Source organism: Enterobacter sp. 01-M-03-SI-ECC, assembly GCF_047530215.1.
Taxonomy (GTDB): Bacteria; Pseudomonadota; Gammaproteobacteria; order Enterobacterales; family Enterobacteriaceae; genus Enterobacter; species Enterobacter chengduensis.
This window is the reverse complement of sequence record NZ_JBLKDA010000006.1, coordinates 113744-170320: the sequence shown is the minus strand read 5'-3', so window position 1 is coordinate 170320 and position 56577 is coordinate 113744. Positions and strand designations below refer to the sequence as shown.

At 55.2% G+C, this 56577-nt stretch carries 54 protein-coding genes, 1 tRNA gene and 1 pseudogene (2 of these 56 only partly in view); 20 read left to right on the top strand and 36 right to left on the bottom strand.

Annotation, left to right across the window (positions count from 1 at the left end; genetic code table 11):
- The 3 genes from ACMWKK_RS08420 to ACMWKK_RS08410 all read right to left on the bottom strand — a co-directional run.
- Positions 1–298, bottom strand: the 5' portion of a protein-coding gene (locus ACMWKK_RS08420; protein WP_112780026.1) for an oxidoreductase. It extends 167 nt beyond the left edge of the window; 298 of the gene's 465 nt are visible here — the first part of the coding sequence; it begins with the start codon at positions 296–298; its stop codon lies beyond the left edge, outside the window.
- Positions 298–999: a DUF3800 domain-containing protein gene (locus ACMWKK_RS08415; RefSeq protein ID WP_258526843.1), complete on the bottom strand. Its 702-nt coding sequence runs from the start codon at positions 997–999 to the stop codon at positions 298–300. Before ACMWKK_RS08415 ends, ACMWKK_RS08420 begins: the two co-directional genes overlap by 1 nt.
- A gap of 146 nt (positions 1000–1145) precedes the next feature.
- A tRNA-Sec gene (locus tag ACMWKK_RS08410) sits at positions 1146–1240 on the bottom strand.
- A gap of 291 nt (positions 1241–1531) precedes the next feature.
- Between ACMWKK_RS08410 and ACMWKK_RS08405 the strand changes: the two genes are divergently transcribed.
- Both ACMWKK_RS08405 and yicI read left to right on the top strand, forming a co-directional pair.
- Positions 1532–2923: a glycoside-pentoside-hexuronide family transporter gene (locus tag ACMWKK_RS08405; protein ID WP_112780027.1), complete on the top strand. Its 1392-nt coding sequence runs from the start codon at positions 1532–1534 to the stop codon at positions 2921–2923.
- 12 nt (positions 2924–2935) lie between these two features.
- Positions 2936–5254, top strand: a complete 2319-nt coding sequence (yicI, locus tag ACMWKK_RS08400; protein ID WP_112780028.1) for an alpha-xylosidase — start codon at positions 2936–2938, stop codon at positions 5252–5254.
- Positions 5255–5339: 85 nt separating this feature from the next.
- Here yicI and ACMWKK_RS08395 read toward each other — a convergent pair whose 3' ends face one another.
- Both ACMWKK_RS08395 and xanP read right to left on the bottom strand, forming a co-directional pair.
- Positions 5340–7028, bottom strand: a complete 1689-nt coding sequence (locus ACMWKK_RS08395) for an AsmA family protein (protein ID WP_112780029.1) — start codon at positions 7026–7028, stop codon at positions 5340–5342.
- Positions 7029–7147: 119 nt separating this feature from the next.
- Complete coding sequence (gene xanP, locus ACMWKK_RS08390; protein ID WP_112780030.1) at positions 7148–8539, bottom strand: xanthine/proton symporter XanP; 1392 nt, start codon at positions 8537–8539, stop codon at positions 7148–7150.
- Positions 8540–8765: 226 nt separating this feature from the next.
- Here xanP and gltS point away from each other — a divergent pair, with 226 nt between their 5' ends.
- Entirely contained in the window at positions 8766–9968 is a 1203-nt protein-coding gene (gltS, locus tag ACMWKK_RS08385) for a sodium/glutamate symporter (RefSeq protein WP_112780031.1), read from the top strand.
- Between the two features lies 1 nt (position 9969).
- Here gltS and recG read toward each other — a convergent pair whose 3' ends face one another.
- The 5 genes from recG to gmk are packed head-to-tail and all read right to left on the bottom strand — an operon-like array spanning position 9970 to position 15836.
- Entirely contained in the window at positions 9970–12051 is a 2082-nt protein-coding gene (gene recG / locus ACMWKK_RS08380; protein ID WP_112780032.1) for an ATP-dependent DNA helicase RecG, read from the bottom strand.
- A 3-nt stretch (positions 12052–12054) separates the two neighbouring features.
- On the bottom strand, positions 12055–12744 hold the full coding sequence (trmH, locus tag ACMWKK_RS08375) for a tRNA (guanosine(18)-2'-O)-methyltransferase TrmH (RefSeq protein WP_112780033.1): 690 nt from the start codon (positions 12742–12744) through the stop codon (positions 12055–12057).
- 4 nt (positions 12745–12748) lie between these two features.
- On the bottom strand, positions 12749–14863 hold the full coding sequence (gene spoT / locus ACMWKK_RS08370) for a bifunctional GTP diphosphokinase/guanosine-3',5'-bis pyrophosphate 3'-pyrophosphohydrolase (RefSeq protein WP_032644393.1): 2115 nt from the start codon (positions 14861–14863) through the stop codon (positions 12749–12751).
- A gap of 19 nt (positions 14864–14882) precedes the next feature.
- Entirely contained in the window at positions 14883–15158 is a 276-nt protein-coding gene (gene rpoZ / locus ACMWKK_RS08365; RefSeq protein WP_000135058.1) for a DNA-directed RNA polymerase subunit omega, read from the bottom strand.
- A gap of 54 nt (positions 15159–15212) precedes the next feature.
- On the bottom strand, positions 15213–15836 hold the full coding sequence (gmk, locus tag ACMWKK_RS08360) for a guanylate kinase (RefSeq protein ID WP_032644394.1): 624 nt from the start codon (positions 15834–15836) through the stop codon (positions 15213–15215).
- A 251-nt stretch (positions 15837–16087) separates the two neighbouring features.
- On the opposite strand from gmk, the gene ligB reads away from it, so the two are divergent.
- Positions 16088–17758 (top strand): NAD-dependent DNA ligase LigB, encoded by a 1671-nt coding sequence (gene ligB, locus ACMWKK_RS08355; RefSeq protein ID WP_112780034.1) that lies wholly within the window; start codon positions 16088–16090, stop codon positions 17756–17758.
- A 2-nt stretch (positions 17759–17760) separates the two neighbouring features.
- Here the strand turns inward: ligB and ACMWKK_RS08350 are convergent, their stop codons facing one another.
- Positions 17761–18378 (bottom strand): trimeric intracellular cation channel family protein, encoded by a 618-nt coding sequence (locus ACMWKK_RS08350; RefSeq protein WP_023334014.1) that lies wholly within the window; start codon positions 18376–18378, stop codon positions 17761–17763.
- Between the two features lie 204 nt (positions 18379–18582).
- A complete protein-coding gene (locus ACMWKK_RS08345) occupies positions 18583–19446 on the bottom strand; it encodes a YicC/YloC family endoribonuclease (RefSeq protein ID WP_028015013.1) in 864 nt (287 codons plus the stop codon).
- A 125-nt stretch (positions 19447–19571) separates the two neighbouring features.
- Between ACMWKK_RS08345 and rph the strand changes: the two genes are divergently transcribed.
- Both rph and pyrE read left to right on the top strand, forming a co-directional pair.
- Positions 19572–20288 (top strand): ribonuclease PH, encoded by a 717-nt coding sequence (rph, locus tag ACMWKK_RS08340; RefSeq protein ID WP_112780035.1) that lies wholly within the window; start codon positions 19572–19574, stop codon positions 20286–20288.
- A gap of 67 nt (positions 20289–20355) precedes the next feature.
- Complete coding sequence (pyrE, locus tag ACMWKK_RS08335; protein ID WP_112780036.1) at positions 20356–20997, top strand: orotate phosphoribosyltransferase; 642 nt, start codon at positions 20356–20358, stop codon at positions 20995–20997.
- Between the two features lie 82 nt (positions 20998–21079).
- Here the strand turns inward: pyrE and slmA are convergent, their stop codons facing one another.
- From slmA to coaBC, 3 genes are all read right to left on the bottom strand, one after another.
- Positions 21080–21676: a nucleoid occlusion factor SlmA gene (gene slmA, locus ACMWKK_RS08330; protein ID WP_008502690.1), complete on the bottom strand. Its 597-nt coding sequence runs from the start codon at positions 21674–21676 to the stop codon at positions 21080–21082.
- A 120-nt stretch (positions 21677–21796) separates the two neighbouring features.
- Complete coding sequence (dut, locus tag ACMWKK_RS08325; protein WP_008502691.1) at positions 21797–22255, bottom strand: dUTP diphosphatase; 459 nt, start codon at positions 22253–22255, stop codon at positions 21797–21799.
- On the bottom strand, positions 22233–23444 hold the full coding sequence (coaBC, locus tag ACMWKK_RS08320; protein ID WP_112780105.1) for a bifunctional phosphopantothenoylcysteine decarboxylase/phosphopantothenate--cysteine ligase CoaBC: 1212 nt from the start codon (positions 23442–23444) through the stop codon (positions 22233–22235). The genes dut and coaBC overlap by 23 nt, the downstream gene beginning before the upstream one ends.
- A 171-nt stretch (positions 23445–23615) precedes the next feature.
- Here coaBC and radC point away from each other — a divergent pair, with 171 nt between their 5' ends.
- The 4 genes from radC (at position 23616) to mutM (ending at position 25811) form a co-directional block, all read left to right on the top strand.
- The gene (gene radC / locus ACMWKK_RS08315) at positions 23616–24284 is read left to right on the top strand and encodes a RadC family protein (protein WP_045328593.1); all 669 of its coding nucleotides are present in this window, start codon (positions 23616–23618) and stop codon (positions 24282–24284) included.
- A 218-nt stretch (positions 24285–24502) separates the two neighbouring features.
- Positions 24503–24739: a 50S ribosomal protein L28 gene (gene rpmB / locus ACMWKK_RS08310; protein ID WP_002436699.1), complete on the top strand. Its 237-nt coding sequence runs from the start codon at positions 24503–24505 to the stop codon at positions 24737–24739.
- 22 nt (positions 24740–24761) lie between these two features.
- Positions 24762–24929, top strand: a complete 168-nt coding sequence (gene rpmG, locus ACMWKK_RS08305) for a 50S ribosomal protein L33 (protein WP_003024094.1) — start codon at positions 24762–24764, stop codon at positions 24927–24929.
- A 72-nt stretch (positions 24930–25001) separates the two neighbouring features.
- The gene (mutM, locus tag ACMWKK_RS08300; RefSeq protein ID WP_045328591.1) at positions 25002–25811 is read left to right on the top strand and encodes a bifunctional DNA-formamidopyrimidine glycosylase/DNA-(apurinic or apyrimidinic site) lyase; all 810 of its coding nucleotides are present in this window, start codon (positions 25002–25004) and stop codon (positions 25809–25811) included.
- A 2-nt stretch (positions 25812–25813) separates the two neighbouring features.
- Here mutM and coaD read toward each other — a convergent pair whose 3' ends face one another.
- The 7 genes from coaD to rfaQ all read right to left on the bottom strand — a co-directional run bounded on the left by coaD (position 25814) and on the right by rfaQ (position 32706).
- A complete protein-coding gene (gene coaD, locus ACMWKK_RS08295) occupies positions 25814–26293 on the bottom strand; it encodes a pantetheine-phosphate adenylyltransferase (protein WP_045328589.1) in 480 nt (159 codons plus the stop codon).
- 3 nt (positions 26294–26296) lie between these two features.
- The gene (locus ACMWKK_RS08290) at positions 26297–27067 is read right to left on the bottom strand and encodes a glycosyltransferase family 2 protein (protein WP_112780037.1); all 771 of its coding nucleotides are present in this window, start codon (positions 27065–27067) and stop codon (positions 26297–26299) included.
- A complete protein-coding gene (waaA, locus tag ACMWKK_RS08285) occupies positions 27067–28341 on the bottom strand; it encodes a lipid IV(A) 3-deoxy-D-manno-octulosonic acid transferase (protein WP_045328587.1) in 1275 nt (424 codons plus the stop codon). Before waaA ends, ACMWKK_RS08290 begins: the two co-directional genes overlap by 1 nt.
- 66 nt (positions 28342–28407) lie before the next feature.
- Positions 28408–29397: a glycosyltransferase gene (locus ACMWKK_RS08280; protein ID WP_112780038.1), complete on the bottom strand. Its 990-nt coding sequence runs from the start codon at positions 29395–29397 to the stop codon at positions 28408–28410.
- A gap of 11 nt (positions 29398–29408) precedes the next feature.
- Positions 29409–30509, bottom strand: coding sequence for a glycosyltransferase (locus ACMWKK_RS08275; protein WP_045328583.1), 1101 nt, complete (start codon positions 30507–30509; stop codon positions 29409–29411).
- Positions 30510–30511: 2 nt separating this feature from the next.
- On the bottom strand, positions 30512–31639 hold the full coding sequence (locus ACMWKK_RS08270; protein ID WP_112780039.1) for a glycosyltransferase family 4 protein: 1128 nt from the start codon (positions 31637–31639) through the stop codon (positions 30512–30514).
- Positions 31636–32706, bottom strand: a complete 1071-nt coding sequence (gene rfaQ / locus ACMWKK_RS08265; RefSeq protein WP_072265591.1) for a putative lipopolysaccharide heptosyltransferase III — start codon at positions 32704–32706, stop codon at positions 31636–31638. Before rfaQ ends, ACMWKK_RS08270 begins: the two co-directional genes overlap by 4 nt.
- A 150-nt stretch (positions 32707–32856) precedes the next feature.
- Here rfaQ and ACMWKK_RS08260 point away from each other — a divergent pair, with 150 nt between their 5' ends.
- Positions 32857–33813, top strand: a complete 957-nt coding sequence (locus tag ACMWKK_RS08260) for a polysaccharide deacetylase family protein (RefSeq protein ID WP_112780040.1) — start codon at positions 32857–32859, stop codon at positions 33811–33813.
- A 24-nt stretch (positions 33814–33837) separates the two neighbouring features.
- Here ACMWKK_RS08260 and ACMWKK_RS08255 read toward each other — a convergent pair whose 3' ends face one another.
- Genes ACMWKK_RS08255 through rfaD form a run of 6 tightly spaced genes read right to left on the bottom strand, consistent with a single transcriptional unit; the run spans position 33838 to position 40035 of the window.
- A complete protein-coding gene (locus ACMWKK_RS08255; RefSeq protein WP_112780041.1) occupies positions 33838–35052 on the bottom strand; it encodes an O-antigen ligase family protein in 1215 nt (404 codons plus the stop codon).
- The gene (locus tag ACMWKK_RS08250; protein ID WP_112780042.1) at positions 35040–35948 is read right to left on the bottom strand and encodes a glycosyltransferase family 2 protein; all 909 of its coding nucleotides are present in this window, start codon (positions 35946–35948) and stop codon (positions 35040–35042) included. The genes ACMWKK_RS08255 and ACMWKK_RS08250 overlap by 13 nt, the downstream gene beginning before the upstream one ends.
- Before the next feature lie 5 nt (positions 35949–35953).
- Positions 35954–37063 (bottom strand): glycosyltransferase family 9 protein, encoded by a 1110-nt coding sequence (locus ACMWKK_RS08245; RefSeq protein ID WP_112780043.1) that lies wholly within the window; start codon positions 37061–37063, stop codon positions 35954–35956.
- A gap of 3 nt (positions 37064–37066) precedes the next feature.
- Positions 37067–38050, bottom strand: coding sequence for a lipopolysaccharide heptosyltransferase RfaC (gene rfaC, locus ACMWKK_RS08240; protein WP_112780044.1), 984 nt, complete (start codon positions 38048–38050; stop codon positions 37067–37069).
- 3 nt (positions 38051–38053) lie between these two features.
- Positions 38054–39100 (bottom strand): ADP-heptose--LPS heptosyltransferase RfaF, encoded by a 1047-nt coding sequence (gene rfaF / locus ACMWKK_RS08235; protein WP_112780045.1) that lies wholly within the window; start codon positions 39098–39100, stop codon positions 38054–38056.
- A gap of 2 nt (positions 39101–39102) precedes the next feature.
- A complete protein-coding gene (rfaD, locus tag ACMWKK_RS08230; RefSeq protein WP_008502707.1) occupies positions 39103–40035 on the bottom strand; it encodes an ADP-glyceromanno-heptose 6-epimerase in 933 nt (310 codons plus the stop codon).
- Positions 40036–40250: 215 nt separating this feature from the next.
- Here rfaD and kbl point away from each other — a divergent pair, with 215 nt between their 5' ends.
- The 3 genes from kbl (at position 40251) to ACMWKK_RS08215 (ending at position 44221) form a co-directional block, all read left to right on the top strand.
- Positions 40251–41447 (top strand): glycine C-acetyltransferase, encoded by a 1197-nt coding sequence (gene kbl, locus ACMWKK_RS08225; protein WP_112780046.1) that lies wholly within the window; start codon positions 40251–40253, stop codon positions 41445–41447.
- A 9-nt stretch (positions 41448–41456) separates the two neighbouring features.
- A complete protein-coding gene (gene tdh / locus ACMWKK_RS08220) occupies positions 41457–42482 on the top strand; it encodes an L-threonine 3-dehydrogenase (RefSeq protein WP_021242426.1) in 1026 nt (341 codons plus the stop codon).
- 161 nt (positions 42483–42643) lie between these two features.
- Positions 42644–44221 (top strand): phosphoethanolamine transferase, encoded by a 1578-nt coding sequence (locus ACMWKK_RS08215; protein WP_112780047.1) that lies wholly within the window; start codon positions 42644–42646, stop codon positions 44219–44221.
- Positions 44222–44317: 96 nt separating this feature from the next.
- On the opposite strand, the pseudogene ACMWKK_RS08210 reads toward ACMWKK_RS08215, so the two are convergent.
- The 3 genes and pseudogenes from ACMWKK_RS08210 to ACMWKK_RS08200 form a co-directional block, all read right to left on the bottom strand.
- Positions 44318–44779, bottom strand: a pseudogene (locus ACMWKK_RS08210) (hypothetical protein).
- 98 nt (positions 44780–44877) lie between these two features.
- Positions 44878–45792 carry a hypothetical protein gene (locus ACMWKK_RS08205; RefSeq protein ID WP_112780048.1) on the bottom strand — a complete coding sequence of 305 codons (915 nt, stop codon included), beginning with the start codon at positions 45790–45792 and terminating at the stop codon, positions 44878–44880.
- A gap of 15 nt (positions 45793–45807) precedes the next feature.
- Positions 45808–47013 (bottom strand): glycosyltransferase, encoded by a 1206-nt coding sequence (locus ACMWKK_RS08200; protein ID WP_112780049.1) that lies wholly within the window; start codon positions 47011–47013, stop codon positions 45808–45810.
- A 204-nt stretch (positions 47014–47217) separates the two neighbouring features.
- On the opposite strand from ACMWKK_RS08200, the gene ACMWKK_RS08195 reads away from it, so the two are divergent.
- Positions 47218–48018, top strand: coding sequence for a glycosyltransferase family 2 protein (locus ACMWKK_RS08195; RefSeq protein WP_112780050.1), 801 nt, complete (start codon positions 47218–47220; stop codon positions 48016–48018).
- A 3-nt stretch (positions 48019–48021) separates the two neighbouring features.
- Here ACMWKK_RS08195 and ACMWKK_RS08190 read toward each other — a convergent pair whose 3' ends face one another.
- The 3 genes from ACMWKK_RS08190 to gpmM are packed head-to-tail and all read right to left on the bottom strand — an operon-like array spanning position 48022 to position 51795.
- Complete coding sequence (locus ACMWKK_RS08190; RefSeq protein WP_112780051.1) at positions 48022–48954, bottom strand: divergent polysaccharide deacetylase family protein; 933 nt, start codon at positions 48952–48954, stop codon at positions 48022–48024.
- Between the two features lie 3 nt (positions 48955–48957).
- The gene (gene envC, locus ACMWKK_RS08185; protein ID WP_045328562.1) at positions 48958–50241 is read right to left on the bottom strand and encodes a murein hydrolase activator EnvC; all 1284 of its coding nucleotides are present in this window, start codon (positions 50239–50241) and stop codon (positions 48958–48960) included.
- A 9-nt stretch (positions 50242–50250) separates the two neighbouring features.
- Positions 50251–51795 (bottom strand): 2,3-bisphosphoglycerate-independent phosphoglycerate mutase, encoded by a 1545-nt coding sequence (gpmM, locus tag ACMWKK_RS08180; protein ID WP_112780052.1) that lies wholly within the window; start codon positions 51793–51795, stop codon positions 50251–50253.
- A gap of 246 nt (positions 51796–52041) precedes the next feature.
- On the opposite strand from gpmM, the gene ACMWKK_RS08175 reads away from it, so the two are divergent.
- The 5 genes from ACMWKK_RS08175 (at position 52042) to cysE (ending at position 55151) form a co-directional block, all read left to right on the top strand.
- Positions 52042–52473 (top strand): rhodanese-like domain-containing protein, encoded by a 432-nt coding sequence (locus ACMWKK_RS08175; protein WP_023309913.1) that lies wholly within the window; start codon positions 52042–52044, stop codon positions 52471–52473.
- Between the two features lie 11 nt (positions 52474–52484).
- Complete coding sequence (gene grxC, locus ACMWKK_RS08170) at positions 52485–52736, top strand: glutaredoxin 3 (protein ID WP_045328557.1); 252 nt, start codon at positions 52485–52487, stop codon at positions 52734–52736.
- Positions 52737–52768: 32 nt separating this feature from the next.
- Positions 52769–53236, top strand: coding sequence for a protein-export chaperone SecB (gene secB, locus ACMWKK_RS08165; RefSeq protein WP_003860835.1), 468 nt, complete (start codon positions 52769–52771; stop codon positions 53234–53236).
- A complete protein-coding gene (gene gpsA, locus ACMWKK_RS08160) occupies positions 53236–54255 on the top strand; it encodes an NAD(P)H-dependent glycerol-3-phosphate dehydrogenase (RefSeq protein WP_112780053.1) in 1020 nt (339 codons plus the stop codon). Before secB ends, gpsA begins: the two co-directional genes overlap by 1 nt.
- A gap of 74 nt (positions 54256–54329) precedes the next feature.
- Complete coding sequence (cysE, locus tag ACMWKK_RS08155) at positions 54330–55151, top strand: serine O-acetyltransferase (protein WP_008502718.1); 822 nt, start codon at positions 54330–54332, stop codon at positions 55149–55151.
- Between the two features lie 32 nt (positions 55152–55183).
- Here cysE and trmL read toward each other — a convergent pair whose 3' ends face one another.
- Positions 55184–55654, bottom strand: coding sequence for a tRNA (uridine(34)/cytosine(34)/5-carboxymethylaminomethyluridine(34)-2'-O)-methyltransferase TrmL (gene trmL / locus ACMWKK_RS08150; protein ID WP_045328551.1), 471 nt, complete (start codon positions 55652–55654; stop codon positions 55184–55186).
- A 45-nt stretch (positions 55655–55699) separates the two neighbouring features.
- Positions 55700–56577: the 3' portion of an MFS transporter gene (locus tag ACMWKK_RS08145; RefSeq protein ID WP_112780054.1), read on the bottom strand. 463 nt of this gene lie beyond the right edge of the window; 878 of the gene's 1341 nt are visible here — the last part of the coding sequence; its start codon lies beyond the right edge, outside the window; its stop codon occupies positions 55700–55702.

Sequence of the window (56577 nt, the reverse complement as noted above, 5' to 3'; positions counted from 1 at the left end):
TCTCTTCCCAACAAGATAAATGCTCATTATCTGAATGAATAATCATATGCGATATCCATCTGATTCTAGCACATCGTGAAAGATCGGGCGTTCGTTCTTCTTCTTTTTCACCTTCAGAAGTCAAATGCCAAAATCCAAATTCTTTTCCATCATATTCAGGAGTGAAACGAGGTTGAACCGGAAGGCCCCGAAATTGGATGCCAGACCTAAGAAATGAATGCTGGAATTCATTGTAGACCTCTTCAATATATAATGACCAGTCACCAGAAAATTCGAGCAGATCGGGCATTTCGAGCATTAGCGTGACTCCCAAACAAAAACGTTGAATTTTCGCTCGGTAGGTAACGTACTTCTTAATAGATCTCTATTAGTATAAAACCTTATTTTTTCGATGATCTGTAATTTACCTTCATTTGTATTCAAACCTCTATGAAGATAACCTAAAGCACCTATAAATAAATCAGCTAGTTGTAGTTGTTGAACTTCATGAGAACGTATATGCTGAATTCTTTGGATTGAATCCCTATTAAAATCATAACCCGAATTATGAAGAACTCTTCTTAACTTTTCAATCTTCTCGATTCCAAGGGTGTCTTTTATGTCGAAGTAAACTCTATATAAGCTCTGGTTCTCAATTATATTTTTCAATAAATAGAAGCAAATTTTATAATAAAATGTATTATGATCTTGATTGAATCTATGATGGTCTAGCCTACTTTTATGGGGAACTATAACCGCTCTAAAACGTAATGCTTGATTAGAAAAAAAATAGTCAACTAATTCTAAATAAAATGAAACTTTAGATTTGGATACTTTGGTCCATTTTATTTCGAACTCCTCGCTTAAACCGTGTTTTACTTTTATCGCTCTGATATCGCGGGAAATTTTCTTTGTAATTGAGTCAGGACACCATGTAGCACCTATCACCATAACTTCTTGGTGATCATTTAAAAGATGACATGATTCATCGCAAAACACGTTAAAGGTCTTAGTGTTCAAAATGTCTTTCTCCATACTAGGATTGGGTGATTTTCCTAGAATTTTGGAGTAAGTGCAATCTTGAAAAAGGAATAGGGCAAAAATGATGGAGATATGCTTAAAAGGATGTATTTAACAAGGACTAAAATTCATTAAAATCAATAAATTGGCGGAAGATCACAGGAGTCGAACCTGCCCGGGAACGCTGGCGTCCCCAACTGGATTTGAAGTCCAGCCACCTCACCGGAGATGACGATCTTCCGCGCCTGCATTGCTACATGGAGGCGGGGCGCATTATAGCTACTTTCAGGCATTTACCACATACCCCGACACACTTTTTTCACCTCTCTTTTGACCTGTACCCCCCTGTTTCAGTTAATTCCTAAGAAAATCCTCACGTTAGCCATTCGTGCTCTCCAATATTTACCGCGATCACAAAAAACAAGAAACGTAATCTGCTAACCAGAAAACGCAATACCCGCTCATGAAACAATGGTTTAAAACCAATGCAACCGGTCTCAGCGCCCCCTACCGCGTGAAGGATGAATAAAATATGAGCGAAGTATTGTCAGTAAAAGAGAAGATTGGCTACGGCATGGGAGATGCCGCTAGCCACATCATTTTTGATAACGTCATGTTGTACATGATGTTTTTCTACACCGATATTTTCGGCATTCCCGCCGGCTTTGTCGGCACCATGTTCCTGCTGGCGCGCGCGCTGGATGCAATCTCAGACCCGTGCATGGGGCTGATTGCCGACCGCACCCGCAGCCGCTGGGGCAAGTTCCGCCCGTGGATTTTGTTCGGCGCCATTCCGTTCGGCATCGTCTGCGTGCTGGCCTATACCACGCCGGATCTCAGCCTCAACGGCAAAATGGTTTACGCCGCTATTACCTACACCCTGCTGACCCTGCTCTACACCGTGGTCAACATCCCGTACTGCGCATTGGGCGGGGTGATCACCAACGACCCGACGCAGCGTATCTCCCTTCAGTCCTGGCGCTTCGTGCTGGCGACCGCGGGCGGCATGCTCTCCACGGTGCTGATGATGCCGCTGGTGAACCTGATCGGCGGCGACGATAAGGCGTTCGGCTTCCAGGGCGGTATCGCCGTACTGTCGGTGGTCGCGTTCCTGATGCTGGCGTTCTGCTTCTCCACCACCAAAGAGCGCATCCAGGTGCCGCCGAGCACCACTTCGATGCGGGAAGACCTGCGCGACATCTGGCACAACGACCAGTGGCGCATCGTTGGCGTGCTCACCATCCTCAACATCCTCGCCGTCTGCGTGCGCGGCGGCGCGATGATGTACTACTGCACCTGGATCATGGGCTCGCCGGAAGTGTTCGTCGCGTTCCTCACCACCTACTGCGTCGGCAACCTGATCGGCTCCGCGCTGGCGAAACCGCTCACCGACTGGAAGTGTAAGGTCAGCATCTTCTGGTGGACCAACGCCGCGCTGGCGGTGGTGAGCGTGGCGATGTTCTTCGTGCCGATGCATGCCACCGTGGTGATGTTCGCCTTTATCTTCGTCATCGGCGTGCTGCACCAGCTGGTGACGCCGATCCAATGGGTGATGATGTCCGATACCGTCGACTACGGCGAATGGACCAACGGCAAGCGCCTGACCGGCATCAGCTTTGCGGGAACGCTGTTCGTGCTGAAGCTCGGCCTGGCGCTGGGCGGGGCGATGATCGGCTGGATGCTGGCAGGCGGCGGCTACGACGCGGCGGCCAAAACCCAGAACAGCGCGACCATCAGCATCATTATCGGCCTGTTTACCCTGGCCCCGGCGGTCTGCTACGTGCTGAGCGCCATTATCGCCAAACGCTACTACACGCTGAAAACCCCTTTCCTGACCAAAATCCTGGGCGAGCTGGCGCAGGGCGCGCGCCGCAATCAGCAGGCGTTTGAAAACCTGCCGGTCAGCAAAGAATTGCAGAACTAAGAGGACGAAAGCATGAAAATCAGTGATGGAAACTGGCTTATTCAACCGGGCCTGAACGTAACCTATCCGGTTCAGGTGTTCGAGGTGGAGCAGCAGGGCAATGACCTGGTGGCGTTTGTTGCGCCGCGCGACGTGCGCGAGCGCACCTGGCAGCTCGACACGCTCATGTTCACGGTGCGCCTGTTTGCCCCGCAGGAGGGGATTGTCGGGGTGCGCATCGAGCACTTTCAGGGCGCGCTGAACAACGGCCCGCACTATCCGCTGAACGTGCTGAAAGACGTGAAGGTCGAGATTGAAAACAACGCGGAATTTGCCGAGCTGAAAAGCGGCAGCGTCAGCGTGCGCGTTACCAAAGGCGAGTTCTGGGCGCTGGACTTCCTGCGCAACGGCCAGCGCATTACCGGCAGCCAGCTGAAAAACAACGGCTACGTGCAGGATACCAACACCGACCGCAACTATGTGTTTGAACGTCTCGACCTCGGCGTGGGCGAAACGGTCTACGGTCTGGGCGAGCGCTTCACCGCCCTGGTGCGCAACGGCCAGACGGTCGAAACGTGGAACCGCGACGGCGGCACAAGCACCGAGCAGTCTTACAAAAACATCCCGTTCTACCTCACTAACCGCGGCTACGGCGTGCTGGTCAACCATCCGGAAAACGTCTCGTTCGAGGTGGGGTCCGAGAAAGTCTCCAAAGTGCAGTTCAGCGTTGAAGGGGAGTATCTGGAGTACTTCGTGATTGACGGCCCGACGCCGAAAGAGGTGCTCAACCGCTACACGCGCTTTACCGGACGTCCGGCGCTGCCGCCCGCGTGGTCGTTCGGCCTGTGGCTCACCACCTCGTTCACCACCAACTACGATGAAGCGACGGTGAACAGCTTTATCGACGGCATGGCCGAGCGCGACCTGCCGCTGCACGTCTTCCACTTCGACTGCTTCTGGATGAAGGCCTTCCAGTGGTGCGACTTCGAGTGGGACCCGGTGACCTTCCCGGACCCTGAAGGAATGATCCGCCGCCTGAAGGAGAAAGGGCTGAAGGTCTGCGTGTGGATTAACCCGTACATCGGCCAGAAGTCGCCGGTATTCCAGGAGCTGAAACAGAAGGGCTACCTGCTCAGGCGCCCGGACGGCTCTCTGTGGCAGTGGGATAAGTGGCAGCCGGGGCTGGCAATTTATGACTTCACTAACCCGGAAGCGTGCCGGTGGTATGCCGACAAGCTGAAAGGCCTGGTGGGCATCGGCGTCGACTGCTTTAAGACCGACTTTGGCGAGCGCATCCCGACGGACGTGCAGTGGTTTGACGGATCCGATCCGCAGAAGATGCATAACCACTACGCCTATATCTACAACGAGCTGGTGTGGAACGTGCTGAAAGAGACGGTGGGCGAAGAAGAGGCGGTGCTGTTTGCCCGCTCGGCGTCCGTGGGCGCGCAGCAGTTTCCGGTGCACTGGGGCGGCGACTGCTACGCCAACTACGAGTCGATGGCCGAAAGCCTGCGCGGCGGGCTGTCGATTGGCCTCTCCGGCTTCGGATTCTGGAGCCACGATATCGGCGGATTCGAAAACACCGCCCCGGCGCACGTTTACAAACGCTGGTGCGCGTTCGGGCTTTTATCCAGCCATAGCCGCCTGCACGGCAGTAAATCCTACCGCGTGCCGTGGGCGTACGATGACGAGTCCTGCGACGTGGTGCGCCACTTTACGCAGCTGAAGTGCCGGATGATGCCGTATCTGTATCGCCAGGCGGCGCTGGCGCGCGAGTGCGGTACGCCGATGCTGCGGGCGATGATGCTGGAGTTCCCGGACGATCCGGCGTGCGATTATCTCGACCGCCAGTACATGCTGGGGGATGCGGTGATGGTGGCACCGGTGTTCTCCGAGGCGGGCGACGTGCAGTTCTGGCTGCCGGAAGGACGCTGGACGCACCTGTGGCATAACGACGAAATCCAGGGCAGCCGCTGGCATAGGCAACAGCATGATTTCATGAGCCTGCCGGTCTATGTGCGCGATAACACCCTGCTGGCGCTGGGCAATAACAGCCAGAAACCAGACTATGCGTGGAACGAGGGGACGGCTTTCCAGCTGTTTAACCTGGAGGATGGCGCATCGGCGGTGAGCGAAGTGCCTGCGGCGGACGGTTCAGTGGCATTTACGCTGAAGGCGTCGCGAGAGGGCGACGTTGTGACCCTGTCCGGCGCGGGCGAGGCGCAAAACTGGTCGGTATGCTTGCGCAACGTGCAGAAAGTGGGCGGCGTGAAAGGCGGCTCACAGGCGGGCAGCGAGTGGGGCGTGGTGGTGAAAGCGGAGGGGAATGAGGTGGTGGTTCACTTCTGAGCTTGAAAAATGCCCGGTGGCGCTTCGCTTACCGGGCCTACATGGGATCGTAGGCCGGGTAAGGCGTAGCCGCCACCCGGCTTGTTTATTGCACAGGCGTTGAAACCACCCCGCCCGTCATGGTCTGCTCTACCTGCTGTTTATCCATATTCACCGCGCTCAGCTTGCCGTTTACCGTCGGCTTCAGCGGTGCATTCGCCTGCATGCTGCCACTGGCGGTGAGCTGAATATTGCCGTCGCCCGTAATCGGCAGCGCAGGCCAGCCCCACTGTTGCAGCACGTTGAGCGGCACGCCGCGACCGTTCAGGCTCACCGTGGTTTGCCGCTGCGGCAGTTGCGAAACCGTCGCCGTCGCTTCCAGAATGCCTTTCTCGGTAAACGCGCTCAGGTCGGTAATGTTCACCGTGGCGGCGTTCGCATTCAGCGCCAGCGACGGACGGCGCACGTCCACGCGGTTGAAGGTTGCTGCCGCGCCGTTCAGGGTTGCGCTGCCGCCCCACACGCCCCACTGGCGATCTTTCGCCAGCTGCAGGTTGGCGCCGTAGCCGTCCAGGGAGGTGATCTGCCACGGGAAGGCGGGATCGATGTCGATCACCAGGTTGCGGCTCAGGTCGAATTTTTGCAGCGTGACGCTGTTCAGCCATTCCGGCAGCGGCTCCATCCACAGCGTTTTCCAGTTCTGCGGCAGGGTGTACTCCAGACCGGCGATGGCGACATCGTCCAGCACCAGCGCTTTACCGTCGCGCAGCCAGTTACCGGAGGTGCGCACCATGCCGCCCTCCCAGCGGGAGGTGAACTGGCGCAGCGCCATGCCCTGCGGGGAAAACTCCGCGTTCAGGATCGGGTCAAACAGATGCAGCGAGCCGTAGATAAACTCGCTGGCGTTCATGGACAGGCGACCTTCCTGGCTCTGCCAGTCGCCTTTGCTCAGCGTCAGGTTGCGCAGGCTTAAATCGAGATCGGTTACCGCCCAGTCCGGGCCCTGCAGGCGGGCGTCGGTCACGTCCAGACGGCCTATTTGCAGGGAAGGAAGGGTGGCCAGCGGCGCGAAGAAGTCTCTCAGGGTTTTATCACTCTGCAGGCGGATCTCGTTCAGGCGCATCGTGTCGATAATCCAGCTCCCGTCGGCGTTGCGCAGGGCGGAGCCGGTGAGTGAGCCGCGAGCCATATCTGCTCCGATGGTATTCAGCACCACTTCCTTGCCGTTAAGCTGGCCCTCAATCAGCACGTTGGTGGCCGGTACGCCGTTAAGGGTCAGCGAGCCTGCGCTCATCTGAATCTGCGCGTTTTTCCCCAGAACGTTGCCTGCTTCCGGCTGCCATGGGCTGACGCCGCCCGTCACCTTCTGCGCGCTCAGGTCCCATTCGGTATTCGGGCTGTTAAAGGCCATGTTGTTCAGCTGCAGGCGATCCGCCTGGAAAGGCAGCGGCGCGGTCTGTGGTGAGAGATTCAGCGTGCCGTCGAACAGGGTAATGGTGTCCATATACAGCGGATCGGTTATCTGGCGGCTGCTCAGGCCAATATCGACTTTTTTGGCAACCAGCGTGGCGGGTTTACCGTCCCGACCGAAGGTGACGTTTTCCAGAATGATGTGGGAAGGCGACGAAAAGCGGTGATTCATCTTGTCGAAACTGAGTTCGTAATCGGTATTCACCGTCACCCAGCTGCTGACCTGAGCAGCGCCCCAGCGGGTCTGGAGCAGAATGTAGAACGCCAGCAGCACAATGAGCAGGGCTACCAGAAGATAGACGAGCAGCTTTCCAATAAATTTCATGGTCTTCCATCCCGCAAAACGCACATAAGGGAGTTATGCACGATTTATGCGCAATCCTCAAGGCGGGAATGGTGTAATTAGGTGTCACGGCAGGCATTGACCGCCTGCCGTGAAGGGGATCAGTTCTTTTCAGGCGGGAAAACGAGGTTCAGCACGATAGCGGTGATGCCGCCTGCGGCAATGCCGGAAGAGAGCAGGTTTTTCACCCAGTCCGGCGCAAACTGCAGGATCAGCGGCTGCTGAGACACGCCCAGACCCACCGCCAACGACAGCGCGATAATCATGATCGCGCGGCGGTTCAGCGGCTCGCGGGAGACGATACGCACGCCGGATGCTGCGATAGTTCCGAACATCACCAGCGTTGCGCCGCCCAGCACCGGCTCGGGGATGTGCTGCACAAAACCGCTTACCGCCGGGAACAGGCCGAGGACGATCAGCATCAGCGCCACCACAAAACCGACGTAGCGGCTGGCCACGCCGGTCAGCTGGATCACGCCGTTGTTCTGACCGAAGCAGGAGTTCGGGAAGGTGTTGAAGACTGCAGAGACAAACGAGTTCAGGCCGTTCGCCAGCACGCCGCCTTTCAGGCGCTTCATGTACAGCGGGCCGGAAACGGGCTGCTCGGAGACGTCAGAGGTAGCGGTGATATCGCCGATGGTCTCCAGCGAGGTGATCATAAAGACCAGCATCAGCGGCAGGAGCAAGCCCCAGTCAATGCCCAGACCGTAGTACAGCGGCGTCGGGACGGTGATAAGCGCGCTGTTGGTCGGCGCGGCGTTCTCCGGCAGCATGCCCAGTGCCCATGCCAGCAGGTAGCCCGCCGCCATGGCGATCACCAGCGAGGCTACGCGCAGGTAAGGGTTACGCTGGCGGTTAAGCAGAATAATGATCGCCAGCACCACGCCCGCCAGCAGCAGGTTTTTCGGCGCGCCGAAGGTGTGGTCGCTCATGGCGGCATAGCCCCCGCCGATGGAGGTGAGGCCCACCTGGATCAGCGACAGGCCGATAATCATCACCACCACGCCGGAAACCAGCGGAGTAATAACGCGGCGAGCCAGATGCAGTACGCGGGAGATCACCATCTCCGTACAGCTGGCCAGCATTAGCGTGCCGAACAGCGCCGCCATCATGGTTGGGACATCCGCACCGCCGGTTTTCAGGGCCGTACCGCCCATGATCAGCGGCGCCACGAAGTTAAAGCTGGTGCCCTGAATCGACAATAATCCCGACCCCACCGGACCCCATGCTTTGATTTGAATAATCGAGGCCACGCCGGAGGCGAAGAGAGACATGCTGATGATGTGCTGCGTGTCCTGCGCCGGTAAGCCGAGCGCCTGGCAGATCAGCAGCGCCGGGGTGATCACCGCGACAAACATCGCCAGAAGATGCTGGCAGGCGGCGAAAAGCGTCTGGGGCAGCGGCGGGCGATCTTCAAGGCGGTAAATCAGTTCGCTATTTTGCTTCTGCGCAATCGATTGCGCATCAGGCGACTCTATGGTGTTAACGGACATCGGCGGCAATCCCACGGTGGAAAAGCGGGCATTTTATCTGACCACCTGGTAAAAGCAAACGATTGCCAGCAAAAAAAGGCAAGAAAATCTGCCGTTGTGAGCAGGTTTTCTACAACGCCTCGGGAAAAAAAATTACACTTTTTCGCGCCGGGGGCTCATGAAGAGCGTAAACCGGCCCAGGATAACGCCGCGTGTGTATGGAACACGCGCAAAACAGGAGCCTTCTATGATTCATCTCGATACGTTGTCGACACTTGTTGCCGCAACGCTGGTCTTACTGCTTGGCCGTAAGCTGGTACACCGCGTTTCCCTTCTGAAAAAATACACCATTCCTGAACCTGTCGCCGGTGGCCTGCTGGTGGCGCTGGCCCTGCTGATACTGAAAAAAAGCATGGGCTGGGAAATCGATTTTGATATGTCCCTGAAGGACCCGCTGATGCTGGCCTTCTTTGCCACCATTGGCCTGAACGCTAATCTGGCGAGCCTGCGGGCGGGCGGTAAGGTACTCGGGGTATTCCTGATTGTGGTGGTGGGGCTGCTGCTGATGCAAAACGCGATCGGCATCGGCATGGCAACGCTGCTGGGGCTGGATCCGCTGATGGGCCTGCTGGCTGGGTCAATTACCCTTTCGGGTGGTCACGGTACCGGCGCGGCGTGGAGCAAGCTGTTTATTGAGCGCTACGGATTTGAAAACGCAACGGAAGTGGCGATGGCGTGCGCTACCTTTGGCCTGGTGCTGGGCGGCCTGATTGGCGGCCCGGTGGCCCGTTATCTGGTCAAACACTCCACCACGCCGGACGGCAGGCCGGACGATGAAATGGTGCCGACCGCGTTCGAAAAGCCGGACGTCGGGCGCAGCATTACCTCGCTGGTATTGATTGAAACCATTGCGATGATCGCCATCTGCCTGACCGTGGGTAAAGTGGTTGCGCAATGGCTGGCGGGTTCCGCGTTTGAGCTACCGACCTTTGTCTGCGTGCTGTTTATCGGGGTGATCCTGAGCAACGGTCTGGCGCTGATGGGATTCTACCGCGTGTTTGAACGGGCGGTATCGGTGCTCGGCAACGTCTGCCTGTCGCTGTTCCTGGCAATGGCGCTGATGAGCCTCAAACTGTGGGAGCTGGCCTCGCTGGCGCTGCCGATGGTGGCGATTCTGGCGGTGCAGACCCTGTTTATGGCGCTGTACGCCATGTTCGTGACCTGGCGCATGATGGGCAAAAACTATGATGCGGCGGTGCTGGCGGCGGGTCACTGCGGGTTTGGTCTGGGGGCGACCCCAACCGCTATTGCCAACATGCAGGCGATCACCGAACGGTTCGGGCCATCGCACATGGCGTTTCTGGTGGTCCCGATGGTTGGAGCGTTCTTTATTGATATCGTCAACGCGCTGGTAATCAAGCTGTACCTGCTGCTGCCGATGTTCGCCTGAATCAGGCGTTGGAGTAGCGTTCGGTTTCCGGCATCCAGCGCTCAATTAGCGCTGCCGCCTGTTCGGGGTAGCGTTCATGAATATGGCGGGCGAGGCGCTGAACCTCGGGGATCATGGCCTGATCGCGCAGCAAGTCCGCCACTTTGAATTCGGCATTACCCGTCTGACGCGTGCCCAGTAGTTCGCCCGGGCCGCGGATCTCCAGGTCTTTTTGCGCAATCACAAAACCGTCGTTGCTGTCGCGCAGCACCTGCAAACGCATCTGGGCGGTTTTTGAGAGCGGCGCTTTGTAGAGCAGCACGCAGTGGGACGCTACCGCACCGCGGCCAACGCGCCCGCGCAGCTGGTGGAGCTGGGCAAGGCCGAGACGCTCCGGGTTCTCGATGATCATCAGGCTGGAGTTGGGGACGTCCACGCCCACTTCAATCACCGTCGTCGCGACCAGCAAATGCAGTTCCCCCTGCTTAAACGACTGCATCACCGCCTGTTTTTCTGCTGGCTTCATGCGGCCGTGCACCAGGCCCACGTTTAGCTCCGGCAGCGCCAGCTTCAGCTCTTCCCACGTGGCTTCGGCAGCCTGCGCTTCCAGCAGTTCAGACTCCTCGATCAGCGTACAAACCCAGTAGGCCTGACGCCCTTCGTGAGTGCAGGCGTTGCGCACGCGGTCGATGATATCGCTGCGGCGCGTATCCGGTATGGCGACCGTGGTGACCGGCGTTCGGCCCGGGGGCAGCTCGTCGATGGTGGAGGTATCCAGATCGGCGTAGGCGGTCATCGCCAGGGTGCGCGGGATCGGCGTGGCGGTCATGATCAGCTGATGCGGATGGAAGCCCTGCTGCAGGCCTTTTTCCCACAGCGCCAGGCGCTGGTGCACGCCGAAACGGTGCTGTTCGTCGATAATCACCAGCGCAAGGCCGTTAAACTGCACCTGCTCCTGGAAGATAGCGTGCGTGCCGACAATCATCTGCACCTGGCCGCTGGCGATGGCTTCCTGCTGCGCAAGGCGCGCTTTGCCTTTTTGCTTGCCCGCAAGCCAGCCGACTTCAATTCCGAGCGGCGCGAACCAGGCGCGGAAATTGTTGGCATGCTGTTCAGCCAGCAGTTCTGTGGGTGCCATCAGCGCGACCTGTTTGCCGTGGGCAATCGCGCGCAGGGCGGCCAGCGCCGCAACCAGCGTTTTACCGGAGCCCACGTCGCCCTGTACCAGGCGCATCATCGGTACGTCGAGCGCCATATCGCGTTCAATCTCGGCGGTGACACGCGCCTGTGCGCCGGTGGGCTTAAATGGCAGGGAAGCCAGCAGCTTATCCTTGAACGCATCATTCTGGCTTAACGGCTGCGCGTGGAAACGCTGCGCGCCCGCGCGTAGCGCCAGCATGCTCAGGTTATGGGCCAGTAATTCCTCAAGGATAAGACGCCGTTGGGCGGGGTGTTTGCCGCTTTCTAAGTCGCTGAGCTGCAGCGTTGGCGGCGGGCGGTGCAGGGTGCGCAGCGCCTCGGGCAGGCTCATCATGCCCTGCGCCAGCTCGGGCGGCAGCAGTTCGGTAATGGCGCAGGTATCCAGCAGTTCCAGCGCCTGATCGGTGAGCTTACGCAGCGTTGCCTGCTTGATGCCTTCCGTCGTCGGGTAAACCGGGGTGAGCGTTTCCTGCAGCTCCGGCGTGCTGAGATCCCCCTGCACGCGGTACTCCGGGTGGATCATCTCTGCGCCGTATTTCCCGCGTTTGGCTTCGCCATAGGCCAGCACCCTGCGGCCCGTCGCCAGGCTGTTTTTCATCGCCGCGCTGAAGTTGAAAAAACGCATGGTGAGGATGCCGGTGCCGTCGCTGATCTGGCAGGTCATCATCCGGCGTCCGCCGAACGTAATGCTGCAGTTCAGGACTTCGCCTTCAACGGTGGCATAAATGGCGGGAAGGAGATCGCCAATCTTATAGAGCTGGGTGCGGTCTTCGTAACGCAGGGGGAGGTGAAGCAGAAGATCCTGCACCGTGTGCAGGCCAATTTTTGCCAGCTTGTTGCTTTGCGCCGCGCCCACGCCCGTCAGGCTGTTAAGCGGGATGGCATCCAGCAGGCGGCCTTTCATCGCTTACCCGGCGTACTGCATGGTGGCCCACCACTCGGCATCGGCTTCAATTTCGCCCTGCGCGTTGACGTGGGGGTAAGGCAATTTTTTCTGCTTCGCAACGCGAGCCAGCACCGGATAGCCGCCTTCGAACAGCAGGCGCTGCTGTTCCTCTTCTGGCAGCATGCTGTTGCTACGCTCGTACATGCCGGCGTTCTGACGCTGGCGCTGCGCTTCATACAGAATGAGCGCGGAGGCCACGGAGACGTTGAGAGACTGGACCATGCCGATCATTGGAATGATGATGTCCCGATCCGCCAGATCCAGCGCTTCCTGCGTGATCCCGGTTTTCTCCTGGCCCATCAAAATGCAGGTCGGGCGGGTGTAGTCGATCTCGCGGAAATCTACGGCTTTAGCGGACAGGTTGGTCGCGAGGATCTGCATCCCGCGTCCTTTCAGGTGCGATACGGCTTCGCCAACGGTGTGATGATGTTTGACAGACACCCAGCTGTTGCTGCCTGCCGCCGCCGAGACCGTATTTCGCATACGGCCATCCGGCCAGACGGCGTGCACTTCATGCACGCCGACGGCATCTGCGGTCCGAACGATAGCAGAGACGTTATGCGGTTTATGAACCTGTTCCATACAGACCGTCAGGTCAGGCTGACGCCTGGCGAGCATTTCGCATATCCGCGCGTAACGTTGTGAATTCATAAACCTAGTTTCGGTTTCGGGTGACTTTAATCACGTCCGGCATGACGCGGATCTTGCGCATAATGTTCGCCAGATGCACGCGGTCGCGGGCGGTCAGACGAATAAAGGCGCTATATACGCGGCCGTCTTTTTCTTCCGTATTCAGGCTCTGAATGTTGGACGAGGCCGTGTTGATCGCTGCCGTCAGGTTCGCCAGGGCACCCTGGTGGTTGAACATATCCACCTTAATTTCGGTGATAAATTCCTGCGCCGTCTCTTTATCCCACTCGACCGCCATAAACTTCTCGGCTTCTTTCTGATAGCCGCGAATGTTACGACAGGATTCGTGGTGGATAACCAGCCCTTTGCCAGGGCTGACGTGCGCAATAATCGGGTCGCCAGGAATTGGACGACAACATTTTGCGAAGGTGATCAGTACGCCGTCCGCGCCTTTGATCGGCAGATGCGCGTGGCCGGATGCGCCTGGAGCAGAAGGTATCGCTTCGCCCTGCTGCAGGTTCTTCGCCACCACGACGCTCATGGCGTTACCCAGGCCAATTTCCGCCAGCAGATCGTCCAGAGACGTGAGCTTCATACGGTCAAGTTCACGCTGAATATGCTCAGGTGGAATCTCGGCCAGCTTACGGCTGCCGCCCAACGCGTGGTTGAGCAGACGACGCCCCAGGCTGACGGAATCATCACGCTTGAGGTTTTTCAGCAGCTGGCGAATTTTGGCGCGCGCTTTGGAGCTCACGACAAAGTTCAGCCAGGCCGCGTTCGGACGTGCGCCTGGCGCGGTAATAATCTCTACCGTCTGGCCGCTGGAGAGCGGCTGAGACAGAGGATAAGGCTGTCTGTCGACGCGTGCGCCGACGCAGGCATGCCCGATATCGGTATGCACGGCGTAAGCGAAGTCGACCGGCGTTGCGCCCGCAGGCAGTTCGACAATGCGGCCTTCCGGGGTGAAAACGTAAATCTCATCCGGGAAGAGATCGGATTTCACGCTCTCGATAAATTCAAACGAGCTACCCGCACTCTGCTGAAGTTCCAGCAGGCTTTGCATCCAGCGCTGGGCGCGGATTTGTGCGGTTGTGCTGCTTTCGCCACCGTGCTCTTTATAGGCCCAGTGCGCGGCGACACCCATCTCTGCCATCTGGTCCATGTCTTCGGTGCGAATTTGCACCTCAACAGGCACGCCGTGCGGACCGATCATCGAGGTATGCAAAGATTGATAGCCGTTCGCTTTCGGAATGGCGATGTAATCTTTCATGCGCCCCGGACGCGGTTTGTAGAGGCTGTGCATTTGCCCCAGCACGCGATAGCAGGTGTCCGAGTCGTGGACGATTACGCGGAAGGCGTAGATGTCCATGATCGAGTGAAAACGCTGCTCTTTAAGCACCATTTTGCAGTAGATAGAGTACAAATGTTTCTCGCGACCGCTGACGCGGCACGGAATTCCCGCTTCCTGTAAGCGCCCTTCAATTTCCGAGAGGATCTTTTGAATCATCTCTTTACGGTTACCGCGTGCGGCTTTCACCACCTCTTTAATCACGCGATAGCGGTTCGGGTACAACGCTTCAAAACCCAGCTCTTCCAGCTCGGTTTTGATGTGGTGAATACCTAAACGGTGCGCCAGCGGACTGTAAATTTCGAGGGTTTCACGGGCAATGCGGCGACGTTTATCCGGGCGAAGTGAGCCCAGCGTGCGCATGTTGTGGGTACGGTCAGCGAGTTTGATGAGAATGACGCGGATATCCTGCACCATCGCCATAATCATCTTGCGGAAGTTTTCGGCTTGCGCCTCTTTCTTGTCGCGGAAATTCAGCTTATCAAGCTTAGAGACCCCTTCCACCAGTTCGGCAACGCTTTTGCCGAACAGCTGTTCCATGTCCTGGTAAGTGGCAGGGGTATCTTCGATCACGTCGTGCAGCAGGGCGGCCATCAGCGTTTCATAGTCGAGTTTCATCTCGGCCAGAATACAGGCCACCGCTACCGGGTGCGTGATATAGGGTTCACCGCTTGAACGTGTCTGGCCCTCGTGAGCGTCACGTGCAACGAGATACGCCTGCTGAAGACGCTTAATCTGGTCTTCAGGCAGGTAGGTTTGAATCAGTTGATTCAGGCTTTCAAACAGATACAAGGGCGACCCGCAGGTTTAATTAACGACGACCTTCAGCAATAGCGGTAACGGCCTGCAGTTCTGCGGCTTCCTGCTCTTGCTGCTCCTGGCGCTCACGTACGTCGAGGATCTGGTTGTTGATCAGACCTTCTTCGATTTCGCGAAGTGCAATAACGGTGGTTTTATCGTTTTCTTCCGGTACCAGCGGATCTTTACCGCCTACCTGCATCTGACGAGCGCGACGCGCGGCGACCAGCACCAGGTCAAAACGGTTACCAATTTTCTCTACAGCGTCCTGAACAGTTACGCGTGCCATACTTAAAATGCTCCACAGGTGAAGAAATGACTGGGCATGATACTGAAAGTGGGTTCAGTCTGCCAACAGTTTGGTGATTAATGCGTCATGTCGCTGCTTCTGGCGGCTCATACGCAGGCGTTCTGCGCGAAGGATGGTTTTGAGATCGCTCAGCGCGGCATCAAAATCATCATTCACAATAAGGTAATCATATTCCGCGTAATGGCTCATTTCTGCAACAGCCTGTTCCATACGCTTTGCGATCACGTCTTCGCTGTCCTGTCCGCGGCCACGCAGGCGGCGATCCAGCTCATCTTTCGATGGCGGTAAAATAAAGATACTGCGAGAGTCAGGCATTTTCTTGCGAATTTGCTGTGCGCCCTGCCAGTCGATATCCAGGAACACATTCACGCCCGTGGCCAGAACCTGCTCAATGGTTTCACGCGAGGTACCGTAGTAGTTACCGAATACTTCAGCGTGTTCAAGAAACGCATCTCTGCCGATCATCGCTCTGAATTCGTCGTGATCCACAAAGAAATAGTGTTCGCCGTGCACTTCACCCGGACGCGGCGCTCGCGTGGTGTGAGAAACAGAAACCTGTGTGTCGTACAGCGGTTGGGTTTTTAACAATGCCTGAATAAGGCTGGATTTACCCGCGCCACTAGGGGCAGAAACAATATAAAGCGTGCCTTGAGCCATGAGAGTCTTTTGTATGTGTTAACGAAGAAGTCCTACATACGGGCTTATTATACACGTCACTGCCGTGTGACGTAGCCTTTGTCACACTTTTTCCCCTCGATTATTGAATTTTGCGTGCCGTTTTCAGGTTTTATCCGTGGTTTTCAGCAACCCAAAGAAATACCGGATAGCGTCTCGCATTGTAAAACGTTGCCGTTAGCGTTGTTTCCGGCATCCGGGTATACCTTCTGCAATGCAAAGGAGGGGTAGCGATGTGGCGATGGATAAGCGGGTTAATGCTGTTGTGGTGTGGCTATGGCGCGGCGGTGTGTCCGGTGTGGTCGCAGGCAAAAGCAGAAAAAGAGATGGCGTCGTTAAGTGCGCAAATCAAACGCTGGGATGAGGCTTACTGGAAGCAGGGCGTGAGTGAGATCAACGACGAGGTTTACGACCAGCTTCACGGGCGGTTAACGCAGTGGCAGCGCTGTTTTGGCGGTGAGCCTGCAGAAGAAAAACTTCCCGCGCTGGCGGGGAGCGTTAAACATCCTGTTGCGCATACAGGCGTGCACAAAGTGGCCAGCAAAGAGGAACTGAGACAGTGGATGGGTGCCCGACAGCATCTTTGGCTGCAGCCCAAAGTTGACGGAGTGGCGGTAACGCTGGTCTATCGTGACGGGAAGCTAGCTCAGGCCATCAGTCGCGGAGATGGCCTGAAAGGGGAAGACTGGACCGGAAAGGTGCGTTTAATCCCGTCTGTTCCACAAACGCTCACCGGCGCGCTGGCGAACAGCGTCCTACAGGGCGAGCTTTTCTGGTTAAGCGAAAGCCACATTCAGCGGCAAATGGGCGGAATGAACGCGCGCGCAAAGGTGGCGGGGGCGATGATGCGGCAAAAGGATAACGCGCTATTGAGCAAGATCGGCGTATTCATCAGGGCCTGGCCGGACGGACCGAAAGAGATGCGGACAGCTCTGGCTGAACTGTCTCAGGCCGGATTTACGCTTTCGGAACGCTATACGCTTCCCGCCGAATCTGTTGATGTCGTTGAGAAACAGCGCGAGGCCTGGCACGTGACCGCATTACCCTTTGCCACGGATGGCATTGTGGTGCGCTCGGAGGATGAACCCGCGGGCGAAGGTTGGTTACCGGGAGAAGGCAACTGGGTTGTCGCGTGGAAATATTCTCCTGCAGCCCAGGTGGCTGAGGTGAGCGGCATTCAATTTTCCGTGGGGCGAACGGGCAAAATTTCCGTTGTAGCCGCGCTGGAACCGGTGCAGCTGGATGATAAACAGGTGCAGCGGGTGAGTCTGGGTTCGGTTGGGCGCTGGCAGAGGCTGGATATTGCTCCGGGAGATCAAATACAGATCAGCCTGGCCGGTCAGGGTATCCCCCGGTTTGATAAGGTCCTCTGGCGCGGGACTGACAGGCATAAGCCAGAGCCGCCGGCCCCGCGTTATCATGCGCTTAGCTGTTTCTATGCTTCGCCGGAGTGTATGGAGCAGTTCTTTGCCCGGCTGACGTGGCTCAGCTCAAAGCAGGTATTCAATATCGAAGGATTAGGCGAGTCTGGCTGGCGAACCCTCTGGCGCGCGCATCATTTTGACCATCTCTTTTCATGGCTGTTATTAACTCAGGAACAGCTGCAGGCTACCCCGGGCTTTTCCTCTGCGCGCGGGCTCGCGCTCTGGCACCGATTTAATCTGGTGCGCGAGAAGCCGTTTACCCGCTGGCTTATGGCTTTGGGTGTTCCATTGACTCAGTCTTCACTGAAGGCGATGGGAGACATATCGTGGCAGAAGATGATCGGACGTAACGCAAAGGACTGGCAGACCCTGCCGGGGACGGGCGAGGAGAAAGCGCGACAGATCGTTAACTGGATACACGCGCCTCAGATTGATGTGCTGGCGAAATGGCTCGCTGCACAGCACATCAACGGGTTCTGAAGCTAGTGTGCGCTGTGTTTGTAATGAAAAACGGGCAGTCCGAGCTTCAGACGCAGCGCCAGCATGCGGGCCGTAAAGCCAAACAGCAGCGTAGAGATGACCACCACATCATGGTTCGAAACGTAATGCTGCAGAGCGATATACAGTACCGCTGCGGCGAAGGAGATGCCGGCATACAGCTCTTTTTGAAAGACCAGGGGAATACGTTTGCAGAACATATCGCGCAGTACGCCGCCGAACACCCCCGTGACCACCGCAGCAATGGTGGCGATAACCGGCCCTTCACCCATATCGAGCGCGATTTGCGCGCCGATGATTGAAAAGACGATCAGCCCCAGCGCATCCAGCACCAGGAACAGGCGCCGAAGGTGCGGCATAACGGGTGCAACGATGGTGGTTAATACAGCCGCCGTCGCCACGATAATTACGTACTCAGGGTGTTTAACCCATCCGAGCGGGTAATGGCCAAGCAGGATATCGCGCACGGAACCGCCGCCCAGCGCGGTCGCGGTAGCAATAATGATTACGCCGAAGGTGTCCATACGGCGACGTCCGGCGGCCAGTGCGCCGGTCATGGCTTCTGCGGTGATGCCAATAAGATAAAGAATGTGAAGCAGCATAGACCCTCCGGTGTGAACGCGTGGAGGTTAGCGATTTGTGCGCAAGATCACGATTGAGATTTTCTAAGGCGAGTCGGTTTGCCCTATAAATTTTTATCACATTTTACTGTACATGCTTGATGAAAGAAGGTGTGGCGGTAAAGCGATAGCAGAGAAGGATTAGAAATAGTAATGGGTGGTGCGGTTTACACCACCCGAAAGGCATCACTCGATATTCTGGATCTGCTCGCGCATCTGTTCAATCAGCACTTTGAGCTCAATCGCTGAATTGGTCACTTCTGCGTTGATCGACTTAGACGCCAGGGTGTTCGACTCGCGGTTGAACTCCTGCATCATAAAGTCCAGGCGGCGGCCGACAGCTTCTTTCTTCTTCAGAATGTTGTAGGTCTCTTTGACGTGCGCTTCCAGACGGTCCAGCTCTTCAGCGACATCAATACGCTGCGCCATCAGCACCAGCTCTTGTTCCAGACGGGTGTTTTCCAGCTGAACTTCCGCTTCTTCCAGTTTGGCGACAAGGCGCTCGCGCTGCCATTGCAGCACTTCCGGCATATGGGCGCGGACTTTGGCTACTTCGGCGCTTACGCCTTCAAGACGCTGCTCAATCATCGCTTTCAGCGCCTGGCCTTCGGTTTCGCGGGCAACGATAAAGTCGTCCAGCGTGCCGTCGAGGGCTGCCAGGATTTCAGCGGCAATGGCGTCCAGATCCTGCTCACCGGCGGCCATAACCCCAGGCCAGCGCAGAATATCAACCGGGTTGATTTCGCCTTCATCGCTCTGCATTTTGACCCAGTTCGCCGCATTGACGAGCTGTTTCGCCAGTTTTTCGTTAAGGATGAGTTCGCCCTGCGCGCTGGCATCGGGCTCAAAGCGCAGGTTACATTCCACTTTCCCGCGCGTCAGACGTGTACGGATACGTTCACGTACAACAGGCTCAAGGCTGCGGAACTGCTCCGGCATACGGAAATACGTTTCCAGGTAACGCTGGTTTACCGAGCGCATTTCCCATGTGGCGCTACCCCAGCTACCCTTGATTTCACGCCGGGCGTAGGCGGTCATACTGCGGATCATAGACATTCCCGTTTTTAAAGGAGAGATGGGGGGATTATAGCTTTCGGGGGCTTCACAGGATAGGAATAAGCGCCCTTTATCCGTATAATGCGCAGCCACATTCGTTTCAAGCCGGAGAATCCATCATGCGTCCATCAGGCCGTAGCGCCAATCAGGTGCGTCCCGTCACCCTGACCCGTAACTATACAAAACACGCTGAAGGCTCCGTGCTGGTTGAGTTTGGTGACACTAAAGTACTGTGCACCGCCTCCATCGAAGAAGGCGTTCCGCGCTTCCTTAAAGGTCAGGGTCAGGGCTGGATCACTGCTGAATACGGCATGCTGCCGCGTGCGACCCATACCCGTAACGCCCGTGAAGCGGCAAAAGGTAAGCAGGGCGGCCGTACCATGGAAATTCAGCGCCTGATCGCGCGTGCGCTGCGCGCCGCCGTCGATCTGAAAGTTCTCGGTGAATTCACCATCACGCTGGACTGCGACGTGATTCAGGCAGACGGCGGTACGCGTACCGCGTCCATTACCGGTGCCTGCGTGGCGCTGGTGGATGCCCTGAATAAGCTGGTTGCGGCCGGCAAGCTGAAAACCAACCCAATGAAGGGTATGGTTGCGGCGGTTTCCGTGGGTATCGTTAACGGCGAAGCGCTTTGCGATCTGGAATACGTTGAAGATTCCGCAGCCGAAACCGACATGAACGTGGTGATGACCGAAGACGGTCGCATCATTGAGGTGCAGGGCACGGCGGAAGGCGAGCCGTTCACCCACGAAGAGCTTCTCTCCCTGCTGGCGTTGGCCCGAGGGGGAATCGAATCCATTGTAACGACGCAGAAAGCGGCGTTAGAAAATTGATTTTAAAGGCGACCAATGAGTCGCCTTTTTTTTGCCTGTAAGACAGAAAAACCAAAGGAGCAAATCCATGAAATCGTATCAGCGCCAGTTTATTGAGTTTGCGCTTAACAAGCAGGTACTTAAGTTTGGCGAATTTACGCTGAAATCCGGGCGCAAAAGTCCCTATTTCTTCAACGCCGGGCTGTTTAATACCGGGCGCGATCTGGCATTGTTAGGCCGTTTCTATGCCGAAGCGCTGGTGGATTCCGGGATGGATTTTGACCTGCTGTTTGGTCCGGCCTATAAAGGCATTCCGATTGCGACCACCACCGCGGTGGCGCTGGCGGAACACCATGACCGCGACGTGCCCTACTGCTTCAACCGCAAAGAGGCCAAAACGCATGGTGAAGGCGGGAATCTGGTCGGCAGCGCGCTGCAGGGCCGCGTCATGCTGGTGGACGATGTGATCACCGCGGGCACGGCAATCCGTGAATCGATGGAGATTATCCAGGCGAACGGTGCGACGCTGGCTGGCGTGCTGATTTCTCTGGATCGCCAGGAGCGTGGTCGTGGTGAAATTTCCGCTATTCAGGAAGTTGAACGCGATTACGGCTGCAAAGTGACGTCGATTATCACCCTGAAAGATCTGATTGCGTATCTGGAAGAGAAGCCGGAGATGGCGGACCATCTGGCAGCGGTAAAAGCGTATCGCGAAACATTCGGGGTTTAATTGCTACGCCCGGTGGCGCTACGCTTACCGGGCCTAACCGCTCGCAGGCCGGATAAGGCGAAGCCGCCATCCGGCGTTGGCATTACTGTAATTGTGCTGCCACTAACGGCCAGCGGGCGTCAAAATCGTCCGTTGGACGGTATTTGAACTCGCTACGCACAAAGCGGGAGAGCATCCCTTCACAAAACGCCAGAATCTGGCTCGCCAGCAGCGTTTCATCAATGCTGTAACCTTCGCCTTCACGCATTTTCTTTTCGCGCAGTACCTGGCGCAGCTGCGCTTCAATACGCTCAAAAAGCTGGTTAATGCGGCCCTGCAGTCTGTCCTGTTCAAACATCAGCGCGTGGCCGGTGAGGATACGCGTTAAGCCCGGATTGCGTTCACCGAAGCCCAGGATTAACAGCACAATCAGACGCAGACGCGCGGTGGTGTCTTTTTCATCTTTCAGAATCAGGTTGATGCGCGTGATCAGGCTGTCTTCAATAAATTCGATCAGGCTGTCGAACATCCGGGTCTTGCTCGGAAAATGACGGTACAGCGCCGCCTCAGACACGCCTACAGAGGCGGCCAGTTTAGCGGTGGTGATGCGTTGACTGCCATCGCTGGATTCAAGCATCAGCGCCAGAGATTGAAGTATTTCTTCGCGACGATTCCTTTTCGCAGTTTGTTTTTCTGCCATGTTACAAAATACCCCTGAAAATAAGCACTTGCCAGGCTGGCATCCACACAGCGACCGCAAACTGGCGTTTGCGGTTTGTTATTGCATTATGACGCTGTGAGATGCGTGTCTGTCGGGCCGTTATTTGCGCCCGGAATGGCCGAAGCCGCCTTCGCCACGGTCGGTGGCGTCAAAGTCTGCCACTAGGTTAAATTCTGCCTGTACCACCGGTACAAAGACCATCTGTGCGATACGCTCGCCCGGTTCAATGGTGAAGCTGTCCTGTCCGCGGTTCCAGACGGAGACCATCAGCTGGCCCTGGTAGTCGGAGTCGATCAGGCCGACCAGGTTACCCAGCACCACGCCGTGCTTATGACCCAGGCCAGAACGCGGCAGGATCACCGCTGCCAGTGACGGGTCAGCAATGTGAATCGCCAGGCCCGTTGGCACCAGGGTAGTGGCGCCCGGCGCCAGCTCTACGGCGTCATCGAGACAGGCGCGCAGGTCAAGACCGGCAGAGCCGGAGGTGGCATAGGTTGGCAGCGGGAACTGCTCGCCAACACGCGGGTCCAGAATCTTAACGTCGATTTTTTTCATCATAACGGGTAACGATCTCGTCGAGTAATTGTTGGCCCAGGAGTTCCTTGCGCTCAAGCGGTAAGACTTTATCTCCATCCTGCCAGAAAAGGTGCAGTGCGTTGCTGTCGCTGTTAAATCCTTGTGTGGCCAGCGATACGTCGTTCGCGCAAATCAAATCGAGGTTTTTGCGGGTACGTTTTTGCCGGGCATATTCTTCCACATTATTCGTTTCTGCGGCAAACCCAACAACGTATGGACGATGGCTTTTTAGTGCGGCGACACCGGCGACAATGTCCGGGTTTTTCACCATTTTCAGTGTTAATTCATCGCCTTGCTTTTTAATTTTTGCCTCGGCGATCGTCTCAGCACGATAGTCTGCAACGGCCGCACAGCCGATAAAAATCTGCTGGCGTTGCGCATGTGCCTGCACGGCGGCTTCCATCTCCAGCGCGGTGGTAACGTCAATGCGCTTCACAAACGCAGGCGTAGGCAGCGATACCGGGCCGCTCACCAGCGTGACGTTCGCGCCGCGTCTTGCGGCGGCGGCGGCAATCGCAAAGCCCATTTTGCCGGAGCTGTGATTGGTGATGTAGCGCACCGGATCCAGCGGCTCGCGCGTGGGGCCCGCGGTAATCATGATGTTGAGATGTTGCAGATCGTTGACAGGCGAAAAATGGGCTGCGGCCATATCAACAATCGTCAGCGGATCAAGCATGCGGCCCGGGCCGACGTCGCCGCAGGCCTGGCTGCCGCTGTCCGGACCCCAGATAAGCAGGCCGCGTGAGGCCAGCGTCTCGAGATTGTGCTGGGTGACCGCGTTACGGTACATCTGCTGGTTCATGGCGGGAACGACGGCAACAGGCGAAGGCGTGGCCAGACAAATGGTGGAGACCAGGTCATTTGCCATACCGGCCGCTACCCGAGCGATTAAATCAGCCGTGGCGGGGGCGAGAATCACCAGGTCTGCCCATTTCCCCAGCTCAATATGGCCCATAGCAGCTTCGGCGGCCGGGTCGAGCAGGCTGTCAGATACCGGATACCCTGAAACCGCCTGCAGGCTCAGGGGAGTGATAAAGGCTTTACCGCCTTCGGTTATCGCGACCCGCACATCTGCGCCGCGCTCGCGCAGACGACGCACCAGCTCCGGCGCTTTGTAGGCAGCAATGCCGCCGCTCACGCCAAGAACGATTTTTTTACCGGCCAGGCTCATCATGATTCTTTCCTGTTGGGTTTCACCAGAGAGCGGGCATTTTATCACAATCCCCAAAACGGGGTGATTTTGTCCTTCGACCACTTTGCGAGGCGCTACGCAAGAACGCAATGTGGCCGTCGAGCGAAGAATTGGCCTGTGGCAGCATGAGGTTAAAAAGGGAGAAAGAACATGGAAGAAGAGGATGAGCAGCTGCTGCCGCGCGAAAAATTGCTGCGCTATGACATCACTCTGTTAAAAGATGATGAACTGCTGGCGCTCTTTTTACGGACCGGAACGCCCGGAAAAACGGTGTTTACGCTGGCAAAAGAGCTGATAGCCCATTTCGGTTCGCTGTACGGTTTACTGACCGCGGATCTGGCGCAGTTTAAGCACGTTGAGGGGATCGGCGTGGCGAAATATGCCCAACTGAGGGGCATTGCTGAACTTGCGCGCCGTTTTTACAATGTCCGTATGGAGGAGGAAGATCCGATCCTGACGCCCGCGATGACGCGCGAATTTGTGCAAAGCCAGTTAACCGATATTGAACGCGAGATCTTTATGGTGATCTTTGTCGATAACAGAAACCGGGTGCTGAAACATAGCTGCCTCTTTGCGGGCACGTTGAGCCACGTTGAGGTGCATCCGCGTGAAATTGTGCGCGAAGCGATAAAAGTGAATGCAGCGGGCGTGATCCTCGCGCATAATCACCCCTCTGGCTGTGCAGAACCGAGCAGAGCTGACAAAGAAATCACCGAGCGCATTATCAAATGCTGTCAATTCATGGACATTCGTGTGCTGGACCATCTGATAATTGGCCGCGGAGAGTACATTTCTTTTGCAGAACATGGCTGGATTTAGGCTATTTCTCGCGATCCATCGGGATCTTTGTCTGTTCGGGACTTGAGCACACCGCCGAGTCAGCGTATACTACGCCACCTTTGAGAATCTCGGGTTTGGCATTTGGGCCTGGCAATCGAGAGTTCACTTAGAACTATGCGATGACCGGGCTGTAAAGCCTGACGAGGCGCCGATACCCCATACGAAGCTCGAGCTAATTTGATTTTTGGAGAATAGACATGTCCCGAGTCTGCCAAGTTACTGGCAAGCGTCCGGTGACCGGTAACAACCGTTCCCACGCACTGAACGCGACTAAACGCCGTTTCCTGCCGAACCTGCACTCTCACCGTTTCTGGGTTGAGAGCGAGAAGCGTTTTGTCACCCTGCGCGTATCTGCTAAAGGTATGCGTGTAATCGATAAGAAAGGCATCGATACAGTTCTGTCTGAACTGCGTGCCCGTGGCGAAAAGTACTAAGTACTTAAAGAGGAAATAAATCATGGCTAAAGGTATTCGCGAGAAAATCAAGCTGGTTTCTTCTGCTGGTACAGGTCACTTCTACACCACCACGAAGAACAAACGTACTAAGCCGGAAAAACTGGAACTGAAAAAATTCGATCCAGTTGTACGCCAGCACGTACTGTACAAAGAAGCTAAAATCAAATAATTTTAGCCTCCTTGTATCGAAAAACCCCGCAACTGCGGGGTTTTTTGCATTCTGTATCTCAACGGAGGAACCATGCCTGAATTACCTGAGGTAGAAACCAGCCGTCGCGGCATTGAGCCCCATCTGGTCGGCGCGACGATTCTTCACGCGGTTGTCCGTAACGGGCGTTTGCGCTGGCCGGTGTCCGATGAGATCCACGCGTTAAGTGACAAACCCGTCCTTAGCGTGCAGCGCCGCGCGAAATACCTGCTGCTGGAGCTGCCCGACGGCTGGATTATTATCCACCTGGGGATGTCCGGCAGCCTGCGCATCCTGACCGAAGAACTGCCTGCGGAAAAACACGACCACGTCGATCTGGTGATGAGCAACGGCAAAGTGCTCCGCTACACCGATCCACGGCGCTTTGGCGCGTGGCTGTGGACGAAAGAGCTGGAAGGGCATAACGTACTTGCGCATCTGGGCCCCGAGCCGCTCTCAGACGCGTTTAACGCGGATTACCTGCAAGCGAAGTGCGCGAAGAAGAAGAGCCCGATTAAGCCCTGGCTGATGGATAATAAGCTGGTGGTCGGCGTGGGGAATATCTATGCCAGCGAATCGCTGTTTGCGGCCGGGATCCACCCCGATCGGCTGGCCTCTTCGCTGTCGGCGCAGGAGTGCGAACTGCTGGTTCGGGTGATTAAAGCCGTATTGCTGCGCTCGATTGAGCAGGGTGGAACAACGCTGAAGGACTTCCTGCAAAGTGACGGCAAGCCGGGCTATTTTGCCCAGGAGCTGCAGGTGTATGGCCGTAAAGGCGAACCGTGCCGAGTCTGCGGCACGCCGGTTATTGCCACAAAGCACGCCCAGCGCGCGACGTTCTACTGCCGTCAGTGCCAGAAATAGGGCTACTTTAGCTTTTCCATCAACGCCTGGTGGACGTTAGCCGGCAGGAAATGGGTGACATCGCCGTGATGACGTGCCACCTCTTTTACCAGCGTGGAAGAGATAAACGACCACTCTTTGGAGGGCATCAGAAACACGCTCTCCAGCTCCGGCATCAGGTGGCGGTTCATGTGGGCCAGCTGCATCTCATACTCGAAGTCTGCCACCGCGCGTAACCCACGAATCAGAATATTGGCCTGCTGGGCGCGGGCGAAGTTAGCCATCAGATCGCTAAACCCGACTACCTCAACATTCGACAGATGCGAAATGGCATCGGTGGCAAGCTGCACGCGCTCGTTGAGGTCAAACATCGGCTTTTTGCTAGGGCTGGCGGCAATCGCCAGGATCACCTTATCGAACATGCACGCCGCACGGGTGATGATATCAAGATGACCGTTGGTGATCGGATCGAAGGTACCCGGATAAATCGCTTTTGTGCTCATGGCTCACGTTTTCTCTGAGTAGCCGCGGCAGAGCGCCCACAGCTCGGTGTATTTGTTGAAAGTATACTGGGCATTCACGACGGCGAGTAACCACCCCTGCTTACCGTCCAGCACGCCACCACGCAGCAGCAGCGTTTTCAGAAACGCGCCCAGCGTGTGGGTGAAAATACCCGTCAGCGAGGCTTTCTTGCCGCGCTGGTGACGCTCCTGCGCCCATGCGGTGGCATAGTTGAGCTGTTTGCGCTGGAAGCTCGCGAAATCACGGCAGGTCAGGTGCAGCAAATCGCCCGCCAGGGGGATGACCTGGGCGCTATCGCAAACCAGGGATTCATGCACCAGGCTGTCGTTGTACTGATAACGCTCGCGCTCGTAGAGGCGCATTACGCGGTCAGGATACCAGCCGCTGTGGCGCATAAAACGGCCAAGGAAATAGTTACGGCGGGCAATGCTGTATACGGCACCCGGCTGGGGCGAGGAAAGCACCGCCTGGATGGCCTGCTGGAGTTCTGGCGTAACGCGCTCGTCAGTATCAAGCATCAGGACATAATCACCGGAAGCAAAACCCTGCGCGCGCTGGCGCTGAATGCCATATCCTTGCCAGTCAGCGTCGATAAACACGTTTGCACCCGCTGCGCGGGCAACGTCCACCGTGTTGTCCGTACTTCCGGCGTCAAGAATGACGATCTCGTCAGCCCAGGCAACCGATGCCAGGCAGTCCGGAAGCAGGTCGGCGGCGTTTTTGGCGATCATCACGACCGACAGACGCGTTGACATTAGTGGCTCCGCTGGGGCAGGTAAGGTTGCAGTAGCTGCAGCAGACGGGTCAGGGCGCCCTGGTTCTGATGCAGCACTTCAACGGCGTGGCGGCCGTACCACAGACGATAATCTTCGTCAGTCAGCAGGGTCGAAACCTCTTTAACCACCGAATCCGCATCGGTCACGGTAATTAAACCATCGGCCTGCTGTAATTTCGCGCAGATATCTTTGAAGTTGAACGTGTGCGGCCCCATCAGCACCGGAATAGCGTGGGCTGCCGGCTCCAGCGGGTTATGACCGCCTCGCTCCACCAGGCTGCCGCCGACAAATGCGAGGTCAGCAATGCCGTACAGCAGCATCAGTTCGCCCATCGTATCGCCAATCACCACCTGGGTGCTGCCGGACGGGATCTCACCGCTGCTGCGCAGCGTGAAGCTGAAACCGCCTTTCTGCACCATTTCACGGGCATCTTTAAAACGCTCCGGATGGCGGGGGACGAGGATCAGCAGTAAATCAGGGAATTTTTCCAGCAGCCTGCGGTGAGCCTGCAGGATGATCTCTTCTTCACCGTCATGGGTGCTGGTCGCAATCCAGACCTGACGACGCGGCGCCCACTGGCGACGCAGCGTGATCGCGCGGGCGGCGAGTTCAGGGGTAACGGAAATATCAAACTTCAGGCTGCCCGTTACCGCAAGCTGGTTGCGTTTGAGGCCCAGAGAGATAAAGCGTGCCGCATCTTCTTCATTCTGCGCGGCAATCAGCGTAATTTTGCTGAGCAGGCGGCGCATAAATTTACCCAGCTTGCCGTAACCTTTCGCCGAGCGCTCTGACAGGCGCGCGTTGGCAATCACCAGCGGGATTTTACGGGCATGAAGGGCGGAAATCATGTTCGGCCACAGTTCGGTTTCCATCACAATCACCAGCTTCGGGCGAACGGTATTCAGGAAACGATTCATGGCGCAGGGCAGATCGTAAGGCAGATAGACGTGCTGCACGTCTTTACCGAAAGCGGATAACGCGCGCTCAGAGCCGGTTGGCGTCATGGTGGTGACGGTGATCGGCAGCGACGGATAGCGGTGACGCAGGGCGCGAACCAGCGGGATCGCCGCCAGCGTTTCACCGACAGAAACGGAATGCAGCAAAATACCGTCCGGTACGACCTTATTGCGGCAGAAGCCATAGCGTTCAGCCCAGCGTTTACGATACGCAGGCGCTTTCCGGCTACGAAGCAACAGTCTCAGCCACACCAGTGGCTGAATGATGTAGAGCAGAGCGGTATACAACAATTCCAAGCGATTATCCGTTTTTTTAGTTTCGGCGGGCAAATTCTAAGCATTTAGGCCAGGTAAAGCTATCTCTTATGCCAGATACCGTTTCAGACGGAAATAACGCCGACCCAGCCGCCAGCGCAAACGCGGACTTTTAGCACTTTTCCAGATGAGCTTCCAGATGCCTGTTTCGAAGAACTCTTTGATAATCATCGATTTCTTCTTTTCATCCTTCATGTTATCGAAGGTATGAATAATGCCCAGCCCCTCTTTGGCAATTTGCCAGTGGCAGGCAGGGATCCCTTTCACCTTATCCGGGTAGCGCTGATTGATGGCATCGAGCATCTGCAGGATTTTCATGTAGTGACGCGCGGAGCGAATCAGCGTGTCGTCATTGTCCGGCATATGGGACACCGATGCAGAGTGAATGTAGTAGTCGTAATAACGTTCACTGGTGTACTGAACCCGCTCAGCCGCGAGCAGGACTTCGGTGGTCCATGGAATATCCTGATGGCGCAGACCGGGTTCGAAACGGAAACCATTCTGACGGATGAAGTCATGGCGATAGATGTTCAGCCAGGTCACGTGAAGGAATTTACGCGAATCCAGCGCCATTTTTAACCACGCAGGGCCAGCCATGACCCCTGTCGAAGCCAGCTTGTCTTCAGGGAAGATCGGGCGTGAGGGTTTCTTGTTATTCTCCCAGACGTAGTTGCCGTTACAGGTGGCGACATCCAGATCCTGCGTGACGGCCATATCCAGCAGCCGCTGGTACATGCCGGGTTTAAAGACATCATCAATATCCGGGAAAGAGAGATATTGACCCGTCGCAGCGGCCAGGCCGGTATTACGCGCGATGGAGACGCCCTGGTTTTGCTGTTCGATAACCTGCAGCTGTGGCAATTCTTCACGCCAGCGTTTGACGATCTCCATCGAGCGGTCGGTAGAGCCATCATTGACGATGATGACTTCCATGCTGTCGATGCGCTGATTCACAAGGCAGGTAAAGAACTGATCAAGGAAAGCTTCACCGTTATAAACGGCAACCACCACGCTTAACAATGGGGCTGAATTTTGCATAAGAAACCTGATTATTTTTGATTGTCGACCAGAGCAATATATTGCTGGCAAATGGCATTGATACCGAACGACGCGATGGTTTCACCGCCCACGACCGGCGGGGCGGTATAAATATCCGCCAGCGTTTTTGCCAGTGATTCGTCGCTTAACTCTGCCAGCCCGCGCGCCAGGTCTCCGGTAAGGATTTCGGCGGGGCCGCCCGGGCAATTTGTACTGACCGGTGGCGTCTGGCAGATAATGGCTTCAACCAGCACATTACCAAAGCCTTCGCAGTCAGAACTTAACACTAAAAGGCGTGCCCCTTTAATCCACGGATAGGGGTTGGAATCGAACGGGCGGAAAACCGTTTTGTTTTCAATACCCAGCTCGACAGCCAGACGTTTAAGTTTTTGAATTTGAGCGTCGGATCCGTTGCCCATCATGACCAGCGTTGTGTCAATTTTACTCAGGGCGAACGCACGCAAAAGGCGGTCGTGGCGCTTGTGCTCATGGAAGCGGCCAACGTGAATAATGTAATCCTTTCCCTGCATTTCAAAGGGCGCATCCGCCAGACGCTGGATTTCAGGAATATCAAAAGGATTATGGATAACCGCTTTGCGCCGAAGAGTAAGCGCCAGCGTCTCGGAAAGATCGTTCAACACGGCGCCTGAGACGGCGACAACGTTGCGGTTTTCGTAGGTATGACGAATTTTAAGGTGTTTAAACCAGCGTGAAAGCCCGCTGCGATGGCGAAGATAGGAGAACGAGAACATGCCATGCACGCAGAACCAGACTTTGTCGCGTTCCAGCACGCGGCTGTGCGCCACAATGCGGTCTGTTTTATGCAGGTGAGAGAACACCACGTCAAATTTGCCGCTGCGCTCGGCCCGCTCAATTGCGCGATCCAGCTGCTGGGCGCGGCGTGGGATCTCCGTCAGCTTCCGCCACGGTTTTTTACATGTATCCTGGACAACCTGATAATCGATGCCTTCCGGGATGGCGTAGTCGCACACTTTCCGCAGAGAGAATAGAGAGACCTGATGCCCCATTTCTATTAACCCACGGGAGAGTGTAAGAACCGTTTTTTCAGCTCCTCCACCGGGTAAACCATCAATAATCATTAGGATGCGCATTTTTAATCCAGTAATTTTTGATAAAGCGAAATAAGCTGACTTGATAGTTTTTCGGGAGTGGCGTCTTTAACACGTTCCCGTGCCGCGCGTCCCATATCGTTATTTTTTTCCAGAGAAGGAATGGCGGATATCGCTTCCTTCAATGTGTTGGTATCAAGCGCGTCACAATAAAATCCGTTCTGGCCTTGCTGAATAAATTCGGCTCCACCGCAGCTCTCTGAAGTAATGACGGGCAAGCCGCAGGCCATCGCTTCAAGAATGACGTTAGGAAAGGGATCATACAGCGTTGGCAACAGTAAACCATCGGATAGCTGATAAAAAGGTAGCGTTTCTTTTTGCATCCCCAGAAAACGGATTTGCCCCTCACAGCCAAGTGAACGGGCAAGGTCGCGATAACGGCTTTCTGCTTTATCCTGTCCAACCACAATCAGCCAGGCCGCTGTTCCAGCGATAGCGCGTATGGCGCTCGCCAGACCTTTTCGTTCAAACCCTGAGCCGACAAAACAGAACACCACGGCATCGGCTGGCAAGCCAAACTGCTGACGCAGCGCGGCGCGCTGTGCTTCCTGGGCCGGAACGAAGCGGCTAGAATCAATAGAATTATAAATCACATGTATTTTATTCGCGTCAATATCAAAATCTTCGATTATTTCGCGTTTGATCATCTCCGCGTTACAGATAACCGCTTTGAGTTCAGGCGCCTGGTACATTTCTCGTTCGGCATGCATCACGTAGCGGTGATAGCGATCAACCATCAGCATCTTTGCACGCCACGCGGGTAGAATGCGCGCGCGCTGCACTAGCCAGCGACGATGCACCCCATCCCCTGCGCGATAGATGTCGCAGCCCGGGATGCGCTCGTGGCTTTGCACAATATCAAACTGCAGTTGCTGCCACAGTGCCCGTGCGGCATGGGCAAAACCACGCTCGCGGCTGATGCGGCCCCACTTATGCGGATCGCAAATGTGGATATGCCAGTCGTCTTGCTTCTCTCCCTGCCACTCACGCGTGATGACGTTGAGTTCTAAATTTTGGTTGCTCAACGCGGTAAGGGCGCGCGAAACGAAGCGTTCCGCGCCGCCATCAGGGCGATATTTTTGGCGAACTATCGCCAGACGATGGTGTTTCATGACAGATATCTCTTTGCAGCGGAGACGACAGCATCCACGGGAATGGCGTCGAGATAGCGTTCTTTCGTTTTGGTATCAATGGCGTCCGGATCGGGGAGCGGGCCGTAGTCGCCAGCCCAGATGACCTGGCCGTTGACCTGCCATGGAGACCAGAACGTCAGTTTGGAAGGGCCAAACAGCGCCACGCAGGGCGTCTGCAGCGCGGCGGCCATATGCATCGGCACGGAGTCCACGCCAATAAACAGCGAGGCGTGATCGATAAGCGATGCCAGCTGGCGCAGCGTCAGCTGACCCGCCAGCGAGACGACGCCGCTCTTTGGCGACGCGGCGAGAATACGATCGACCATCGCCAGCTCTTTTTTGTCCGGCCCCGCGGTGAGCACAACCGTATGCCCATCCTGCTGCAATGCAGTAATGGTTTGCGCCATTTTGTCTTCATCCCAGCATTTAAAGAACCAGCGTGACGTCGGCTGAATCACGATGTAGCGCTCGCCCACACCCGTTTGCGTCAGTCTTTGACGGGCATAATCCCAGTCTTCTGCGGTGTAGGCCATGGTGACGGCAGGCTGCGGCGCGACCGGTAATGGAGAAAGAATGGAGAGGTTTTGCTCAACGGTGTGCAGGGACTGGTGATTCGCAACGGAGACTAATTCACTGTGACAAAAACGCCAGAATGCGTTGTTGCGTTTGTTAAAGGCGAATCCGAGGCGAACCGGCGCGCCGGTGAAGCGGGTGACAATCGCGCTACGCCACTGATCCGCAAGGTTAATCACCAGATGATAATGTTGCTTCCTTAACGCCCGCAGCAGCTGCCACTCTTTTTGAAGATGCTTCAGCGTGCCCAACTGCTTCCATTTACGGTCGATGCCATAAATTGTCCCGATCGCCGGATGCGCGGCGAGCATATCGCGCGTTTCTTCATACAGCAGGACGTCAATCTGCGCCTGCGGCCACTTTTGCCGTAATGAATCAATGACGGGAGTGGTCAGCAACATGTCGCCATGATGGCGGAGTTTGATCAGTAAAATGCGCAAATCAGGCGTGTCAGGTAAGTTATTCATCATCATCTTATCGGCGTTGTACTGATGGCAATTCTAATAGACCTGGTAACGACTTGCACTCTTTCTCCATAATCTCAGGAATTTCCCTGGAAGGGTTTACTCATGCTTTGGAGAGTGCGTAACATAGCGCTAACTTTCCTGTCTTGCGGACTCATTATGAACAAACCAGCGTTTATCATCACGATTGATACTGAAGGCGATAATCTCTGGCAGAACCACCGCGTCATTAAAACGGAAAACGCGCGCTATCTGGCGCGGTTCCAGGCGCTGTGTGAGCGTTTCGGCTTTAAGCCCGTATGGCTGACAAATTATGAGATGGCAATAGAGCCCGTTTTTATCGCATTCGCCAGAGACGTGATTGCCCGCGGTCAGGGGGAAGTGGGGATGCATCTCCACGCATGGAATAGCCCACCGGAGCACGATCTCACGGGAGACGACTGGCGCTGGCAGCCTTACCTGATTGAATTTTCGGATGAGGTGATGCGTGAGAAAGTGCTGTTTATGACCCGCCTGCTTGAAGAGACCTTCCAGACCAAAATGTTAAGCCACCGTGCGGGTCGTTGGGCATTTGATAGCCGCTACGCCAGGTTACTGATTGAGCTGGGCTATCAGGTTGATTGTTCCGTTACGCCGCGCGTGAACTGGCGCAACGCGAAGGGGGCGCCGCAAGGGCATGGCGGAACAAATTATCAGCATTTTCCAGATCACGCCTACTTTATTGATGTTGATGATATCTCCCGTGCAGGCAATAGCCCATTACTCGAAGTGCCGATGAGCATTCAGTATAAACACCCGGCCTGGCTGAACACGGTTAAGCAGGGCTACGATCGCCTGCGCGGCAAATACCGCTCACCCTCTGTTAACTGGCTAAGACCATCCGGCGGTAATGCGGCGCAAATGATTCAGGTCGCACAGCAATCCCTGTCTAAGGGAAGCGAGTACGTGGAGTTTATGCTTCATTCGTCAGAATTTATGCCCGGGGGAAGCCCCACGTTTAAAGATGAGGCAGCGATCGAAGGGCTGTATCAGGATCTGGAAACACTCTTTAGCTGGCTATCCGATAAGACGGTGGGGATGACGCTGGCGGAGTTTTATCAGTACAAGAAAAAATAATGCCCGCGATGCGGGCATTATCACTTACTGGCGTTGTCTGGTTTGTGAAAAGAGTGTACTTAGCGCAAATACGGTGACAAAGAAGATTAAGGCTTCTGAACTCAACAGTATGACGTCCGTCAGGCCATAGAGTAATAAAAGAAGCATAGTTGTTAGCAGCAGGCCGTTTCTATTTTTAAGTGCGTAAGCGATCATCGATATATAGAAGAAGAATAATATCGCCAGCCCGGGGATCCCCTGCAGAGAATACTTTTCTATAAACTCATTGTGCAGGTGCACCCTGATAAACTCGAGTGCGGCCGCGAGATGTGGATGCCCATTATTCACATATCGCTGTGTCCATACTTCGCGGTCTTCAACTGACTGCCCTAAAGGATGAGCCAATCCGTTTTGAATACCCACACTCCACATTGAAAAACGTGCGCCGAGTGAAGTTGCTTCATATCCTTTTTGATAATTTTCTACTTCAGCTTGTGTTTGTTGTATCTTTGGTAAAATTAATGGCTTGTAGCTAACGATAACAATACCTGCCACAATACATAAGAAAATTAGCGTTGATTTAAGGTGAATTCTTCTGAAGTGATAAAGTGTCAGTACAATCGCCAGAAGCAAATAAAGCGCCATTGCGGCACGTGTACCCGTCAAAAGAATGATGAAATAAGATATTAAGATGATGAATCCTGCGGCAACATACAGTTTTATATTTTTCTGAAGGTAAAGGCTGTATACAAACGCCAGTGACAGTACAGAGTAAACATAGGCAGATACGGTCGCACGGTTTATGGCCATCTCTATACGCTCCATACCCTGTGATGCCTGCCATAGGCCATAAACAGTCGCAAATACAAACCCTGTACCAGAGGCATACAAGAAATATTTCTGGAAAGATGCTTTATCAACGTAGGCCTTAAACCGATCAAGATAGAAAACGAGAATACTCGCTAAAATCAATTTTTTGCTGGCGCCAAGATAATCGCTATAAACGTTCAAACCTTCATTATGATATTCATACGTCATATACCAGGCAAGGTTGAGCAATCCAATTAGCAAAATGGGTAGCGCAATGGAAAAGGGACGCAGGGTGATTTTTTTATATTCGCAGGCCAGGCCGATAATGCTGGCATATACTGCAACATAAAAGAATTCTCGTTGTTTACCTGAGCTCAGCAGTGCCAGCGCAAGCGATATAAGGCTCAAAAGCAGCGTAAGCTGATAAAGCCGCAGTTTTACTTTTTCCATAATGCCTCAACAACCCTTTTTTTATAGCTGAAACGAACGTCGCTGGAGAAGAAAAAAGAGAACGAATAGAGTGCTCTTACCCGCTGTTTAACCAGTGTGAGTTGCAGGCCGGTCAGATGTTGCTTGTGGTTACTGTAAATATCAAACCAGTGACAATTAATGAGATGCCTAAATATGTGCGGGAATGTTTTTTCCATTCGTAATGTGCATTCTACCAGCGTAGCGATTTTACTGGCATCCAGACGACTCGATAAGCTGTCGCCACGTTTGATATAATAATAGTGTCCCAGACGTTGATAGACTATTTTACTCGCTTGCATCAGCATGCCAGGAAATACCGCGAAATCTTCATAACAGACCATCGAAGGAATCGGGTTATTTACATACAATTTTCGATGAATGAATTGCCCAATAAGATGCGCCTGAAAATCTTTGTGCTGCAGGAACCGCGTTATTGCCTCATGTTGTGACAAAGCAACAGGCGAGAATCCCTGCCAGTCGGCGGTGATTTTTTTGGTGTCGCGAATTTCCATCAGGCGCGTCAGTAGCATATCAGGTCGCGCTGTTTTGAGGAACGCCACGGCGTCCCGGATGCTACCTGGTTTCAATCGATCATCGCTATCCAGCATGGTAATGTATTCACCTGACGCCAGAGAGACAGCATTGTTTCTGACGTGACCTACATTACGGTACTCAACGTATCGGGATTGCGCATTCGGAAGCGCTGGCAACCACGCCTCAATAATATCTTGCGTTGAGTCAGTAGAACTGTCGTTAAAGATAATGACCTCAACAGCATCGCCCGCATTATCAATCGCGTTTTGCAGGCTTTCGAGCGTTGCGTCAAGCGTATTCTGGGCGTTATGCGCGGCAATAATGATGCTTAGAAAAGCCATAATAATCAGTTTCCCTGAGCATCAGCGGTATATGCGGTTGTATTAGCAGTCGGTAACGCGCAAATAAAATGTCTAATGTTGTCCAGCGATTCATCTGTTACAGAAAAGAGTTCTTCCCGGCTCTGTGAGAAGTAATAGCGTGTTTCAAAAACATACGAGCAAATATTGTCATCATTACCAATCAGTAACACGTTGCCAAGCGGGCGCTGTTCGTAGTGGCAGCAGGGGCCAAACAGTAAGACGACCGGCACGCCTACCGCATCGGCAATGTAAACATTTCCCGAGTCGGACGCGATATAACAATCCATTTTAGAAATGGCCCACGGAAGTTCTTCAAGCGAGATTTTGCCGATCAGATTGATAAAGTTGGGCAGTTCGCCGTAAGCGCGGGTGATGTCGTCCATCCACGATTGTTCATTGGGGGCGCCAAAGACGTAAAATTCGCAGGGCAGGTCGGCGAGACGATCGGCAATTTGCTTCCAGATGACCGGCGGAACGGTTTTCGCTTTATTCCCTGCGGCAACGCTGATGCCGATGCGGATCACGCCGGGTTTATCGAGGATTGCCGGATAGGTCGCGGGTTTGAAAAGTGGCTTTGTCGCGTGCTTTGGCGCGTCTTTCCAGGTCAGCGTACGGTCGGCAAGCTTAAGATAGTTTGTAACCGACAGCGTCTTTCTACCGTGTTCAACGGTACCGTCTGCCGTTGCATAGAAAATCCCGTGATACCACCTGCGGGTGTAGGTGCTTAAAAATTGTTTGTTTTTGGCATTACACGCGGAGGCGAAAAAGAGGTTCACGCTGTTAGGCTGAAGAAGATAGACATTGTCATAGCGGTTCATGATCCGGCAGGCAAAAACCAGCTTTCGCCACAGGTTACGCTTATGCTGCTCGATAAAAAATATCTCGTCGATCGTCTCATCGTGCTTCGCCAGCGCACCTACGCCACGACTGACGAGCACGTCGCTTTTTTGCAGGTATGCCAGAAGGGGCGTTGCATTAACAAAATCGCCAATTTTAGCTGTCTGAATGACCAGGTTTTTACCTGTCTCTTTACGAAACAGCTTCCGGATAAGCTTCACCGGAAAGAGTAAAATCAGCAGAAATACGTAACTCATGCGCTAGATATCCCTGTTGGAAAGCCAACGGCTGCCCTGTAAAAATGAAAAAATCGCATCTGCGCTGATATCCTTTGTTTGCTGGGTGGGGCTGACCATCTGATGCTGGTTTTTACCGTAACCCCCGATCAATCCAGGATCGGTCGGACCAAAAATCGTAATATTCGGGCGATCCAGCGCCGCGGTCAAATGGCTTAGGCCCGTATCAACGGAAACAACAGCATTTGCCCCCGCCAGCTGTGCTGCAACCTGCGCCAGCGTGAGTTTTGGCAAGACCTCAACGTGTGAAAAGCCAGACGCCAGACGCTCTGCACGCTGCCGCTCATGCTCTGCGCCCCACGGGAGTTTAATATGGATGCCGGTGGGTTGCATTAGTTCAATCAGGCTTCGCCAGTGCGTTTCCGGCCAGTGTTTATCGTCGCGCGTTGTGGCATGCAGGAAGACAAGATAAGGCTGAGCACAGGGATCTGTATTACGCAAAAAGTGCTGCGCAATGGCGTAGTCGCCCTGGGCTTCAGGTTTCGCATAGCCCAGGCTTTTTGCAAACAGCTCGCGGGTACGTTCGACGGCATGCTGTTGCTTAGCGATGTGGTGGCGGCGGTTATAGAACAGGCTCGCCAGCGGTTCGCGGGCGGTGTGCCAGTCCATGCCGTGCTTTACGCCATGTGCCAGACGCGTCACCAGCGCCGCGCTTTTCACCAGCCCCTGGGCGTCGATGATAGCGTCGTAATGCTGTGCCCGCACCGCCTCACGAAAGGCTTTGCGTTCGGCTTTAATCGGCGCGGAGAACCACGCTTTGCGCCAGCGGCGAATCGCCACCGGTATCACGCGGTCAACCGCTTCATGCCAGGTGGGGATTTGCGCGAAGCCTTCTTCCACCACCCAGTCAAAACGAATGCCGGGTATGGCCCGCATGGCGTCCGTCAGCGACGGCAGCGTATGCAGAACATCGCCCATGGAAGAGGTTTTAACGATCAGTACCCGCATTCGTTATCCTTCTTCGCTCAACAGCAGTTCGTTAAGCTCTTCGAGCACGCGCGCGGGCGTAATGTCGATCAGGCTCTGATGATAACCTTCTGCGGCATCGCCTTTGCGCACCTTGTGGTAGCCGGTGATCAGGCGAATGACGCGGGCTTTATGTGAAAGCGGCGGCGTGAAGTCCGGGCTGCTTGGGCCATACAGCGCGACCAGAGGGCGGTTGAGCGCAGCGGCGACGTGCATCAGGCCAGAGTCGTTGCTGACCACAGCCTTACAGGCGGCAATCAGAATCACCGCCTGTTCAAGCTGCGTTTCTCCCGCCAGGTTCCGGCACCAGGCCTGCTGTTCATTGCTGAGCGTCGCGAGGATTTCGTTGCCGGCCTCGTGGTCTTTTGCCGAGCCGAACAGGACAATCTGGTAGCCTTCGTCAATCAGCTGTTTTGCCAGCTCCGCATAGTGATAGTGCGGCCAGCGTTTTGCCGGACCGAACTCGGCGCCGGGGCAGAAGCCAATCAACGGGCGTTCAGACGACAGACCAAACGCGTTACAGGTCTGGGATTTTTCACCGTCGTTAACCTGAAGCTGCGGCCAGAGCAGCGGCTGCGGCAGGTCTTTCGCGCTGCGCATCACGCCTTTGTCGTAGGCCAGCGCCACATAGCGCTCCACCATTAATGGCCAGGCCGCTTTATCCAACACCCGCGCATCGTTCAGCAGTCCGTAGCGCATTTCACCGCGCCAGCCGGTGCGGTGTGGGATGCCCGCAAAGAAGGGCACCAGGGCAGATTTAAAGGAGTTTGGCAGAACGTACGCGCGATCGTAGCGCTTCTCGCGCAGGCTATGGCCGAGCTTGCGGCGCTCGCCGATTTCCAGCGCCCCGTGGCCGAGCGGCATCGGGATGGCTTCATTCACTTCCGGCATACGCGATAACAGCGGACGGCACCACGCGGGTGCCATCACGTCGATTATCGCCTGGGGATAACGCGCCTTGAGCGTGCGATAGAGACTTTGCGACATCATCATGTCGCCCACCCATGACGGGCCGATCACCAGAATTTTCATACTTACGCGTCGCGGTTCAGCCAGGCCATATATTCCGTTACCCCTTCGGCAACGGTCTTGAACGGCTTGTCGTAGCCTGCAGCGCGCAGGTTGGTCAGGTCAGCCTGGGTGAACGCCTGATAGCGGCCTTTCAGCTTGTCAGGGAACGGGATGTACTCGATGCTGCCTTTTTTGTGATACGCCAGCGTCGCGTCAGCCACCGCCTGGAAGGATTCCGCACGGCCGGTACCGAGGTTAAAGATGCCGGATACGCCGTTTTCCCAGAACCACAGGTTGACGGCCGCCACGTCGCCCACGTAGACGAAATCGCGCTTAAAGCCGTCGCTGCCTTCGAACAGTTTCGGGCTTTCGCCGTTGTTCAGCTGTGTGTTGAGATGGAACGCCACGCTTGCCATGCTGCCCTTATGGCCTTCGCGCGGTCCGTAGACGTTGAAGTAACGGAAGCCGACGATCTGGGAGTTCGCTTCTGGCAGAACCTGACGCACGTACTCGTCGAACAGGAATTTAGAATAACCGTAGACGTTCAGCGGCTGCTCATATTCGCGGGACTCAATGAAGTCCGAGGTGCGGCCGCCGTAGGTTGCCGCGGAAGAGGCGTACAGGAACGGAATTTCACGCTCCAGGCAGTAGTGCAGGATCTCTTTAGAGTACTGATAGTTGTTGTCCATCATGTACTTGCCGTCCCACTCTGTGGTGGAAGAACACGCCCCTTCGTGGAAGATGGCTTCGATCTCGCCAAACTCTTCGCCTGCCATAATCTGGATAAGGAAATCTTCTTTATCCATGTAGTCAGCGATGTTCAGATCTACCAGGTTGACGAACTTGGTGCCGTCTTTCAGGTTGTCAACCACCAGGATGTCGGTGATGCCTTTGTCATTGAGAGCCTTAACAATATTGCTGCCGATAAAGCCCGCGCCGCCGGTAACGATGATCATAACGGTAACCTTTGAAGTGTGGAGCCCGGGCACAATCCCGGACGCTAATGTTTCTATCATATCATCACAATGCCCTGTCTTCAGCCATTCACCGACATAGCGCAAGGGTACGCGTGATTTATGCTGCAAAAACGAGAAGAGATGACGCGTCATCTCGTCATGAACTATAGGTTTGGGTAATATGTCCCGAAATTTGCCGAGTCTGGAGAATTGCAATGCGTGGTGATTTTTATAAACAGTTAAACAGCGACCTCGAGACCGCACGTGCGGAAGGGTTGTTCAAGGAAGAGCGTATTATCACGTCTGCTCAGCAGGCGGACATCACCGTTGCCGACGGCAGCCATGTGATCAACTTTTGTGCGAACAACTATTTAGGTCTGGCGAATCACCCTGAGCTGATTGCCGCTGCAAAAAACGGCATGGATACCCACGGCTTCGGCATGGCCTCCGTACGCTTTATCTGCGGCACGCAGGACAGCCACAAGCAGCTTGAGCAAAAGCTGGCGAGCTTCCTCGTAATGGAAGACGCGATTCTCTACTCCTCCTGCTTCGACGCCAACGGCGGTTTGTTTGAGACCCTGCTCGGCGCAGAAGATGCGATTATCTCCGACGCCCTGAACCACGCCTCCATCATCGACGGCGTGCGCCTGTGTAAAGCGAAGCGATTCCGCTACGCCAACAACGATATGGTCGAGCTGGAAGCACGCCTGAAAGAGGCCCGTGAAGCCGGTGCTCGTCACGTGCTGATCGCCACCGACGGCGTGTTCTCCATGGACGGCGTGATCGCCAACCTGAAGGGCGTGTGTGACCTGGCGGATAAATACGACGCGCTGGTGATGGTCGATGACTCTCACGCCGTGGGTTTTGTCGGCGAAAATGGCCGTGGCTCGCATGAATACTGCGACGTAATGGGCCGCGTGGACATCATCACCGGTACGCTGGGCAAAGCGCTCGGCGGCGCGTCCGGCGGCTATACCGCCGCGCGTAAAGAGGTGGTTGAGTGGCTGCGCCAGCGCTCCCGTCCGTATCTGTTCTCCAACTCTCTGGCGCCGGCGATTGTTGCCGCCTCCATTAAGGTGCTGGAGATGGTGGAGTCCGGTGCTGAGCTGCGCGACCGTCTCTGGTCCAACGCCCGCCTGTTCCGTGAAAAAATGAGCGCCGCAGGGTTCACCCTGGCCGGTGCCGACCATGCCATCATTCCGGTGATGCTGGGCGATGCGGTCGTGGCACAGCAATTTGCCCGCGAGCTGCAGAAAGAAGGGATTTACGTCACCGGGTTCTTCTTCCCGGTGGTGCCAAAAGGTCAGGCGCGTATCCGCACCCAGATGTCTGCGGCGCACACGCCTGAACAAATTGAACGTGCGGTGGAAGCCTTCACCCGCATCGGTAAACAGCTGGGCGTCATTGCCTGAGGACGTGTGATGAAAGCGTTATCCAAACTGAAAGCGGAAGAAGGGATTTGGATGACCGACGTGCCGGAGCCGGAAGTCGGTCATAACGATCTACTGATCAAAATTCGTAAAACGGCTATCTGCGGTACTGACGTTCACATCTACAACTGGGACCAGTGGTCGCAGAAAACCATTCCTGTCCCGATGGTTGTCGGTCACGAATATGTCGGTGAAGTGGTGGGTATCGGCCAGGAAGTGAAAGGCTTCAAAATCGGCGACCGCGTCTCCGGTGAAGGCCATATTACCTGCGGCCACTGTCGTAACTGCCGCGGCGGGCGTACGCACCTGTGTCGTAATACCATCGGCGTGGGCGTAAACCGTCCGGGCTGCTTCGCGGAATATCTGGTGATCCCGGCCTTTAACGCCTTCAAAATCCCGGACAACATTTCTGACGATCTTGCCTCCATCTTTGACCCGTTCGGCAACGCGGTACACACGGCGCTCTCCTTCGATCTGGTGGGTGAAGACGTGCTGGTTTCCGGTGCGGGCCCAATTGGCATCATGGCGGCGGCCGTGGCGAAGCACGTGGGCGCGCGTAACGTCGTGATCACTGACGTGAACGAGTACCGTCTGTCCCTGGCGCGCAAAATGGGCGTCACCCGCGCGGTGGACGTATCGAAAGAGAGCCTGACCGACGTGATGGAAGAGCTGGGCATGACCGAAGGCTTTGACGTGGGGCTGGAGATGTCCGGCGCGCCACCGGCGTTCCGCACCATGCTGGATACCATGAATCACGGTGGCCGTATCGCGATGCTGGGTATCCCGCCGTCAGATATGTCTATCGACTGGAACAAAGTCATCTTCAAGGGGCTGTTCATCAAGGGCATCTATGGCCGCGAAATGTTCGAAACCTGGTACAAGATGGCGGCGCTAATCCAGTCCGGTCTGGATCTGTCCCCGATCATTACTCACCGTTTCTCCATTGATGAGTTCCAGCAGGGCTTTGACGCGATGCGTTCTGGCCAGTCAGGGAAAGTGATCCTGAGCTGGGATTAAACCCACCAGCGGGCACCCGTATAAGCGGGTGCCATCGCGACTTTTGATGGTTTGAATTTTCGGATTTTTCTTGTTATGATTTAATCACTTATTACTCTTTTTCCACACGTTTATTAAGAATAATTACGTCAGGAAGACACTCTCAGGCTGGTCAAAATATTATGTCCACGCACCTTTCGCTGAAGTTAGTTGATACAACTTCACGATTTACTTCTTTTTTAACTCTGGCTATATCTCTCTTAACATTTATTACTATAAATATTTTACACGCCAAATATAATTTAGTAATTAACAGAACGTTTGTTTTTCTGCTGATATTGTTGATGCTCAAGTGCATAGACAATAAATTAATCAGAAATGTACTGGCGATTGTGTTCCTCATTCCGGTTGCGGCAGATGTTTCGCTACAGCTGTTCGCATGGAGAAATTTCGATTCCGCATTTAGTTATGGGTTTGCAATGAGCATAATCCATTCCTCACCGGATGAAGCAAATGCAATGCTTAGCTTGTACTGGCGTGAATGTATTATTTTTATCACACTTTTTGCTTTTTTTATTTATACCGTAAATACGGGCGCATGGCCTGTTGCACAGCAGTTTCGGCGCTGGCCTGCCATTGTGCTTGGTATGACGTTATTGGCTTTTTATGGTCAGGCTTTACAGCATCAGCTAAGGAAAAGCAGCGTCGAAAGTCTGGCACAGCGCGTGGTGCAGGCGACGCCAGTCAGTACAGCAAAAGTTTTTATGCAGGCTATTGAAGATAACGCGGTTATCGCGAGCATTGGTGATCACATTCCTGATTACAAGCTCACGCTTTCGGAGACCGGTATTGAGAACTATGTACTGGTCATCGGTGAGTCTGAGCGAGCGGCGAGCATGGGGATCTACGGTTATCAACGAGATAACACACCAGAGTTGGAAAAGCAGAAATCGCATCTTTTACTGTTCCGTAACGCTGTAGCGCCAGCCCCGGTGACAATTATGGCCGTACCGTTGGCCTTGACCGCTGATAAAGTGAATATTCGCGATCCGCGAAAATATAGTGACAATGTTATAAATATTGCCAATAAAGCAGGCTATGAAACGTATTGGTTTAGTCGTCAGGGCAAAGGCGGGGCGCATAATAACGTCATTACCGGAATCGCTATGAATACAAAACATCATGAATGGATCGAAGGCGGTTACGATGAAGATCTGTTGCCTTTTCTGCAGAATTCATTAAAAACCCCAGGCAAAAAAGTGATCGTCTTGCATTTATATGGCAGTCATGAACCTTCCTGCACGCGTTTTCCGGCCAACCAGGCGGTGTTACAGGGTGATAATGAGGCAGATGACTGTTATGACAACTCGGTACGTTATACAGACACGTTGATGGGCAAGATGTTTAGCATGCTGGAAAATTCGCGTTCTTCAGTCATGTATTTCTCCGATCACGGTTTGACCCGTGAGCCGCAGCGCGCTGTCGTTTACTCTCATGGTAATGTGAATCCTCCCCGCGCGGCTCTGCATATCCCTATGTTTATCTGGTATGGGCAGGTTGATCGGGATAAGCAATACACCGGCGACTATAATACTGTCTGGTCTGCTGAGGATGTGAACACGCTTGCTGAACTGTGGTTGGGGATCCATCGGCAGGGCCAACCTGTAAAGTCGATACAATCCTGGCTTGCCGGTTATGATAAGAATGTCGCAGTACTGGATACAACAGGCAAGACCTATTACTGGAGCGATTTACATTAATCCAGACGCTTCAATAAATAACATCGGTTGTATTCTCTGCCACAAACGGGAACGTAAAACAATAAAAAGGGGCCTGAGGGATCCCCAAAAACATCATTAGTACATCATGATAATATTTCGATAGGCCCTCGCTATATCGGCGTATATCCTGTCGGGGTTCATCCCCGGCAGGAGTTCTGGCGACCGCAGCATGATATTTTCATTCAATATCGGATACGACAGCACCCTGCGTGATTTCTCACTACTCGCCTCGAACCGTCGATTTATTCCCTTCCTTTCAAGGCAATATCCCGCGCCATCTGCCACTCTTCATCCACACAAACTGAAAGGCTGTGTGTAAGGCGAGGTATAAGCTGTTGATAGACGCAGGGAATGTCACTGAACATCAGGTCGCTGTTGAGGTGCCGATCAACTGCAGATATCTGCCGATGCTGGTGAGAGAACGTGAAGCACCGCGCGTCAGAGACACGGCCATATCGAGGAGATCATTTTTACGATACTGGTGAGTGGATTCAGAAAGTGGCTGAAAAATTCATAGTAAACTTGCGTAGCAGGCATAGAGGGGGGACCTTACTTCTTGGTGGAACACAAAGTAGATCACAACCTTCAATGCCTGTGTTTATTTAAGGGGAGCCGTTAGGCCTGTGGCCCCTTTTTTACTGACTCTTTTTCTCTTCGTCCGTCAGGTAACGCACCTTGCGGGTGTAGTCCTGACCTTTGAACAATAGTTTGTTATCCGGCGATTCAAGATACTTCTGCCATTCGGAAAGAGGGAAACCGCCGTGCGCGCCGATCACCTCTTTCGGGACCACGGCTTCCTGCCCGCCAATCTTCTTGGAGACCGGCCAGTTCATCCAGTCGCCCAGATTCACCGTTTTTAAATCCAGCATATCCAGCAGCGCGGCGAGCGGCAGCTGATCGGTTGGCGGCTGCGTGTCGTCCATCAGTTCCCAGGTATCCTGGAACAGCGTCAGCCACAGCGGGCAGATACGGCGCCAGGTCTTTTTGGTTGCCGCAAGAAACGCGCCGTTAACGTGATCGACCAGATACGGACGTACCGTCTCTTTGTAATAGGCCGGCACTTTCTCCGCTGGCGCACCGTCCAGCTTGGCAATCATTTTGCCCTGACGGAAGCTGGAGTAGATGTGCATATCGGCCATCTCGATCTCGGGCATCTTGAGCAGGTTGAGATCGGAATCAATCATCAGGATGCCTTCACCGCGTGCCTGCAGCGGGGCGTTAAGCTTCACCAGACGGCTAAGGTAGATCTGCTTATAGCGGTAACCTTCTTCACGCACCGGAAGATTAAGCGTCACTACGCGGGTTTTAGGCGGCAGTACCCCAAAGGCGGATTCGGGCTGATCGCTGACGATGACGATTTCGCTCACTGCGGTGGCATAACGTTCCGCGAAGGTGGCAGAGAGTAATGCTTCTTCGACGAAATCTGCGCCGGTACACGGGATCACAATCGAATCTACCGCAGCACGTGAGCCCGTTACGGGCAGAGCGCTATAGGGAATGTTGTGTCGCCCGGTGATATGACGATAGCGAGCATTAAGAAATTTAAACATAGTTATCTCGTTTGGTTAGTGCGCGCCAAGCACGGCTTCGACACCGCTGACATAGTTTTCGATGGCATAGGTCTGACAGACGTTCTGGTGGGCAGCCGCAGCCAGTCTGGCCCGCAGCGCCGAATCTGCCCAGATATTGTCCAGATGCTGTGCCAACTGTGACACATCGCTCCAGGGGAAGAGTAGCCCGGTCGAATCATGATCAATCAACTCCGCCGTGCCGGTCACCTGAGACCCAATCACGGGGATATTGAGCAGCATTGCTTCCAGCACCACGCGCGGCAGCCCTTCGCTTTTTGAGGCGAGGATAAAGGCGTCAAACGTCGCGAGGTAATCAAACGGGGTATTCTGAAAACCGGTGAAGATGACGCGGGATTCAATGCCCAGCGCTCGGGCCTGTTCCGCTAAAGCGCGGCGTTCGCCACCTTCGCCGACCAGCACCATTTTCCATTTCGCCTGCGGATGCTTCTGGCTGAACTGTGCCAGCGCCTCCAGGGTGTGGTGGTTTGCTTTGCGGGGAATTAACGACCCGATACTGCCGAACACAAACGTGTCGTCACCGATGTTAAGGTGCTGGCGCATCGCGCGTCGGTCAGGTAATGGCTGGTGGATATCGATGGCGTTATGAACCGTCGTGCACAGTTCGGGCCGGACGCCATGCTGAAGCAAAACGCGCTCAACGCCATGCGAGACGGCGATGATTTTTGCGGCATGGGCATTCACCAGGTTCACCACCGGCGGAGTCAAAACAGGCTCGATGCGGCAGTGCTGAATCAACCGCGCCTGCAGTTTTGCCGCCGCGAGATAGCCTTCCTCATTTGAGCCCGGTTGATTATTCATATAGAGCGTATCGAAACCGCCCTGCATGAAAAGGGCTACGATTTTGCTGACGTTAGGCCTGATGCGCCACATCATATCCACACGACGCGTCAATGCCTTACGGGCGCTGCGTGAGAAAAACAGCAGGCTACGTCCCGCTTCCTTTAACAATTTGGCCCAAACCGGCTGCTGACGTTGAGGGATCACGATGAGCGGAATGCCGATGCCGTTGAGCACCTGGCCGATTGTTTCCCCTTCCGCACGACTATAATCACTGTAAAAACAACAGGTAATATCGAATTTATCGCGATTGATTCGCTTCAGGAGTTCCAGCATACTGTTGGTGCCTCCTCCCCATTCTTTACCCGTATCCAGGAGGAGAATTTTACGTTTGTGCGGCATGTCTGAATCCGTGTGCTACCCTTCATCTGACTGCATTATAAAGAATCTGTTGAAATAAAATAGATTTTTGTCTGTTTCTGTGTTTCAGCAACAGAAAAAACTTCAAGCGTGCTTATTTGAAAAGTGTGATTCTGGACTTAATCGTTTCTACTCATTTACATAGTATTAATAAAATTAATTTAGGCTGCTATTGAGAGTGGGAAAATGTTTAAAATAACGGTCTGCTTATTAACGTTTAATTCTGAAAGATTATTGCACGATGTTATCCCGCCTCTTTTAAAAATAGCGGATGAGGTCGTCGTTGTTGATTCAGGCAGTACGGACAAAACACGATATATTTGTGAGAGCTTTGGACTGCTGCCCTTTTATAAAGAGTTTGGCTGGCATGGCGAACAGATGAACTATGCCATATCCTTAGCCAGCAATGACTGGGTGTTGTGCATCGACAGCGACGAAATTCTTGACCAGGAAACGGTGAATGCCATTTTAACGTTAAAAGCCGGTGATGAGCCCGACTCCGGCACGGCATGGCGAATATGCCGCCACTGGTTTGTTCTGGGTGAAGAAGTCCGTACCCTTTATCCCATTTCCTCTCCCGATTTCCCCGTGCGTCTTTTTAACCGTAAACAATCTCGCTTTAATAACAGGCCGGTAGACGATAAGGTCGAAGGTTTTCTCCGCTCTGAACGTATTCCGGGTTACGTAAAACACGATACATTTCCCACCCTGCATGAGCTTTTTAATAAATTGAATGGTTATACCACCCGCCTGGTGCAATATCACAATATACGCCCCTCTATCGGACGCGGCGTAATCAGCGCCATCGGCGCTTTTTTCAAATGGTATCTGTTTAGCGGTGCCTGGCGTCAGGGCAAGGTGGGGATGGCAACAGGACTGTATGCCACCGCCTATAGCTTTTTGAAGTATTTCAAATCCTGGTATCGGCACCAGGAGAAAAAAGAGCCCGTTGCTAACGAGCAGACGGACTCTCAGATTGCGAAATAAGCGTCAGGCTTTCTTACCCCATCCCTGCCACTGATGCTGGAAATATTGCACCAGCGTACTCTGGCTCACGCTTTCGCCAATCACAGAGAAGAAGCGGGTCGCATAGACCGGTTCAAGCGGCTGCTTCGGTGCACAGCGCTTCACGCCGCGGAACGGATTACGTGGCGTAGTCGGTGCGGGCTGCGCAGAATTCGGCGTAGAGGTATCGACCTGCGGCTCGTTCAGCAGATCGCTCGGACGCACCAGCGTGATGTCGGCAGGCAAGGTCGGCAGCATCTGCTGCAGGACGCGAACGGTAGACGGGTGCGGGTGACCGATGGCAATGGCTGAGCCATTACGACGGGCCAGCTGTATCGCGCGATTAAACTGAACGCGGATATCGGCTTCGTTCTGGGTATCGTCCAGAAACACCTTGCGCTTAATCACCTTGACGCCCGTTCCCTGAGCGGCACGCATCGCCTGGCTATTGCCGATGGTCATGCTGTCGAGGAAGTAGAGGTTGTAACGCTCCAGCGCCTGCATCACTTTCAGCATCCCGTACAGGCTGGACGTCATCGCGCTGCCCATGTGGTTGTTCAGGCCCACGGCATACGGCACTTTGTTGTATGCGTCGCGGATGATGCGCTCGATCTCCTCGCTGCTCATATCCGGGCGCAGGGTGTCTTTTTCCAGCGGCTGCTTGCTGAGCGGCGCCATAGGCAGGTGGATCAGCACCTGATGCCCGCTGTTGTGGGCTTTGGTCGCCATCTCACGCGCGTGAGGAGCATTCGGAAGGACGGCGACAGAGATGGCCGACGGCATCGCCAGCACCTGATTTTCATAATGTGGACGATAACCGAAGTCATCAATCACGATGGCGAGTTTACCTGCATATACCGGTGCAGCCAGCGCCAGCGCGCTGACGACGGAGAAAACGAATCGACGAAATTGAAGCAAAACTTATCTTCCCAACCACGGCTGTGGATTGACCGCCTGACCCTGACGACGAATTTCGAAATAGAGTGACGGGCGGCCCTGACCGCCACTGCTGCCCACAAGTGCGATGGGTTGGCCTGCGCGCACCTGCGTGCCGACGCTGACCAGCGCGCTCTGGTTGTAGCCGTAAAGGCTCATGTCGCCTTTACCGTGTTCGACCACCACCACCAGCCCGTAACCCTGCAGCCAGTCGGCCAGAATCACGCGGCCATCGGCAATGGCTTTCACTTCGCTACCTTCAGACGCACCGATAACGATCCCTTTCCAACGTAGCTCACCCTGCAGCTGTTCGCCATAGCGATGCAGAATTGAACCACGAACGGGCCAGAAGGCCTGACCGCGAGGCGAGCCCAAACCACCGGTACGCGACATCAGGGAACGTTCGCTCTCGCTTGGCTTGTAGGTTGTCCCTTTGCGGGACGCTTCCTGCTGCTTGTCGCGAACGGCCTGCGCCTCGCGAGCCTCTTTTTCGGCGCGCGCTTTCGCCGCGGCTTCCGCACGGGCGATGCTGTTACGCAGTTTGGATTCGTTGGCGCGCATTTCGCTCAGCTGGCTCTGGCCTTCCTGAATGGAGGATTCAAGGCCAGAAAGGGTTTTCTTACGCTCGTTCCGGGCCTGCTCAAGCTTCGCCTGCTGGGCCTGCTGATCGTAGAGCAGCGTCTGCTGCTGGCTCTGCTTCTCTTCCAGCTCGGCTTTTTGCGTGGAGACCTCTTCGCGCGTCTGCTTCAGCTGCGCGATCGTCTCCTGACGTGCCTGGTTGAGGTAGCCAAAGTAGGCCTGCAGGCGCTGGCCGCGCTGGCTCTCTTCGCCGCTGAGGATTAGCTGGAGTCCGGTATGTTCACCCTGGCGGAATGCGGCATCAAGCTGAGCGGCAAGATTGCGCTCCTGCGCATCACGCTGGCGCTCCAGTTTGGCTATCGACGCGTTCATTTCGTCGATCTGCTTATTCAACTGGGCGAGGGTGTTTTGCGTTTCACGAAGTTTTCGCGTGGCGGCGGAGATCGCCTCTTCCTGCTGCTTAAGCTGGGCGAGCAGGGTGGCGCGCTGCTGTTGCTGCTGGCGTACCGCGCGCTCTTTGGCGGCGATATCGGCCTGAATGGATTTTAGCTGGTCGCGGTCATCCGCGTGGGCGGATGCGGCGCACAGCAATACGCCAGCGCTGAGCGCGCTGGCGTAAAACAGAGGTCTGACTGATAACCTAAGCGGCTTCACGACCCATGTGACTGAAAAAATCGCCTTTCCCCTCATGGGGAGCGATTATTCCACGATGAACAGCGGCTTACCAGTCATCTCTTCAGGGATCGGCATCCCCATTAGCGACAGCATGGTTGGCGCGATGTCAGAAAGCTTGCCGCCTTCCACTGCTTTCAGGGATTTATCACCCACATAGATCAGCGGAACAGGCAGGTTGGTATGGGCGGTGTGCGCCTGGCCGGTCGCCGGGTCGCGCATCTGTTCAGCGTTACCGTGGTCAGCGGTGATCAGCAGCTGGCCGCCAACGGATTCCACCGCTTTCGCCACCTGTTCAACGCAGTGGTCCAGCGCTTCAACCGCTTTCACCGCCGCTTCCATCACCCCGGTATGACCGACCATATCGCCGTTCGGGTAGTTACAGATGATGGTGTCGTACTTGCCGCTCTCGATGGCCGCAACCAGTTTTTCCGTCAGCTCGGCAGAGCTCATTTCTGGCTGCAGATCGTAGGTGGCGACTTTCGGGGAGTTGATCAGAATGCGGTCTTCGCCTTTGAACGGTTCTTCAACGCCGCCGTTAAAGAAGAAGGTCACGTGCGCGTATTTTTCCGTTTCGGAAATACGCAGCTGCGTTTTGTCGTTCTTCGCCATCCACTCGCCGAAGGTATTGGCCAGCGAGGCGGGTGGGTACGCGCATGGCGCTTTGATGTCTGCCGCGTATTCGGTCAGCTGGATGAAGTCGAGGTTTACCACTTTCTTACGGGCAAAACCGTCGAAGTCGCTGTTGACGAACGCACGGGTGATTTCGCGCGCGCGGTCAGCGCGGAAGTTCATGAAGATCAGCGCGTCGCCATCTTCCATGGCGGCATCGGCCTGGCCTTCAGCGCGAATCACGGAGGCTTTCACGAATTCGTCGTTTTCATCACGCGCATAAGCCGCTTCCAGCGCTTCAACGGCGGTCGCGAACTGGAATTCACCTTTTGCCAGGGTCAACAGGTCATAGGCCTGTTCAACGCGATCCCAGCGGTTGTCGCGGTCCATGGCGTAGTAACGACCAATGATGGAGGCGACGCGGCCTTTACCTAGCGCGGCGAATTTCTCTTCGAAGGCTTGCAGAGAGCCTTTTGCGCTGCGCGGTGGCGTATCGCGACCGTCCAGGAAGGCGTGCAGATAGATTTTTTCCGCACCGCGCTCGGCGGCCAGTTCAACCATCGCCATGATGTGATCTTCGTGGCTGTGGACGCCGCCAGCAGAGAGCAGGCCCATAATGTGAACGGCATTGCCAGCGGCAACGGCTTTATCAACCGCGCCAGTCAGCGTCGGGTTGGAGAAGAAGGTGCGTTCTTTGATTTCAACGTCCAGACGCGTCAGGTCCTGATACACGATACGCCCGGCGCCCAGGTTAACGTGACCGACTTCGGAGTTGCCCATCTGGCGGTCCGGCAGGCCCACTTCCAGGCCAGACGCGTCAATCAGCGTATGCGGACGTTTCGCCCACAGCGCATCCATGAAGGGAGTTTTGGCGTTGAAAATAGCGTTATCCTGGCTGTCTTCACGGTAGCCATAGCCATCCAGAATCACCAGTACCATAGGTTTTTTAGAAACCGACATTGCGACAACCTCATGCTCAAGAGTCAAAATTTGCGTAATTTTACTACAGCTGAATCGATCAAATAGCCGCAGAAGATCAAAGAAAGCGCGGAGGAAAAGTGGCGACCAGACCATTTTGAGGCATTTTTTTAGGTGGCATGCCGCAGAAAATGGATTAGGTTAAGGTCGCTGGCTGTATTTGCCACAACGCACAGGTATACTCCTGTCCTGGTTTTTTTATCACTTAGTCGGGAGTAGTTACCCTCCATGCAAGAAATTATGCAATTCGTTAGCCGCCATCCGGTTCTGAGCATCGCGTGGATTGGCCTGCTGGCTGCTGTGCTGTTCACCACATTTAAGAGCCTGACGTCTAAGATTAAGGTTATCACCCGTGGTGAAGCGACGCGTCTGATTAACAAAGAAGATGCCGTCGTGGTCGATCTGCGTCAGCGTGACGATTTCCGTAAAGGCCACATTGCGGGCGCAATCAACCTGCTGCCAGCGGAAATCAAAGCGAACAACGTCGGTGAGCTTGAAAAACACAAAGCCCAGCCGATTATCGTTGTGGATGCGACCGGCATGCAGGCACAGGAATCTGCCAGCGCGCTGCATAAAGCAGGCTTCGAAAACGTAACGGTGCTGAAAGAAGGTATTTCCGGCTGGAGCGGGGAAAATCTTCCTTTGGTGCGCGGTAAATAAGGAGTTCAGTCATGGCCCATATTGAGATCTATACCAAAGCGACGTGCCCGTTCTGCCATCGTGCGAAAGCGCTGCTGAACAGCAAAGGCGTCACGTTCCAGGAACTGCCGATCGACGGTGACGCCGTCAAACGCGAAGAGATGATTCAACGTAGTGGCCGCACGACGGTCCCACAGATTTTTATTGATGCGCAGCACATTGGCGGCTGTGATGACTTGTATGCGCTCGACGCCCGTGGTGGACTCGATCCGCTGCTGAGCTAAGAGACTTTAGGACAATTAAAAAGGGTATTTCCATGTCAGAACAAAACAACACCGAGATGACTTTCCAGATCCAGCGTATCTACACCAAGGATGTCTCTTTCGAAGCGCCAAATGCGCCACATGTTTTCCAGAAAGATTGGCAGCCAGAGGTTAAACTTGATCTGGATACCGCATCTACCCAGCTGGCAGATGACGTGTATGAAGTCGTGCTGCGTGTGACTGTTACCGCCTCTCTGGGCGAAGAAACCGCGTTCCTGTGTGAAGTTCAGCAGGGCGGTATCTTCTCTATCGGCGGTATTGAAGGCAACCAGATGGCGCATTGCCTGGGCGCGTACTGCCCGAACATTCTGTTCCCGTATGCGCGTGAATGCATCACCAGCCTGGTTTCTCGCGGTACATTCCCGCAACTGAACCTTGCGCCAGTTAACTTTGATGCGCTGTTCATGAACTATCTGCAGCAGCAGGCTGGCGAAGGTGCTGAACAACATCAGGATGCCTGATGAGCACTGTTAATGCGTCAATGACTGTGATCGGTGCCGGTTCATACGGCACCGCTCTTGCCATCACGCTGGCAAGAAATGGTCACGAGGTGGTTCTCTGGGGCCACGACCCAAAACATATCGCCACGCTGCAGCGCGATCGTTGCAACGTCGCGTTTCTTCCGGACGTTCCGTTCCCTGACTCTCTGCACCTTGAAAGCGACCTCGCGACCGCGCTGGCGGCCAGCCGCAACATTCTGATTGTGGTGCCGAGCCATGTCTTCGGCGACGTGCTCCGCCAGATTAAGCCGCTGATGCGCCCGGATGCGCGCATTGTCTGGGCGACAAAAGGACTGGAAGCCGAAACCGGACGCCTGCTGCAGGACGTTGCCCGCGAAGCGCTGGGCGATGCGATCCCGCTGGCGGTCATCTCCGGCCCGACCTTTGCCAAAGAGCTGGCCGCTGGTCTGCCGACAGCCATTTCGCTGGCCTCCACCGATCCGGCCTTCTCCGACGATCTCCAGCAGCTGCTGCACTGCGGCAAGAGCTTCCGCGTCTACAGCAACCCTGATTTTATCGGCGTGCAGCTGGGCGGGGCGGTGAAGAACGTGATTGCGATTGGTGCCGGAATGTCCGACGGCATAGGTTTTGGTGCCAACGCGCGTACGGCGCTGATCACCCGAGGGCTGACCGAAATGTCGCGCCTGGGCGAAGCGCTGGGTGCCGATCCGGCCACCTTTATGGGGATGGCGGGCCTGGGCGACCTGGTGCTGACCTGTACCGACAACCAGTCTCGTAACCGCCGCTTTGGCATGATGCTCGGACAGGGCAGCGATGTAAAAAGCGCGCAGGAGAAGATTGGTCAGGTGGTTGAAGGCTACCGCAATACCAAAGAAGTCCGCGAGCTGGCGCACCGTTTCGGTGTCGAAATGCCAATAACCGAGGAAATTTATCAGGTATTGTATTGCGGAAAAAATGCGCGCGAGGCAGCATTGACCTTATTAGGTCGTGCGCGCAAGGACGAGCGCAGCAGTAACTAGTCGGAACCGTTGTCACCTGAATGACCCAGCCAGCGCAGAACTGGCTGGTCATTAACTATCGTCTGGAGTAAGCAATGCCGTGTGAAGAACTGGATATCGTCTGGAACAATATTAAAGCCGAAGCCCGGGCGCTGGCCGACTGCGAGCCTATGCTGGCCAGTTTCTACCACGCAACGCTACTCAAGCACGAAAACCTCGGCAGCGCGCTGAGCTATATGCTCGCTAACAAGCTGGCTTCTTCGATCATGCCCGCGATTGCCATTCGTGAAGTGGTGGAAGAGGCTTACGCCGCTGACCCGGAAATGATCGCCTCTGCCGCCTGTGATATCCAGGCCGTGCGCACGCGTGACCCGGCGGTCGATAAATACTCTACGCCGCTGCTGTACCTGAAAGGCTTCCACGCCCTGCAGGCTTACCGCATCGGCCACTGGCTGTGGAATGAAGGCCGCCGCGCGCTGGCAATTTTTCTGCAAAACCAGGTCTCCGTGACGTTCCAGGTTGATATTCACCCGGCGGCGAAGATTGGCCGTGGGATCATGCTCGACCATGCCACAGGCATTGTTGTGGGTGAAACGGCGGTGATTGAAGATGACGTCTCGATCCTGCAGTCGGTCACCCTGGGCGGTACCGGTAAAACCAGCGGCGATCGCCATCCGAAAATTCGTGAAGGGGTGATGATTGGCGCGGGGGCCAAAATCCTCGGCAATATCGAAGTCGGGCGCGGCGCGAAGATTGGCGCAGGTTCGGTTGTGCTTCAGCCCGTACCGCCGCACACCACCGCCGCTGGCGTACCGGCGCGCATCGTTGGCAAGCCAGACAGCGATAAGCCGTCCATGGATATGGATCAGCACTTCAACGGCATTCACCATACCTTTGAGTATGGTGACGGCATCTGAGATTTTGCCCGGTGGCGCTGCGCTTACCGGACCTACCTTAATATGGCGCCGGGGTAACCCAGCTGGCGCCAGGCTTCATATACCACCACCGACACCGCGTTCGACAGGTTCATGCTGCGGCTGTCCGGCATCATCGGAATGCGGATCTTCTGCTCAGCGGGCAGCGCATCCAGAATCGTGGCCGGCAGGCCGCGGGTTTCCGGGCCAAACATCAGATAGTCACCTGCCTGATAGCTCACGGCGCTGTGCGCTGGCGTGCCTTTGGTGGTCAGGGCGAACATGCGCTGCGGCCGCTCAGCTTCCAGAAACGCGGCGTAATCATGGTGGCGAACCACGGCGGTAAATTCATGATAATCCAGCCCCGCGCGGCGCAGGCGCTTGTCGTCCCACGTAAAGCCCATCGGCTCAATAATGTGCAGGCGAAAGCCGGTGTTGGCGCACAGGCGGATAATATTGCCGGTATTTGGCGGAATTTCTGGTTCGAATAAAACGATGTTAAGCATGCTGCCCCCTTAATTGCGGGGGCAGAATAGCAGAAAAGAGCGGAACTACGCGACGCCAGGTTCCTGCGAGCGGCTGTACAGCATTTTGTAGACGGTTGCCGCCGCGGCCACCAGCGCAGGCACGCTGAGGATCATTAAAATACTGTCTGCCTGCCACTGCATGGAAAGCAGCTGGGCGCTGGTCATGGTGCCCGCCACGCCGCCAAAGCGGCCGATGCCCTGCATCCAGGCGATGCCCGTCGCGCGGCACTCGGTAGGGTAAAAGGTGGCGGCCAGGGTCTGCATACCCGACTGCGCGCCGTTCATCGCGATCCCCATCAGGAAAATCAGCCCGCCAAACAGGGCGATATGATTATGCTCAATGCCCAGTAGCAGAATAAGGCCCATCGTCAGCACGAAACCACACGCGACCACCCTGTGCGCTTCCCAGCGGTCCATCATCCAGCCTGCGAGCAGAATGCCTGCGGTGCCGCCGAAGGTGAAAAGCGAGGTGAGCCAGGCGGATTCCGCCAGGGCATAGCCCATCCCCTGCATCAGCGTCGGCATCCAGCTCAGCAGGACGTAGTAGATGACCAGTCCCATAAAATAGGTTATCCACAGCATCAGGGTGCCGGGCAGCCAGGGCATGGAAAATAGCTGCGACACGCTCCCTTTTTTAGAGGGAACTTTCTCCTCCGCCAGGAAAAAGCCCGTGACGCTCTCCAGGGTGCTGCGGGCGAAGCGGCTGGCGATACGGCGGACCTGCATGACGTCCTTCCCGCGCTGCACTAGAAACTTCACCGACTCCGGCAACAGCAGCGCCAGCAGCAGCGTTAACATCAGCGGGGCAATCGCGCCGGTCAGCAGCACGCTTCGCCAGCCGTGGTGGGGAATTAGCCAGGACGAGATCGCGCCGCCGCCCGCCGCCCCCAGAGGGAAGCCGC

Coding starts and splice junctions, on each gene's coding strand:
- ACMWKK_RS08405 (WP_112780027.1), top strand. CDS start 1,532: ATGAGCGAAGTATTGTCAGTAAAAGAGAAGATTGGCTACGGCATGGGA.
- yicI (WP_112780028.1), top strand. CDS start 2,936: ATGAAAATCAGTGATGGAAACTGGCTTATTCAACCGGGCCTGAACGTA.
- ACMWKK_RS08395 (WP_112780029.1), bottom strand. CDS start 7,028: ATGAAATTTATTGGAAAGCTGCTCGTCTATCTTCTGGTAGCCCTGCTC.
- xanP (WP_112780030.1), bottom strand. CDS start 8,539: ATGTCCGTTAACACCATAGAGTCGCCTGATGCGCAATCGATTGCGCAG.
- gltS (WP_112780031.1), top strand. CDS start 8,766: ATGATTCATCTCGATACGTTGTCGACACTTGTTGCCGCAACGCTGGTC.
- recG (WP_112780032.1), bottom strand. CDS start 12,051: ATGAAAGGCCGCCTGCTGGATGCCATCCCGCTTAACAGCCTGACGGGC.
- trmH (WP_112780033.1), bottom strand. CDS start 12,744: ATGAATTCACAACGTTACGCGCGGATATGCGAAATGCTCGCCAGGCGT.
- rpoZ (WP_000135058.1), bottom strand. CDS start 15,158: ATGGCACGCGTAACTGTTCAGGACGCTGTAGAGAAAATTGGTAACCGT.
- gmk (WP_032644394.1), bottom strand. CDS start 15,836: ATGGCTCAAGGCACGCTTTATATTGTTTCTGCCCCTAGTGGCGCGGGT.
- ligB (WP_112780034.1), top strand. CDS start 16,088: ATGTGGCGATGGATAAGCGGGTTAATGCTGTTGTGGTGTGGCTATGGC.
- ACMWKK_RS08350 (WP_023334014.1), bottom strand. CDS start 18,378: ATGCTGCTTCACATTCTTTATCTTATTGGCATCACCGCAGAAGCCATG.
- ACMWKK_RS08345 (WP_028015013.1), bottom strand. CDS start 19,446: ATGATCCGCAGTATGACCGCCTACGCCCGGCGTGAAATCAAGGGTAGC.
- rph (WP_112780035.1), top strand. CDS start 19,572: ATGCGTCCATCAGGCCGTAGCGCCAATCAGGTGCGTCCCGTCACCCTG.
- pyrE (WP_112780036.1), top strand. CDS start 20,356: ATGAAATCGTATCAGCGCCAGTTTATTGAGTTTGCGCTTAACAAGCAG.
- slmA (WP_008502690.1), bottom strand. CDS start 21,676: ATGGCAGAAAAACAAACTGCGAAAAGGAATCGTCGCGAAGAAATACTT.
- dut (WP_008502691.1), bottom strand. CDS start 22,255: ATGATGAAAAAAATCGACGTTAAGATTCTGGACCCGCGTGTTGGCGAG.
- coaBC (WP_112780105.1), bottom strand. CDS start 23,444: ATGAGCCTGGCCGGTAAAAAAATCGTTCTTGGCGTGAGCGGCGGCATT.
- radC (WP_045328593.1), top strand. CDS start 23,616: ATGGAAGAAGAGGATGAGCAGCTGCTGCCGCGCGAAAAATTGCTGCGC.
- rpmB (WP_002436699.1), top strand. CDS start 24,503: ATGTCCCGAGTCTGCCAAGTTACTGGCAAGCGTCCGGTGACCGGTAAC.
- rpmG (WP_003024094.1), top strand. CDS start 24,762: ATGGCTAAAGGTATTCGCGAGAAAATCAAGCTGGTTTCTTCTGCTGGT.
- mutM (WP_045328591.1), top strand. CDS start 25,002: ATGCCTGAATTACCTGAGGTAGAAACCAGCCGTCGCGGCATTGAGCCC.
- coaD (WP_045328589.1), bottom strand. CDS start 26,293: ATGAGCACAAAAGCGATTTATCCGGGTACCTTCGATCCGATCACCAAC.
- ACMWKK_RS08290 (WP_112780037.1), bottom strand. CDS start 27,067: ATGTCAACGCGTCTGTCGGTCGTGATGATCGCCAAAAACGCCGCCGAC.
- ACMWKK_RS08280 (WP_112780038.1), bottom strand. CDS start 29,397: ATGCAAAATTCAGCCCCATTGTTAAGCGTGGTGGTTGCCGTTTATAAC.
- ACMWKK_RS08275 (WP_045328583.1), bottom strand. CDS start 30,509: ATGCGCATCCTAATGATTATTGATGGTTTACCCGGTGGAGGAGCTGAA.
- ACMWKK_RS08270 (WP_112780039.1), bottom strand. CDS start 31,639: ATGAAACACCATCGTCTGGCGATAGTTCGCCAAAAATATCGCCCTGAT.
- rfaQ (WP_072265591.1), bottom strand. CDS start 32,706: ATGATGATGAATAACTTACCTGACACGCCTGATTTGCGCATTTTACTG.
- ACMWKK_RS08260 (WP_112780040.1), top strand. CDS start 32,857: ATGAACAAACCAGCGTTTATCATCACGATTGATACTGAAGGCGATAAT.
- ACMWKK_RS08255 (WP_112780041.1), bottom strand. CDS start 35,052: ATGGAAAAAGTAAAACTGCGGCTTTATCAGCTTACGCTGCTTTTGAGC.
- ACMWKK_RS08250 (WP_112780042.1), bottom strand. CDS start 35,948: ATGGCTTTTCTAAGCATCATTATTGCCGCGCATAACGCCCAGAATACG.
- ACMWKK_RS08245 (WP_112780043.1), bottom strand. CDS start 37,063: ATGAGTTACGTATTTCTGCTGATTTTACTCTTTCCGGTGAAGCTTATC.
- rfaC (WP_112780044.1), bottom strand. CDS start 38,050: ATGCGGGTACTGATCGTTAAAACCTCTTCCATGGGCGATGTTCTGCAT.
- rfaF (WP_112780045.1), bottom strand. CDS start 39,100: ATGAAAATTCTGGTGATCGGCCCGTCATGGGTGGGCGACATGATGATG.
- rfaD (WP_008502707.1), bottom strand. CDS start 40,035: ATGATCATCGTTACCGGCGGCGCGGGCTTTATCGGCAGCAATATTGTT.
- kbl (WP_112780046.1), top strand. CDS start 40,251: ATGCGTGGTGATTTTTATAAACAGTTAAACAGCGACCTCGAGACCGCA.
- tdh (WP_021242426.1), top strand. CDS start 41,457: ATGAAAGCGTTATCCAAACTGAAAGCGGAAGAAGGGATTTGGATGACC.
- ACMWKK_RS08215 (WP_112780047.1), top strand. CDS start 42,644: ATGTCCACGCACCTTTCGCTGAAGTTAGTTGATACAACTTCACGATTT.
- ACMWKK_RS08205 (WP_112780048.1), bottom strand. CDS start 45,792: ATGTTTAAATTTCTTAATGCTCGCTATCGTCATATCACCGGGCGACAC.
- ACMWKK_RS08200 (WP_112780049.1), bottom strand. CDS start 47,013: ATGCCGCACAAACGTAAAATTCTCCTCCTGGATACGGGTAAAGAATGG.
- ACMWKK_RS08195 (WP_112780050.1), top strand. CDS start 47,218: ATGTTTAAAATAACGGTCTGCTTATTAACGTTTAATTCTGAAAGATTA.
- envC (WP_045328562.1), bottom strand. CDS start 50,241: ATGAGGGGAAAGGCGATTTTTTCAGTCACATGGGTCGTGAAGCCGCTT.
- gpmM (WP_112780052.1), bottom strand. CDS start 51,795: ATGTCGGTTTCTAAAAAACCTATGGTACTGGTGATTCTGGATGGCTAT.
- ACMWKK_RS08175 (WP_023309913.1), top strand. CDS start 52,042: ATGCAAGAAATTATGCAATTCGTTAGCCGCCATCCGGTTCTGAGCATC.
- grxC (WP_045328557.1), top strand. CDS start 52,485: ATGGCCCATATTGAGATCTATACCAAAGCGACGTGCCCGTTCTGCCAT.
- secB (WP_003860835.1), top strand. CDS start 52,769: ATGTCAGAACAAAACAACACCGAGATGACTTTCCAGATCCAGCGTATC.
- gpsA (WP_112780053.1), top strand. CDS start 53,236: ATGAGCACTGTTAATGCGTCAATGACTGTGATCGGTGCCGGTTCATAC.
- cysE (WP_008502718.1), top strand. CDS start 54,330: ATGCCGTGTGAAGAACTGGATATCGTCTGGAACAATATTAAAGCCGAA.
- trmL (WP_045328551.1), bottom strand. CDS start 55,654: ATGCTTAACATCGTTTTATTCGAACCAGAAATTCCGCCAAATACCGGC.